Source organism: Rathayibacter sp. AY1H3 (assembly GCF_002932015.1).
The window spans coordinates 1-55529 of record NZ_PSUU01000007.1 but is presented as its reverse complement, the minus strand read 5'-3'; the positions used below and the strand labels follow the sequence as shown (position 1 = coordinate 55529).

Sequence of the window (55529 nt, the reverse complement as noted above, 5' to 3'; positions counted from 1 at the left end):
GCGCGCCTACTGGGGAGCGCCTCCGCGACCAGGAGCTCGAGGCCTGGCTCGGAGTCAGCCGGACGCCGATCCGGGAGGCGCTGCTCCGGCTGGCCCGCGTCGGCCTCGTCTCGGCCAAGCCCGGCCGGGCGACGATCGTGACCCCCGCCACGGCCGAGAGCATCAGCGACGCCCAGCAGATCGCCGCCGCCATGCACGAGCTCGCCACGCGCCTCGCTGGCCCGGCCGTCACTCCGGAGGCGCTCGCCGCGATGGAGTCGGCGAACGACGACTTCGCGCGGGCGCTGGCGGAGGGCGACGTCGAGCTGGCGCTGCGCTCCGACGACGCGTTCCACGCGGTGCTCACCGGGCTCAGCGGCAACGGGATGATCGAGGACGTGCTCGAGCAGGCCACTCCGCTCATCCGCCGTGCCGAGCGCCAGCGCTTCGCCTCCCTCGCGGCCCGCGGATCCGTGGAGCAGCACCGCGCGATCGTGGAGTGCCTCCGCGCGGGCGACACCGACGGCGCCGCCCGCCTCAGCCGGGAGAACTGGATGACGCTCGACCGTCACCTGCACGAGGCCTGACGCGCTGCTCCTCCGCGGGGAGGAGTCCGCGCTCGGTCATGCGCGAGGCCGACGCGATCGCATCCGCGACGAACCGCTCGGTCAGGTCGGCATGCCCTCGCCCGCGCGCTCCGCATCCGTCCCGAGAGCTGAGCGCCGCCCTCCCCGCGCCTCCGCCGCCGGGATGCGGGTCGAGGCGGGTGCCGGGCGCGGCGCGGAACGACGGACGGCCGACGCGCGGGCGGCCGGAGCGCTCTGGAACACTCGAGCGAGGGGCGGGGGCTCCGGAGCGGGGGAGCCGTGGCGTCACGCTTCGTCGAGCTCGACGGTCTGCGCGGCCTCGCCGCCCTCGGCGTGGTCGTCTACCACTTCACCACCGCGTTCTCGCTCGATCATCCCGATGCACCGCCGGGATCCTTCGCGCTCCCGTTCGGTGAGTTCGGCGTCCAGCTCTTCTTCGTCATCAGCGGCTTCGTGATCCTGATGTCCGCGGACCGCGCGCGGCGGCCGTCGGACTTCGCGATCTCCCGCGTCAGTCGCCTCTACCCGGCCTACTGGATCGCGGTGGTCGTCTCCATCGTCGTCGGCGCTCTCGCCCGCGTCCCCGGCACCGACCTCACGCCGCTGGAGCTGCTGCTCAACTTCACCATGGTGCAGCGGTTGCTGCTGGTACCCAACGTGAACGGCGCGTTCTGGACGCTGGCCGTCGAGATGCAGTTCTACCTGCTGGTGCTGCTCGTGCTCGTCCTCACGAAGTGCCGGTTCACGGATCGGCTGGTCCGCGTGCTGGCGGTCGTCTGGCTCGGCGTCGCGGCGACCGCCTCCGTCGCCGCCCACCTCGTCTCGGGAGGCGTCGACGTCGTCTCGGCGCCGGTCGCCGTCCGGGTCCTGGCGAACCTGACGCTGGCCGAGTACGGACCGCTCTTCTGCGTCGGGATGCTGCTGTTCCTCTCGCGACGCCAGGGGCGCTTCGAGCTCCTCGCCGTGCCGGCGGCTCTGATCGCGGCCCTGAACGCCCAGCTCCTCCACGGCGGGCCGGACGGAGCGGTCGTCCTCGGCGTCTGCGCGGCCGTCGCGGTCGTCGCGATGCGGCGCCGGACCGCCGTGCTGCGATGGGCGCCGCTGCTCTGGCTCGGGCGGATCAGCTACTCGCTCTACATCCTCCATCTGGTCGTGGGCAGCGCGATCGTCAGCGCGCTCTGGCCGCTGATCGGCCGCGACGGAGCCGGACTCGTCGCCTTCGTCGTCGTCCTCCTGCTGTCGTGGGGCGTCAACGCGGTCGCCGAGGAGCGGTGGAGCCCCGCCTGGCGCCGCGCCCTCACCCGTCGGCGCGACCGCCGACTCCCGGCGGGGACGGCGACCGCGGCCTGACGCGGCTGTGCACTCCGCTGGCCGCTCAGCGAGTGCGCCGCCGAGGCCTGTGGACGCCGGTGGCCGCGAAACGCATCTCCGCTCGACGTTCCCTGCACCTTGGCTGAGCCACCGGGACGTCCGGGCCCCGGGCCTCGTCTTCATCATGTGCCACGGATCGTGAGCACCGCGGCCCCGGCCACGACCTCTGACCATCTGGAGAAGATCATGACCAACGTCACCCCCACCAGCCTCGCCAACGCCTCCTCGGCCAAGCACGGCACCGCCACCTCGGCCGGCAAGAACACGATCGCCGACGGCGTCGTCGAGAAGGTCGCCGGCATCGCGGCCCGCGAGGTCCCCGGCGTGCACGACCTGGGCAACGGCGCCGCCCGCGCCATCGGCGCCATCCGCAACGCGATCAACGCGCAGGACCGCGGCCAGGGCATCTCCGTCGAGGTCGGCGAGAAGCAGGTCGCCGCCGACATCACCGTCGTCGCCGAGTACCCCGTCGCGCTGCAGAAGCTCGCCGACAGCATCCGCTCCGCCGTCTCCGAGGCCATCTCCTCGGTCGTCGGCATGGAGGTCGCCGAGGTGAACGTCACCATCTCCGACGTCTTCATCCCCTCGGACGACAAGGACGACGAGACCGAGAGCCGCGTCAAGTGACTCCGTCCCACATCGGCCTGGTCCTCGGCGCGGTCCTCGCGCTGACCGCCCTCGTCTTCGGCTTCTGGGCGCTCCTCTGGGTCGCCCTCGCCATGGCGATCGGCTACGGCGTCGGGCGGGTCGTCGAGGGCAAGCTCGACCTGCGCTCCCTCGGCGACACCCTCCGCGGGCGGCGGTCCTCGTGACCGCGGCGGTGATGGCCGACGAGGCCAGCCACGGCCGCACGACGATCAGCTCGCGCGCCGTGCGCCGAGTCGTGTCGGCCGTCACCGCGGAGGCGCTGGACGTGAACTCGTCCGACGTGTCCGTCGAGCTCGACGACGAGGGAGGACGCCTCCATGTCGTCGCGCACGCCCCCATCCACGTCACGCCCCTGGGCGAGACGGGCCGCCGCTCCTCCGGGACGCTGCTGGACCGACTCAGCCGGGCGCAGACGACCATCCGCTCGCGCTGCCTCGAACTGACGGGCTCCACGATCGGCCGGGTCGACCTCCGGATCACCGGTGCCGACCTCCGAGAACGAAGGAGGGTGTCGTGACGACTCCCACCACTGCCGGCCGGGCGCTCTACCCGCGCCTGGTGCGGCGCGAGACGCACTCGTCCCGCTCCGGATCGGCGATCGTCCTCGCCGTCCTGCTCATCCTCCTGTTCGCGTGGCTGGGCACGGAGGCGGTCCTCGCCGTCCTCGGCCAGCCCGCGCTGCTCGTGGCCCCGCAGGACGGAGCGTCCTCGCTGCTCAACGCGGCCGCGGCGCCCATCGCGCTGACCGCCGCCGCCGGCGCCGTGCTCGCTCTGATCGGGCTCGTCCTGATCGTCGTGTCGCTCAAGCCCGGCCGTCGCGGCCGTCGCGCCGTCAGCACCGACCGCACCGCGGCGATCGTCGACGACCGCGTCATCGCGCAGGCCGTCGCCCGCACCGCCGGCTACGCCGGTGACGTCGACCCCGACAACGTGTCGGTGTCGGTCGGATCCCGCGTCGTCGACGTGACGGTCTCCCGCACCTCCGGCCGCAGCATCGACGTCACGCCGATCCGCGAGGCCGTCGACGCCGAGCTCGCCACGTTCGACTGCACCCCGCGCCTGCGCTCCAAGGTGCGCCTGTCCGAGAAGGGAACGGTCCGCTGATGACCACCACGAACCGATTCCTCAACCGGCTGCTCCTGTTCGTCGTGGGCCTCGTCCTCCTCCTCGCCGGCGGCGCCGTCGCGGTGGGGTCGCTGCTCCCGCAGGTCCAGGAGAACGTGTCCACCGCCGCGCAGGACGCGGCCGACCCCACGAGCCAGGCCCTCTCGGGCGGCACCCCGTGGATCCTCTGGGTCACCGCGGTCGTCGCGCTCGTCCTCATCCTGCTGCTGGTGCGCTTCATCGTGCGCCAGGGCCGCGGCCGCACCTCCACGCTGCTGCGCGTCGGCTCGGGAGAGGGAGCGGGGACGCCCACAGGCGGCTCCGTCACCATCGACGCGAAGGTCGCCGAGCAGGTCCTCGAGGAGGCCCTGTCACAGGAGCCGTCCATCGTCGCGGTCGACGTGACCGCGTTCGAGATCAAGCACCAGAAGGTGCTGCGCGTCACCGCGCACACCCGCCGCGGCGCCTCGCCCGCCCGCACCCGGCAGACGGTCGACCAGGCCGTCCGCCAGTGGGACGCCCTCCTCGGCGAGGAGACGCCCGTCGTCATCCAGATCGTCAGCGGTCTGCGGACGAAGATGAACGGCACGGCCCGCGTGCAGTAGCCGCCGGCACCACCGTCCGGCCCTCCCGATCGGGAGGGCCGGAGAGCCCCGCTCAGGCGGGATGGAAGTCTTTCTGAAGGAGCACCCCATGTCCGATCCGATGGAGCCCGGCACCGTCGAGCGCATCCGCACCGATGAGCAGCCGACCCCGAACGAGCAGAGTCGGCGCGAGTCCGCCCGCCGCGACGGGAAGCCGTCCGAGCCCGAGTCGACCGAGAGCCGGGTCGCGACCGCCGCCGGCGAGAGCGCCCAGCGCGTGTCCGGCGTCCACCACCTCGGTGGAGCCGTCGCCCGCGGCCTCGACCGCGCCTCCCGCCGCGTGCTGGGCACCAGCACCGTCCCTGGAGTCACGGTCTCGAAGGCCGACGGCGTCACCACCGTCGACATCGACCTCGTCGTCGAGTACCCCCACCCCGTCCGCGAGGTCCTGGACGCCGTGCGCGATCAGGTGCAGCGCGTGGCGGAGCCGGTCGCCGGCGGCCACGTCGTCGTCAACGTCGAGGCGACCGACGTCCACGGCCCGTTCGACCCGATCGAGAAGCCGGAGGAGGACAAGGAGCCGCTCGTCGACACCGCCAAGCGCGCCGCGTCCGACGCCCGCGACTCCGCCAAGGAGGCCGCCGGGAACGCTCGCGACGCCGTCTCCGGTGCCGTCGACTCCGCCCGCGGACGTCTGGCGGACGCCGCCGACGACGCCGCTGACGCGATGGACCGTGCGGCCGACGAGCGCGACGAGCGCGCAGCCGCCCAGAAGACGGCCGACGACGAGCGCGCCGCCGAGCGCGACGAGGACGACCCCCGCGTCGAGACGCACGCGGCTCCGGCCGTCGGCGAGACCGCGGAGTTCGTGGTCCGCGTCCAGGTCGAGCCGGTGGACGACGACGGCGACCCCCGCACCGCGACCGTCGAGGTCGCTCCTGCGGAGGAGTCCGAGCACGTCGAGCGCGACGAGGCCGCGGCCGATCGCGACGCCGCGTCCGACGACGCCCACGCCCACCGCTCCGAGGACGACCGCGCGTCGTCCGCCGCCGGTCGGGAGTAGTCCCGTGCGCACCCGCTCGTACGGCGCGCGACGCAGGCCGCGTGCGGCCTGGATCGCGCTCGGCACGGGCGTCGTGCTCTCGTTCGTGGTCGTCGTCGCCGTGCTGCTGCCCGTCCTCGGGCTGATCGGCGCGGCGGACGGCACCACGGCCGGGGCGCTCGACGTCCCGGTCGGCGCGATCGTCCTCTCGATCGTCCTCAGCTACGCGGTCGGCCTGGCCTGCCTCGCGGTCGCGTTCCTCTCCCGCAACGCGGCCCTCGCCTGGGTCGCCGCGGTGGCCGCCGTGATCGCGACGCTCATCGGCTCGATCTGGCCGCTCGTCGCGACCGGATTCGCCAGCGTCGACCAGGCGAAGGACGTCATCCCCTTCATCCAGGACCTGATCGCCCGGGTCCGGGGGTAGCGTCGGGGCGATGAGCTCCGACTACCTCCGCGCCTACGACGACCAGCTCCGCTCCGACGCCGAGACCCCGAGCGCCGTCTCCGTGACGCGCGAGGGGCCTCTGCGTCTGGTGACCTTCGCCGGCGGACGCGGCTTCGTCACCTACCGCGACCTCGCCGGCGCCTCCTCCGCGGAGATCGCCCGCCTGGTCGCCGCGGCCTGCGCGCACTTCGACGCCGATCCCGGCATCACCCGCGTCGAGTGGAAGACCCGCGGCCACGACGAGGCCCCCGGCCTGCACGACGCGCTCGTCGCGAACGGCTTCGCGCCGGACGAGGCCGAATCGATCATGATCGGCCCGGTCGAGGCACTGCTCTCGGACCGGCCGGTCCCGGAGGGGGTCGTCCTGCGGCGGGTCGTCGACGAGCCGGACGTCCGCGCGTTCAGCGCCATGATCGACGCCGCCTTCGAGGAGGAGGTCGACGTGTCGATCGCCGATTCGCTCGTCGCCCGCCTGGCGCGCGGCGACGGCATGGAGCTGTGGGTCGCCGAGGTCGACGGGCGCATGGCGTCCGGCGGCCGGCTCGAGCCCGTCCCGGGCACCGCCTTCGCCGGCATCTGGGGCGGAGCGACGCTGCCGGAGTACCGCGGACGCGGGCTCTACGGCCTGGTCACGGCCGCCCGCGCCGCTTCCGCACAGGCACTCGGGAAGACCCTCGTGCACAGCGACTCGACCGAGTACTCGCGGCCCATCCTGGAGCGCGCGGGCCTGGTCCGGGTGTCGACGACGACTCCGTACCGTCGACGTCGTCCGTAGTCCGCGCTCCGTGGGTTCGCGAGGATCTCGAGACGCGCGCTGAGCGCGCTACTCGATCAGCATGTCGGGGACTTCTGCTGGTCGAGTAGCCCGAAGCGGCGTATCGAGACCTGCCCGTTCGTGCGTGGAGATCTCGATACGCGCGCTGCTCCGATCAGCTCGGGGACGTGATCTCGAGCGCGATGTTGTCGGGGTCGCGGAACTCGAGGAGGCTCATGCCGCCGGCGTCCTTGATCGGCTCGTGGGCGATGCCGAGGTCGTCGAGCACGGCCGCGGCGGCCTTCAGCGCGTCGAGGTCGGGGACGGTGAAGCTGACGTGGTCGAGCCCGACCCGGTCCTCGTCGAAGCGGTCGTCGCCGGGCGCGACGGGGCGCAGGCCGAGCAGTCCGCCCGGGAACTGGTAGATCACGCCGCCGAACACGAACGCCAGCTGCTCCTTCTCCTCCGGCGACGCGTCGGCCGGCGGCGCCTCGAAGGCGACGTCGAAGCCGAAGACGGAGTCGTAGAAGGGGCGCGAGACGGCGATGTCGCGGACGGTGAGTCGGACGTGGTTGTAGTCGACAGCGGGGATCGGCACAGGGGTTCCTCTCGGCGGGGCGGGCGGAGTGCCCGTCTCCAGTTGTTCGGAGGCGGCGGGCCGCCGGTTCGGGGCTGGCGCCGCCTCCGGGGATCGGGTAGCGCGTCAGTCCAGCTCGGTCGGGCGCGCCGGCTCGGCCAGCAGGGCGCGCGCCGCCATCCCGATCACCGCGCTGTAGGTGGGGTAGGCGAAGCGGACGTTCGCGAGGGTCGCGAGGTCGACTCCGGCCGCCATCGCCGTGGTCACCGACTGCACGACCTCGATCGCGTTCTCGCCGACCGCGTGCGCACCGAGCAGCAGCTCGCGGCGCCGGTCGGCGATCAGCGTGAGGAACCCGTTCTCGCGGTCGTCGATGACGGCGCGGTCCAAATTGGAGAACGGCACCGAGGCGACGACGCACTGCGGGTCGCGCTCGCGGGCCTGCTCCTGCGTGAAGCCGACGCCCGCGTAGTCAGGGTCCGTGAATCCGCCCGCGGGCAGGAGGAACTGGGGCGTGCGCCGGTTCGCGCCGAGCACCGCGTTCTCGGCGGCGGCCTCCGCCTCGAACTGCGCCGCCTGGACGAGCATGTCGCGCCCGTTCGCGTCGCCGACCGCGAAGATGTGCGGCACGACGGTGCGGAAGTACTGGTCGGCGGGGATCGCCGAGCGGACGACCTCGATGCCCGCGTTCTCGAGTCCGAGGTCCTCGACGTCGGCGGGCCAGCCGGTGGCCATGATCACCACGTCGACCTCGGCCGTGCGGTCCTCGCCGCCCTCGCGCCACGCGATCGCGAGCGAGCCGTCGTCCTGCCGCTCGATGCCCGACACCGTCTCGATCCCGGTGCGGACGCGGACGCCCTGGCGCTCGAAGGCGGCGCCGACGTGCTCGGAGATGCTGGAGTCGGAGGTCATCAGGATCCGCGGGGCGACGTCGAGGAGCGTCACCTCGGAGCCGAAGGCGTTGAAGACGGTGACGAGCTGGGCGCCCGTGTTGCCGCCGCCGATCACGGCGACGCGGCGCGGCAGCTCGGTCAGCCCGAGCACGTCCTCCGGCACGGTCGCGAGCTCGGCGCCCGGGATCGGCAGCCGCCGCGAGTGCCCGCCGACGCAGACCATGATCGAGCGCGCGCGGATCCGCCGCCCGCTGTCGAGCACGAGGGTGCTCTCGTCGACGAAGCGGGCGCGGCCCTCGTGGATCAGGTCGACCCCCGCCTCCCCGAACCGCTGCGCCTCGCGCTTGATCGAGCGCACCAGGTCGACGCGCTCGTGCACGTGGCGCACGGTCGCGGCCCAGTCGAGGACGGGAGTGCCGATCTCGATCCCGTAGTCGCCGGCGGAGCGGGTCTCGCGCATCATCCGCGCCGTCTTCGCGAGGACGCGGGTGGGCACGCAGCCGGTGTTGACGCAGGTGCCGCCGACGCGCGCGGCCTCGAGCACGACGACGCGCGCTCCCAGCTCAGCGGCGCGGAGGGCGGCGGCCGTCCCCGCGGGTCCTGCGCCGATGACGGCGACGTCGTACTCGGCCTGCTCGGGAGTGCTGTCGGGCACGGGGACCTCCGGTTCTGGGTGTGCTCCGATCCTGCCGCTCCGCGCCCCGCTGCACCCGGCCTTGACAGCCCGCCCGCGGACCGGCGTCGCGGGCGTCCCGACGCTGAACATCGGCCGAGGACGGTTGCTCGGCGGGCGCCCGGCACGGTGGGATGACCGGGTGGGCTGCGGCGGGGGACTCGAGCGGAAGGCGCTCCGATGAGCGCCCGCACCTTCGGGGTGGAGGAGGAGTACCTCCTCGTCGACGCCGGCACGTTCCTCCCGACGCCCGCGGCGCCGCTGCTGCTCGGCTCCATGCGCGGCTCCGCTGCGGTCGCCCTGGCCGCCGAGCTCAAGGCGGAGCAGATCGAGGCGGTCGGCTCGCCCGCCCGCACGCACGACGCGCTGCTGGCCGGACTGCGCGAGGGCCGCCGCCTGGCCGACGACTCCGCCCGCGAGGTCGGCGCCCGCGCCGTCGCGGTCGCGACCAGCCCCGCCGCGTTCGAGCCGCACCTCTCGGCCGACGAGCGCTACGACCGGATGGCCGAGCGCTTCGGCCTCGTCGCCCGCGAGCAGTTCACCTGCGGCCTGCACGTCCATGTCGGGATCGGGTCGCCGGAGGAGGGGATCGCGGTCCTCGACCGGCTGCGCGGCTGGCTGCCCGCCCTCCTCGCCCTGAGCACCAACTCCCCGCTGAGTGCCGGCGTCGACACCGGGTTCGCCAGCTGGCGCTACCAGTCCTGGGGGCGCTGGCCCACCGCCGGCCCGGTCGGGATCTGGGGCGACGTCGAGCAGTACCGGAGCGTCGTCGCCTCCCTCACCTCCTGCGGCGTGCTGCTGGACGAGGGGATGCTCTACTTCGACGCCCGTCTCTCCCGCGCGCACCCGACCGTCGAGGTGCGCATCGCCGACGTCCCGCTGCACGCCGAGGACTCGGCGCTGATCGCCGTCCTGATCCGGGCGCTCGCCGAGACGGCCGTGCGCGACGCGGGCGCCGGGGTCCCGCCCGTGCCGCTGCCGACTCCGGTGATCGCCGTCTCCTCGTGGCTGGCGAGCCGCCACGGCACGACCGGCGACCTCATCGATCCGGTCGACGGCTGCCCGGCCCCCGCCTCCGCGGTACTGGCACGCCTGCTCGACCACGCGGGTCGGGCGCTGGCGGAGTCGGGCGACGAGGAGGTCGCGGCGTGCGGCGTCGAGCGGGTCCTGGCGCGGGGCACGGGCGCCGAGCGGCAGCGCGCGGTGTGGGAGCGGACGGCGTCCGCGGCCCAGGTGATCGCGGACGCGGCGGAGGCGACGCGCGCCTAGCGGCTCGCTGGTCGCGGGCTCACGGCTCGCTGGTCGCGGGCCCGGCGGTTCAGGGCTCGCTGGTCGCGGGGTCCGGTGACCCGGACTCCACCGTTCCGGACTCCTCCGCCTCGGGCTGCGGCGACTCCGGCACCAGCTGGTAGCCGCCCTCGATCGTCCCGTCCGGGCGGAGCAGGATCTGCGTGTACACCGGGGCGCCGCTGCGGAGCGTCGTGCCGCTGACCCGGAGGGGCTCCCCGGCGAAGAACGCCTCCGAGCCGGTGCAGCCGGCGAAGAAGGACGCGTCCGGGCGCTGCACGGCGAGGCACACCGTGGTGCCGTTCGGCTCGGTGATCAGCAGGCGGTCGTTCTCGGCGGTGTCGAACCCGGAGCCGTAGACCGTGGCCTCCCCGGCGAGCAGAGCGAGGCCCGGCGGGACGTCGGTGGTCGGCTCCCAGCCCTCGACGAGCGCGGCGAAGCGGTCGGCGGGATCCGCGGAGGCGGTCGGCGGGGCGACGGGGTCCGCGGGCGGAGGGAGGAGGAGCGCGGTGGGGACGATCGCGCCGACCGCGGCTCCGCCGACGATCGCGGCAGCCAGCACGAGGCGGCGGCGGCGCGGGTGCGGCGTCCGCGGGGCCGGCCGGTCGGGGTGCCCGGCGGGCGAACCCGGAGTCCCGGAGCCGGCGGTCGCCGACAGCGGGAGTGCGGTCGCGGGCAGGGGGAGAAGCGAGTCGGTCGCCGTCGCGGGATGCGCCGCGGCCGGCTGCGCTCCGGACGGCGCGGCGCCGGTCTGCGCGCCGGACCGCGTCACTCCGGGAGGCGCGTCCTCCGCCTCCAGCTCGCCGAGCCGTCGCAGCGCCTCGCGCCGCTCGTCCCGGTCGGCGCCGTCGTCGCGGGGTCGGGCCGACAGGATCCGCTCGAGATCCCTGCGCTCGTCGTCCTCGGCCTGCACTCCGTCAGTATGGCGGCGCCGGACACGGGAACGGCCCGCGACCCCCGGGACTCCGCCTTTTCAGCGGTGTCCCGGTGGCCGCGGGCCGTTCCGGTGCGGGCGTCAGCCCGACGGGTTCTCGACCGGGTCGCCCTCGGGGTCGGTGGCCGTCTCGGGGTCGACGTGCTCGGGGTCGGTGGTCTGCGGGTCCTCGGGAGTGTTCTTCTCGGTCATCGGATCCTCCTTGTCGCTGGATGCGGAACGTGCGGACAGGTTCCACGCTACGGCGGGAGCTCCGTGGAGCGCGCCCGGTTGACTCCGCCGCCCGGTGTCCGGAACCGAGGTCAGGAGCGGCGGATCCGCCCGAGCGGCCCGTCACGCTGCTTCCGGCCTCGGCTCCGGACGCCGCTCGCCTCAGCCGGCCCCTTCACCCGTGGCAGCCGCGGGCGTCCACCGCAAGGCCTGGCAGCGCTCTGTCGCGATTCGTACGCTGAACCCATCGAGCCGAGGAGCAGCAGCGCCACATGATCCGCACCACCGTCACCATCGAGGGCAAGACCTACGGGCTGTCCCAGGGGACCGACGTCGCCGAGCTGAAGCGGTCGGCGACCGAGGCGACGCAGGCCGGAGGAGGCCTCGTCGACTTCGTGATCGTGGGCAACCGCCAGGTCAGCGTCCTGATCTCGACAGGTGTTCCGGTGATCTTCGAGGAGCTCGAGGTGCCGGACGACGACCGCGACACCGGTGACGTCCACCAGCCGTGGGACGACATCGACTACCTCGACTGACCCCGTCCTCCCGTTCGCGCCGAGTCGCGGCCGGGTCCCAGACGCCTGAGGGGCGCCGCCGGCTCGACCCGGCGTCTCTCGGGCACCTCGTGCCGCGCTACTCCGCGGACTCGCTCTCGGCCAGCTCGCCCTCGACCAGCGTGCGGGCGGCCGAGGCGAGGGCCGAGCGGATGCGCTCCGCCGGCTCCTGCAGCATCGCCGCGATCGCGTCGACGTCGTGGCCGCCGGTGTGCCGGAGCAGCCAGGCCTGGCGCTCGAGCGTCGGCAGGGCGTGCAGGCGGCGGTGGAAGCCCGAGCGCAGCAGGTCGTCCTCGCGGATCGCCGCGGGGGCCTGCTCGGCGCGCTCCATCGCGGAGCCGCCGCGCTGCACGCTCGCGCGCCCGACCTCGGAGCGCATCAGGTCGAGGGCGCCCGTGTCGTCGAGTCCCTGCGGCCGTCCGCTGCGGACGGTGACCGCCGCGTGGCGGAGGGCGGCGCTCGCCGCGGAGTCCGACAGCGTGAGGCGGTAGGCGTACGCGTAGAGGCCGAAGGCGCGGTTCTCGAGGGCGCGGCCTGCGAGCAGCTCGCCCTGCTGCTGCGACTGCGTCATGCCGACGGCGGCGACGGGTCTGTCGTAGGTGGTCACGGTGACTCCTCGGCTCCGCGCGCTCCCGGTCGGGAAACGCGTCGGAGGCGATGCTAGGGAGTCGAGAACGATCGTTCTACCCTTGACTTCTCAGATTCTTTTTCGATGCGTGCGCATGGAAGCGCTTTCCCGACAACCGTCCCGGAAAGTGGAAGCGCTCTCACTCCCGCGCCGAGAGGATGCAGAACTCGTTGCCCTCCGGGTCGGCGAGCACGACCCAGGACTGCTCGCCCTGCCCGATGTCGGACCGCGTCGCCCCCAGGCCGACCAGCCGCGCGACCTCCGCCTCCTGGTCGTCCGGCACGAAATCCAGGTGCAGGCGGTTCTTTACGGTCTTGCGCTCGGGTACGTCGAGGAAGAGGAGGCTCGGCCCGCGGCCCGACGGGGCGAGCAGCTCGATGCCGTCCTCGTCCTCGTCCACGACGTCCCAGCCGAGCGCCTCCTGCCACCAGTGCCCGAGGGTCCGGAAGTCGGTGCAGTCGACGATGATCTCTTCGAGTCGGAGGGCCATGCACCGACGCTAATCGGCGCGGGGCGTGTCGGGGAAGTGCGTCCGGCGGGTCCGCGCGGCGCCGCGGCTCCGTCCGGCCGTGTCGTCCGCGGGACGGGTGCCCGTGCCGGTTCGGCACGACGGCTGGCGGCCGGAGCGGCGGCGCGGCATCCTCGACGCGGGTGCCCCCTGCGCCCGGGGACGAGGAGCAGCATGAGCACCGCACGCGAGCAGTGGGAGGCGCGCTACGCCGACTCCGATCGGATCTGGTCGGGCCGCCCGAACGCGACGCTGGTCGGGCTGGTCGGCTCGCTGCCGCCGGGCCGCGCCCTCGACCTCGGCGCCGGCGAGGGGGCGGACGCGCTGTGGCTGGCGTCGCTCGGCTGGCGCGTCACCGGGCTCGACCTCTCCGAGACGGCGCTGGGCCGGGCGCGCGCGGCCTCGGCCGAGCGGGGCGCCGACGTGGACTTCGTGCAGGCCGACCTCGCCGAGGACTGGCCGGTCGTGGGGGAGTTCGACCTGGTGACGGCGAGCTTCCTGCACTCGATGGCCGAGTTCCCGCGGATCGACGTGCTGCGGCGGGCGGCCTCCGTCGTCGCTCCCGGCGGCCGCCTCGCCGTCGTCTCGCACGCCGCGCCCCCGCCGTGGGCGAGCGGCGACGACCACCGCCACGGAGCGATGCACCTCGTCGGCCCCGAGGAGGAGCTCGCCGAGCTGGCCCTCGACCCGGCCGAGTGGACCGCGGAGCTCGTCGAGACGCGGGAGCGCGCCGTGACCGCTCCCGACGGCACGGCCGCCGTGCTCCTGGACGGCGTGCTGCTCCTGCAGAGACGCGGCTGAGCAGGCGCCGCTCGAGGACCCGCGGCCGGGCTAGCGTGGTCCGCGACCCCGACCCCGCAGGAGGCGCCGATGCCGCTCGATCCGTACCTCGCCGCTCGGCTGCCCCTCCTGGCCGGCCTCGCGTATCCGCTCGACGCCGAGCAGGCCGCCCGCATGGCCGCGTTCGAGGAGGATCCGGGGCCCTGGTCGCTGCCGGAGGGGATCGACGTCGTCGCGGAGACGGCGTCCGGCCCGCACGGACCGATCCCGCTGCGCGTGTACTCGCCCGCCGCGCCCGAGCGCGCTCTGCTCTGGGTGCACGGAGGAGGATTCGCCGCCGGCAGCGTCGACATGCGCGAGTCGCACGTCGTCGCGGCGGAGCTCGCGCACCGGGCGCGGGCCCGGGTCGTCTCCGTCGACTACCGGCTCGCCGGCCCCGACGTCCGCTACCCCGTCCCGCTCGACGACGTGCACGCCGCCTGGCGGCACCTCCGCAGCACGGAGTCCGGATCCACACCCGTCGCGATCGGCGGCGCGAGCGCGGGAGCGGCCCTGGCCCTCGGCGCGGTCCTCCGCGAGCGCGACGCCGGTGCGCGGCTGCCGGAGCACGTGCTCCTGGCCTACCCCTTCGCCCACTTCCCCAACCCCGCCGTCGACGACGCGATCGCGGCCGAGCTGCGCGAGCTGCCGCCGGTCCTCCGCTTCCCTCCGTCGAGCATCGAGGGCATGGTGCGCACCTACCTCGGGCGGATCTCCGACCTCCCCGTCGAGGCGCTGCCCGGCTCCGCGCCGCTGGCGGGTCTGCCTCCGGTCACGGTTGTCGTGAACGAGTACGACGAGCTGCGGGGGTCGGCGGAGCTGCTCCTGCGCCAGCTCGCGGAGGCGGGCGTCGCCGTGACCGGGCACCTGGCCGCCGGCATGCCCCACGGGCACCTCAACCGGACGCCGGCGCTGCCCGAGGTCGACCGCTCGCTGCACCTCTTCGCCGCCCAGCTGCGCGCGATGGGCTGAGGCGCCCGGCCCCGTTTCGTCCGCTCCGCCCCGCTCAGCTCAGGCGCGGTCGGCCCCGCCCCGTCTCACTCCGCTCAGGCGCGGTCGTGCAGGGTGACGTGGTAGCCGTCCGGGTCGGCGAAGGTGAAGGTGCGCCCGAACGGGCCGTCGATGGGAGCCGCGACGACGGGGTGCCCGTCGGCGACGAGCGCGTCGTGGATCTCCTGCACGCCGGTCGCGTGCAGCCAGATCGCGGCGCCCACACCGGGGCGGGAGGCGGAGTCGAGGTCGGTGCCGGGCGCGAGGTCGCGCAGGGCGAAGGCGATCGGAGTCGTCGCGAAGACGACGGCGTGCGGCGGGCCGGCGGGCGAGCGGACCAGGCCGAGGTACTGCTCGTAGAACGCCTGGGACGCCGCGAGGTCGCGGACCTGGAGCGAGACGAAGTCGGGGCCGGTGACGGGCATGGGGTTCCTCCTCGGTTGTGTCAGCTTTCTGACACACCGGAGCGTATGTCAGAATACTGACATGAGTCAAGACGGCATCGACCTCGAGACCTCGCTCGGCTACCTCCTCAAGGAGGCGTCGAGCGCCCTGCGCGCGGCGATGGAGGCCGTGCTCCGCCCGCTCGGGATGACGGTCACCCACTACTCCTGCCTCGAGCTCCTCGCCCAGCGGCCGGGCCTCTCGAACTCGGAGCTCGCGCGGGGCGCCTTCGTCACCCGGCAGTCGATGAACGTCCTGCTGCAGACTCTGGAGCGCGACGGCGTCGTCACCCGCCCCGACGCCGCTCCGGTCGGCAAGGCGCTCCCCGCCAGGCTCACCGAGCGCGGACGCCGGAGCCTGGCCGAGGCGTCCGCCGCCGTCCGCGGGGTGGAGCTGCGGATGCTGGAGGGGCTCGCGGAGGAGGAGCGGCAGGCGGCGGCGCGCCTGCTCCGCGGGATGATCCGGTCGCTGCGGGCGGACGACCGCACCTGAGGCCGCGCTGTTCCGCCGTCTGTAGGAACGGGCGCCGCGCGCTCGCCGGTACGGTCGCGCTCATGGCAGCAGGAGGAGCGGTGCGCCCGCTCGACGTCGGGATCGTCGGCGGCTCGATCGGCGGACTGTTCGCCTCGGCCCTGCTCGTCCGCGACGGGCACCGCGTGACGGTCCTCGAGCGGTCGGCGACGGGCCTGTCGCGGCGGGGAGCCGGGCTCGTGGCCCAGCAGGACCTGATCGACCTCCTGCACGCGATCGGCCGCGACGACGAGGCGCGGGTCGGCGTCGTCGCGCACGAGCGGATCACCCTCGACCGCTCCGGGCGCGTGATCGGCCGCGACCCCTCCCCGCAGACGCAGGTGTCGTGGGACCACCTCTACGACACGCTCCGCTCGCGGATCCCCGCCGACCGCTACCTCCTCGGCCATGCCGTCGCCGGGGTGCGCCCCTCGGTCGGGACGGACCCGGTCGTCGTCGAGCTGCGCGACGGGAGCGGCCTGGAGTTCGACGTCGTCATCGGAGCCGACGGCCTCGGATCCGTCATGCGCGCGGCGGTCGCGCCCGAGGCGCCGGGGAACCGCTACGCCGGCTACTCGACCTGGCGCGGGCTGATCCCGGAGTCGGCGCTCCCCGCCGAGGCCGCGGCGACTCTGCTCGGACGCTTCGCCTTCTACACCGCGCCCGGCGAGCACATGCTCGGATACCTCGTCCCCGGACCAGCCGGCGAGGTGGAGCCCGGCCGACGGCGCTACAACTGGGTCTGGTACCGGCCCCTCTCCGAGGACGCCCTCCGCGGAGTGATGACGGCGTCCGGCCGTCCGCCGGAGAGCGTGTCCCTCGCGCCCGGCGACCTCGCTCCCGATCTCCGCCGCCGGCTCGAGGAGGACGCGCTCGACCGCCTGCCGCCGCCCTTCGCGGCTGCCGTCCTGGCCGAGCCGCAGCCCTTCCTGCAGGCGATCGTCGACTACGTCCCGCCGCGGACGGTCCGCGGCCGGGTCGCCCTCCTCGGTGACGCCGCCGTGACGGTGCGGCCGCACACGGCCATGGGTGCGGCCAAGGCGGCGGGCGACGCGCTGGCCCTCGCCGGCTCCCTCGCGCGGCACCCGGTCGACGAGGCGCTCCAGCGCTACGAGGCCGAGCGGCTCCCCGTCGGCCGCGCCATCGCCGAGTACGGCAGGCGCGTGGGCCGCTCGATCCCGCTGCTGTCCGAGTGACCGCAGCAGCATGCGCCCGGCCGAACCCGGATCGACGGCGCGAGCCGATCCTCGGTCGGAGCGGACATGGCTCGCGCTCGCCCTTCAGCGTGCAGGGTCCGATGCGCTGCCCGGCGGCGACTCGAAGGGAAGCTGGAACGGGGGTTCGCAGCATCGCATGGTCGCCACCACGTGGCGCCGGCGCGGACGATTGCAGTCGATAGCGACGAATTAGGTTTCGGCTAGAGGTGACTATCATCGGCTAGATGTTGCCTGAGCAGAACCCCTACAGCCCTGGATCCGGTCGGCGGCCGCCCGAGCTCGTTGGTCGGACTGGCGAGCTCGAAGCGTTCGACACGATCCGCGCTCGTGTCACGCATGGAATGAGCGATCGCGGCATCGTCCTCACGGGCCTCCGCGGCGTCGGCAAGACGGTGCTGTTGAACGAGATGCACCGCATGGCGGAGTCGTTCGAGTGGCTCACGGTGCGCCTCGAGGCGCGTCGGGATGAAGGCGGCGCGCGGGCCGTACGGCGTGCCCTGGCTCGAGAGCTCGTCGTGTCCGCTCGCAAGCTCACCCGCTCGAAGCCGACGGCGCTGATGCGAGAAGCACTCGGCACGATCTCCTCGTTCAATGCGAAGGTCGGTGCAACGGGGATCGAACTCGGAGTCGCACTCAACGACGGACGTGCCGACTCCGGCGACGCTGAAGTCGACCTCCTCGAGCTCGTCGAAGACGTTTCCACCGCTCTGGGGGAGCGTCGTCGTGCCTTCGGTGTGTTCGTCGATGAGATGCAGGACCTCGATGCGGAGACGATGGGTGCGCTCATCGCCGCTCAGCATGCGGCGAACCAGCGGGAGTGGCCGTTCTACATCATCGCCGCCGGCCTCCCGAATCTCCCCCGTGTCCTCACCGAGACGCGTTCGTACGCCGAGCGCCTCTTCAACTACCGACAGATAGGCACCTTCTCTCGCGACGATGCGGCGCACGCTCTCCGAGAGCCCGCGGAGCGGCTCGGCGCTGAGTTCGCTCCCGATGCGCTCGAGATTCTCCTCGAAGCCGCAGGCGGCTACCCGTACTTCATTCAGGAGTACGGGCAGGCCGCATGGAACCTCTCCAGTCGTCTTGTCACTCTGGCCGACGCCACGGCAGCAGTGCAGTACGGGACCGAACAGCTCGATGCCGGATTCTTCCGCTCACGATGGCAGCGAGCCACGCGCTCAGAGCGACGAATGCTCCGCGCCATGGCAGCCGACGGTGAGGGACCCTCCTCCACCGCTCTCGTCACGCAGCGAATGGGTATCCCGACAACCAGCCTCGGGCCCTACCGTGCCGCGCTCATCAGCAAAGGACTGGTCTACTCACCCGAGCACGGCCAGATCGCCTTCACGGTCCCCGGCATGGCTGGATACGTCGACCGCCACCACGAGGACCTCGACGACGGGAGCCCGAGCGTCTGAAGTCGACCAGACGTCTCCTCTCTCAAGGGCTCGGAGTCCGGTCGCGTACGGGACGTCGCAGAACAGTAGGCCTGGGGAGGCATCAGGACGGAGAACCAGGGACGGCCCTGATCTTCCGGCTGGTCTCCTCAGGTGAGCCGAGGTCCGTGCTCGTCACGAGTTCATCCGCCGCCCCCGCCTGGCCGCTCCCCGCCGTCCGCCGCGCGTCCCTTGCTCCTCGACCGCGGAGACGGCACCCTCGGGTGACGGCCCACGGCGAAGGAGACGCATGGACGACGACGGACTCCTGGCTGCGCTGCTGCGGGGACGGCCGGCGACGCTGGCCGACGCGGCGGAGCTGACCCACATCGACGAGGCCGAGGTCGCCGCGGCGATCGAGCGGCTCCGCGGCCGGGGGCTCATGGGCGGCGAGGGCGAGCAGCTCGACTTCCCGGCGCCGATGGAGTGGGCGGCCGCGGCCATCGCCCGGCACACCGAGTCGGCGCGGCGGGCGGGCAGGGAGTCCCTGGACGGGATCGAGCGCGTCGTCGCGGGCCTGCCGATGCTGCTCGGCGCCTGGCGGGTCGGCGAGGACACGTCGGATCCCGTGCCGACCCTCCTCCGCCACGGGCCGCACGCGTCCGAGGACCTCTGGTTCGACCTGGTGCGCCGCGACTCCGGCTCGCTCGTGGCGGTGCTCCCGAACGTGGAGCGGTTCCTCGACCCGCCGACGGAGCGGGCGATCCGCTTCGGGCACGCGCTCGCGGCGAAGGACCGGGTGCGCGTCATCATGCCGGCCGCCGGCGCGCGCGACCCCCGGGTGCTCGCCCGGGTGGAGGCGTACCAGGCGGCGGGCGTCGAGTACCGGCTCCTCGAGAGCCCGCCGAGCTGGTTCTGGGTCGACGGCGACCACCTCGCCGTCCCGTTCGAGTGGGGCGAGACGAAGCCGACCAGCGTGCTCGGCGTGCGCCATGCGGCGCTGGCCGGTCTGGTCGAGTCGTACTTCGAGGTGCTGTGGCGGCAGGCCGCTCCGATCGGAGCGGTCGACCAGAGCTGGCTGCCGCTGCTCCGGCTGATGCGCCAGGGCGTCACGCTCGAGACCGCGTCGCATCGGCTCGGCATGAATCCGCGGACCGGCCGCCGCCGCGTGGCCGCCGCGATGGAGCACTACGGAGTGGCGACGCTCTTCGCGCTCGGCACGGCGTGGGCGGCGGACTCGCGCACCCGCGACGGCGACGCCGGTGCCGGAGAGCCGGTGCTCGATGATCCGGAGGCGCTCGAGCCGGGAGCGCTGGACGACGGCGAGATCGACCTCGCCGAGACGGTGCCGCGCGATTGAGCTCCCGCGGGACCGAGCCGTGCGGCCGACCCCTCGACGCCTTCGGGTGGCAGTGAGGAGTCGGCCGATGCGCCCGCCCGGGCACCTCTCCAGTGTCCGGACGTGACCACCGCGGGGACAAGAGCCTGTAGCGGACACGTCCGGAAGAGGACACCGCACCCGGGAGCGGATCGCCGGCGCTCCCGCTCCGGGGCGGGCGCGTGCCAGGCTTGCCGCATGGATCTCGAGGTGCGGCCGGGGCTCGTCGTCCCCGCATCGGAGCTGCAGTGGCGGTTCTCGCGCTCCTCCGGGCCCGGCGGGCAGCACGTGAACACCTCCGACAGCCGCGTGCAGCTCACCTGGAGCGTCGAGGAGTCGACGGCCCTCTCGGACGAGCAGCGCTCGCGCCTGCTCGAGCGCCTCGGGCGGCGGCTCGTCTCCGGAGCGGTCACCGTCACGGTGGCGCAGGAGCGCTCGCAGCTGCGCAACCGCGAGACGGCCCTCGAGCTGCTCCGCGGGATCATCACCGCGGCCCTCGCGCCGCCCTCCGCCCCGCGGCGCCCGACCCGGCCCACGCGCGGCTCCACCCGCCGCCGGCTCGCCGCGAAGCAGCAGCGCTCCGAGACGAAGCAGCAGCGCCGGCGGCCGCCCGGCGACTGAGCGGAGCCGGGGGTCCGTCCGGCGGGTGCGCCAGGCCGCGGTGCCCCGATCGCGCCGGACCCGGCTCAGGGAGTGAAGAACGCCTCGATCGCCGCGGTCAGGGCGACCAGGTCGTCCACGTGGGCTAGCTCGCGCGCCGAGTGCATCGAGAGCAGCGGCACTCCCACGTCGACCGTGGAGATGCCGAGCCGGGTCGCGGTCAGCGGGCCGATCGTCGATCCGCACGGCACCGAGTTGTTCGAGACGAACTCCTGGTACCCGACCCCGGCGCGCTCGCAGACGCCCGCCCACAGCGCCGCGCCGCGCGCATCCGTCGCGTAGCGCTGCGTCGCGTTGATCTTGAGCAGCGGCCCCTTCCCGGCCACCGGCTGGTTCGCGGGATCGTGCTTCTCGGAGTAGTTGGGGTGCACGGAGTGGCCCGCGTCGGCCGAGAGGCACCAGGAGGCGGCGATCGCCCGGGCGCGCTCGTCGACGCCGGCGCCGAGGGCCGTGCCGATGCGCGAGAGGACGTCCTCGAGGAACGGCCCGCTCGCTCCGGACCGGCTCGCCGAGCCGAGCTCCTCGTGGTCGAAGGCGGCGAGCACGCTGATGTGCGCGGGCGGCGCCGCGGGATCGGCGCTCGCCGCGAGGAGCGCGACGAGGCCGGCGTGCACGGAGCTGAGATCGTCCATCCGCCCGGCGGCGAGGAGCATCTCGTCGAGGCCGAAGCGGCGCGGCGCCTGCGTGTCGGCGGTGAGCAGGTCGTAGCCGGCGATGTCGGAGGCGTCGTCGAGCCCGGCGTGCGCGGCGAGCAGCTGGAGCAGGTCGACCTCGGAGGCGTCGCCGATGCCGAACACGGGGACGGTGTGCTTCTGGCGGTCGAGGGTGAGTCCCTCGTTCGCCGTGCGGTCGAGGTGGATCGCGAGCTGCGGGATCCGCAGCAGCGGGCCGGTCCGGAGCAGGCGCGTCGAGCCGTCGCGGGTGACCACGCGCCCGGCCAGCTCGAGCTCGCGGTCGAGCCAGGAGTTGAGCAGCGGGCCGCCGTAGATCTCGACGCCGGCCTGCAGCCAGCCCTTCGAACCGATCGTCGGCCGGGGCTTGAGCATGAAGCCGGGGGAGTCGGTGTGGGCGCCCAGGATGCGGAAGGGCGTGGTCGCCCCGGAGCCCTCGGGCAGGTGCCAGGCGATGATCGCGCCGTCGCGGACGACGTAGTACCGGCCGGGCCCCGCGGGCCACGCCTGCGTCTCGTCCAGCCCCGTGAATCCGGCTCCCTCGAGGCGCCGTGCCGCCTCGGCGGCCGCGTGGTACGAGGAGGGGGAGGCGGTCAGGAACTCGGCGAAGTCGGCGATGTGGTCGTCACGCGTGGTCATCCCTCCAGTGAAGCACGCGGCGCGGCCGGGACGGGGAGGGTGCCGGGGGAGCCCCTGCGGCGGCCGTCACGGCCGGGCAGGGGCACCCCGGGGCGGAGGGTCAGCGCCGGGTCAGGTCGACGTCGGCCTCCGCGGCGATCGCCTTGATCAGCGCCGAGGCGTTCTCCCCGCCGAAGCCGGCGGCCATCGCCTCGTCGATGTAGTGGCGGGCCGTCGCGACGCCGGGGACGGGTGCGCCGACGCTGTCCGCGTAGGCCTGGATCAGCCCCGCGTCCTTCTGCATCAGCGCGAGGGCGAAGGACGGCGAGTAGTCGCCGGCGACAGCCTGCTCGACCCGCTGCGGGCGTCGCACTTCCCCGTTCGAGTCCGCGACGGCCGAGGACGCGGTCATCACGGACGCGGAGTTCACGTCAGTTGCCGCGGATCTGATGAACATCCGCAGCACGATCGGGTACGTCTCGAGCAACCTCAACCAGCTCGCCCCTCGGTGGCGCCAGCGGGCGAGGGCTGATGCGCAGAAGTTGTGCGCGGGAAGAGGTGCTGAACCGCTCGTCGCCGCGTGAGGAGGGGGCGACGAGCGGTTCAGCGCTGGTCTTTCGGGTGTCGTTAGCGCACGACTCCGTCGATCTCGAAGCTGTCGAAGCTGCCGGCGAGGTACGGGTCGGGGAACTGTGACTTGCCGAGGAAGTTGCCGCTGGTGCGGCCTAGGTCCTTCGGAGCGAGCGGCATGGCGGTGTTCTGCCCGACCTGCACTCCGTTGGCGAAGATCGTTCCCGTCGTCGTGCCGTTCGTATTCGCCTTGAAGGTCACCTTGATGTCGGTCCACTGCCCAGCGGGCATCGTGAAGTTCGTCGAGATCCGTGTCTCCGCTCCATTACCGGAGGTCGTGAGGGCGAGCCCTAGCTTCCCGTCAGTCGACTTCGGCGTGAGGAACACGTACTTCTGGGTGCTGCTGCCGAAGTCGAACAGCCGGCTGAAGGTGGAGATCGAATCGACCTTCACCCTCATCGAGATGGTCAGGTCCTTCGAGCGTGACAGGATGTCCGACGGGAGCTGGGCGAAGGCCCCGTCGCTTCCGTTCAGCCGCAGCACGCTCGCCGTGCCGTCGGTGGCGGTTGCCGCCGTCCCCTTGAGCGCGAGCGCGTTGCCGTTGCCGGAGGCGTCGGGGACGGTGCCGTTCGACGATGAGTCGAAGGTGTAGGTCACCCAGTCGGCCGGGAGCGGCTGCAGGGCTTGAACGGTCACGGACACCGTGTCGGTGGTCGCAAGGACGCCGTCGCTTGCCCGGAGTGCGAACACGTAGCTGCCGGCGGTACTCACCGACGCAGACGTGCGGCGAGCAGTCGGCGACGCGAAGGTCGCGGTGGCACCGGCAGGAGCAGACTGCACGCTCCACTGCGTCGTCAGGGTTCCGTTCGGCGAGCCGAGTCCGTCGTCGGAGGCGGATCCGCTGAGCTGGATCGGATCGAGTCCGAGGGACAGCCCGGCCTGGTCGGGTCCGGCGTTGACGGTCGGCGCCGCATTCGCGCCCGGGGCGGTCGAGACCAGGTGGACGATGTACGTGCTGCCGGCGGGCGCATCGAACGGGACGCGGACCGGCGCGGGAAGCGTTCCCGCGAGAGAGGCGGGCCGGTAGACGTTGACGGTGCGCTGGCGCACGCCGTTCACGATGACCGCGTAGCTGCCCTGCGCGAGGCCGCTGACCTCCGCGATGCCGGAGTGTGCGGTGCCGGTGCGGTTGAGCATGTCCAGGCGCAGGTCGGCGCTGTTCGAGCCGACGATCGCCTGCGAGTAGGCGTCGTTCTCGAGGTCGACCGACAGCTGCTGGGTCACCAGGTTGAGGCGGCGCTGCAGGCCGTCCTTCGGGATGACGGTGGTGGAGTAGGCGTCCCGCGAGACGTCCGCTCCGTATCCGACGACTCCGAAGATCGGGTCATCGGTGACGACGTCGGCGCTGAGGGTCTGCAGGGTGCCCCACAGTCCGAGATCGCTCTCGCCGGTCATGCCCCGCCAGCCGTTGTTCAGCTTGACGTTCGCGCCTCCGCCGACCCCGAGGGTGCCGAGGTTGCCGCGCTCGGCCTGGTACGACCACGATGCGGCTCCGATGTTGGCCGGCGCGTTGCTGATCTGGCCGGAGTTGATGGTCGCGAGTCCTGCGACCTTGCCGGCGTAGTTCAGGCGCTGCAGCTCGGCGCGGCGCGCGGCGGTGATGGCCGTGGTTCCGGTCTCGAGTGCTGCGGTGTGGTTGATGTAGTCGTCCATCGTGTAGCCGGCGAGGGAGGCGCTGTACTGGAACTGCCACCAGTTCTCGCCCGTGATGGTGGTGGGGTCGGAGTACCAGTACCAGACGGGCATGCGTCCGCGGGCGGCCTCCGTCTTGGCGACGATGTCGCGCATGACGCGCAGGGCGTTCGTCTTGTCATCGTTCACATTGAGCTTGGCGAGGGTGTAGACCGCCTCCTCCCCCGTGTTGTCGTAGCTGTACTCGGAGCCGTAGGGGTAGGCGTTGGAGGAGAAGTTGGCGTACTTGATCGCCATCTTCGCTTCGATGTCGTTGGCCTGCGTGTCCAGTCCCTCGGCGCGCAATGCGGCGATGAGATCGGGTGTCGAGAGCTCACCCATGAGTCCGGTCTCCCAGTTGTAGGCGACGGGTCCCTCGTAGAGCTCCTTGAAGATCCCGTAGGCCGTCGTCAGGTACCACTGAGCGGGGTGGGCGTAGGCGATCGCGGAGGGGTTCTGCTTGGCGATGTTGTACATGCCGAAGAACGTGTTGTAGACGTGCGGGTAGGCGTAGCCGCGGTAGCCGGGCGTGGTGTTCAGGCTGCCGGGCTTCCCCTGCTCCCAGAAGTCGTAGACGGTGTACTTCGGCGCGGCGCTGGGCGACGTGTTCCCCATCAGGTTCTCCCAGACGGCCTTCTGGAGGTAGTCGTCGAGGGCCTTGATCTGGGTGGCGTCGGGCAGGGCGACGAGCTTCTCCGCGAGGAACTGGCCGTGCGGGAGTCCCCAGTCGTCGCCGAGCCCGTAGTAGCCGGCGTACTCGTTGCGGCGGCCCTGAGGGGCGTTCGTCGTGGTGGCGAGGCTGCCGTCGGGGGCGTTCATCATCCAGTCGTCGAAGGTGTAGTTGCGGATGTCGCTCGCGGAGAGTCCGTCGGACGGCTTCCACTGGGTCTTCTCGACCATGAACTTCGCATGCGTGTCGAGGAGTCCCGCGACACTGTCGATCACGGAGAACTGGAGGACGGACTGCCGCGCGGCGCCGGTCTGGTCCGTGTACGAGACGGTGACGTCGTTGGCGCCCAGCTGCGTGCGGTCGAAGGTCATCCCGTAGATCCGGTAGTCGCCGTTGCTCCGGGAGAACGTCACGACGGGGTTCGTGGGCGCTGACCCCTTGAGGTCGTTGCGGTTGCGCGCGGTGACTGACGTGATGGTGCCCTTGATCCGGAACGCCATCTCTGCGCGCCGGTCGATGGGCACGATGAGTCCGGGGACGACCGTGGTGTCGAGCAGCCCTCGATCGAACATCGTCTGCTTGAGTGCTGCGTCGTCATCGACCTTGCCGATGCGATAGGTGTAGCTCTTCGTCGCGCCCGGCGCGATGGCGACACTGGTGGAGCTGAGGTAGCCGCGGTTGGTCTTCTGGATCGCGGTGGAGTGCGGGTAGTAGATGTTGAGGCCCTTGATGTTCGAGCTCTCGTTCGCGGAGTTCCAGGCCCAGGAGGTGTTGCCGACTTCCTCGGTGCGCCAGCGGTCCTGGTACTCGAAGCCGGAGCCGGATGCGGTGTCGGCGGTCATGGCGATGAACGGGCCCTGGCCGCTGGGACGCTCGAGAGTGACGTAGGAGCCGTTCTTACCCACGTAGGAGTGTGTGAGGACCCGGGTCTCGTAGATCGAGTCGCCCTGCCTCCATAGCTCGTTGCCGGGAACGGGGACACCCCAGTCGCCGATGACGAGCTGCGTGGCCGCGGTGTTCTTGACGTCCTGCTTCCAGACCAGGGAGCCGTCGGAGGCGAGAGAGTACGTCTCGGTGACGGTGAAGCCCTTCACGCCTTCCGCGTTGGTGGAGTTCTGGTGGGTGACCGTCACACTGCTCGACGTCGCCGAGACGGTGCGGCCGTCGGCCGACTGGGAGGTCCACGCGGTCTTCCAGGGGTTCGCGCCGACACCGGTGGTCGACACTGCTCCCGTGCCGTTCGCGTAGGAGAACATCAGGTTCCCGAACCACTGGCGGTACTTGCTGTTCGTCTCGCGGGCCTGCTCCGGAGCGCTGTCCGGGTTCATCAGGTATTCGGTGTCGTGTAGGTCGCCGACGATCTTGAGCGACTGCATCGACCCGTCCGCGGCGAAGCTCGCGCGGATCTTGTCGGAGGCGAGCGTGTAGGGGTAGCTGGTGGCGGCGTCGGCGGTCTGGCCGACCACCACCGATCCTGCTGCGGCGATGACGCCGATCGTGAGTGCCGCGAGCAGCCGAGAGGCTCTGCGTGAGAGGAGGGACATGTCCTGCCTTCTTCGTCGAAGTGCGGATGCGGTGACCGGCGGCCGCCGCAGAGGAGCGAGGATCCGCCCGGCGGTGGGAGCTCGCCCGGGAATCAGGAGTGGTTCACGGGAAGCCAGATGCGCATCGACACGGGACCTCGGGATCCCCACGACCGGTACGGGGTGAGCGCCACGGTCAACGGCCGTCGGTGCGGGGTTCGAGGGATTCTGGAGAAGGGCCATTCGTGCTCGTCGCGTTCGGCGACGCTGCCGGCGAGCGTCACACGCCCCTCTCGTGCGATCGGGACCGCTCCGGCGTCCAGGGCGATGTCGTCGACGTGGGCGCCGGCGGGGAGGTCGACGGACTCGAGGCAGAGGATGTCCGGTCCGTGCTGGACGGCGACGGTGCCGCGGGTGGCATCGATCCTCTCGTCGGGCTGCACGAGGACGGGTTCGAAGGGGAGGTCGAGTTCGATCCGGTCGCCGACGCGGAAACGCCGTTCGAGGTGGAGCGTGCCGTGGAACGGTCCGGTCGGCGTCTCGGCAGCATCCCCGTCGGCGGAGACGACGACGACGTCCGCGTTCGTCGCCCAGGTCGGGATCCGCAGCGTCAGAGTCCACGGCTCGACGGGTGTGCGCGTGATGGTCACGGCGACTCGCCCCCGCTCCGGCAGGTCGCTGGAGACCTCCATCGAGACGTCTCCCTGGAGGAGAGCGGCGGAGATCGTGGCGGACGCGTACTGGTGCAGCTGCACACCCTTCGCGTCGGTGGTGGCGAGGTAGCCGGACAGCGAGGCGAAGGTGCGGGCGAGGTTGTTGGGGCAGCAGGCGACGTCGAACCACGCCGCCCGCTGACTGGAGTCCGCGCGCTTGGACTGCTCCTCCGGGGAGGACGCGACGCCCGGCTCGCGCCGGTGGAGGGTGTTCGCGTAGAAGAAGGAGCGGCCGTCCTCGGACACGGCGGTGGCGATGATGTTGTGCAGAGTGCGTTCGATCAGGTCCGCGTAGCGCGGGCGGCCGGTGGCGAGCAGCAATCTCCACGAGAGCATGATCGAGCCCACGCCGGCGCAGGTCTCGCAGTACGCGCGGTCGTTGGGTAGCTCGAAGTCGGCGCCGAACGCCTCGTCCTGGTGATGCGAGCCCATTCCACCGGTGATGTAGGTCCGGCGTGCGACTGTGGCCTCCCACTGCCGCTCGACGATCGCGAGCAGCTCGGCGTCATCAGTGTCCACGGCGACGTCGACCACCGCGGACGTGAGGTAGAGGGCGCGCACCGCGTGTCCGCGGAGGACCTTGGCCTCGCGGATCGGGACGTCGTCCTGGAAGTAGGCGCGACCGAACTCGACGTCTTCCAGGCTCTGGTGACCGCGGCGGTCCAAGAACACGCGGGCTTGCTCGAGGTAGCGCTCCTCCCCCGTGGCGCGGGCGAACTCCGTGAGCGCGACCTCGATCTCCGGATGTCCGCAGACCGTCTGGCGGCCGTCCGCCCCGAACTCCGAGCAGATGTGGTCGGCGAGACGGCGCGCGGCCTGCGTGAACCCGTCCTCACCGTGGGTGCGCAGTCGCGCGACCGCGGCCTGGAGGAGGTGTCCGGCGTTGTACAGCTCATGGCCCCACTCGAGGTCGCTGTAACGCTCAGCCTGACCGTGCCGGCCGAAGCGGGTGCCGAGATAGCCGTCGCTCTCCTGCGCACTGACGATGCGGGCGGTGAGAGCGCGGATGATCGATTCGGTCTCCGGGTCCTCACGTCCGGCGGTGTGCCAGCAGAGCCCTTCGAGGGTCTTGTAGACCTCGGAGTCGGCGAACTCGCGTCCGCGACGGCCTTCGGCGAGTCCGCCCCCGACGGCGAGCTCGAAATTGCGCAGCCATCCGGCGCGCTCCAGCCAGCCGAGGTTGTGCTCGAAGGTGGCGGTCGCGTTGACGGCGACCCGACGTCCCCAGAACCCCTCCGGGTCCAGCTGGACCCGGTCGATGGCGAGGGGTGTCAGGGTCCCGGCGGCCGGGTCAACGGGCAGGGCTGGGGAGAAGGTCATGACGGGATCTTTCACGAGTGGCGCGGGACGAGAGGAAGGACGACTGCTACTTGACGCTGCCGACGGCGAGGCCCTCACGCAGCAGCCGGAACGACAGCACGTAGACGGCCAGCAGCGGCAGCGAGGAGATGACCGCGAGAGCCATCAGCCCGGGCCAGTCGATCCCGTACCCCGACGTCTGCTGCGCGATGAGAGCGCTGATCGGGTAGTTGACCGGAGAGAGGAAGAGGTTGATCGCGAAGAGGAACTCGCCCCAGGCGACGAGGAAGATCAGCGAGCCGACCGTCGCCATGCCGTTTCGAACGATCGGGACGACGACGGCGAAGAAGGTGCGCAACCGACCGGCCCCGTCGATGGAGGCGGCCTCTTCGATGGCGTCGGGCACCGCGGCGAAGAACGGTCGCAGCAGCAGCACGGCCCACGGCAGCAACATCGCCGTATCGGCGAGGACGAGACCGGCGGTGGTGTCCAGAAGACCGAGCCTGCTGAAGATCGCGAACAGAGGGATGATGCTCGCCGTCTGCGGCACCATCTGCAGGAAGATCAGCAGCCCGAGGACGAGACCGGCGACGACGCCGTCGACGCGGCGCAGCGCGTAGGCGAACGGGACGCCGAGCGCGAGCACCAGTGCAGTGGTCCCGAGGGCGATCTGCGCCGACTGGGCGAGCGCCGTCGCGAGGGCGGGGTTCGCGAGCGCCTCCGCATAGGCGTCGAAGGAGGGCGCCGAGAGGATCGCTCCGCCGACCACGTCGCCCTGGCGCTTGAGGGAGGTGAGCACGATCCAGACAAGGGGCAGCCCGTACAGGACGTAGAGCACCACGCGTACGGTGAAGGCGACCGGCTCCCGGGTGCGGGACGGTCGCGCGACGCGGGTCGCAGCGCCGCCTCGCAGGCGGGTCAGGGGGGCGGTGAGGGTGCTCATCAGGACTCGCTCCTGGTCGATCGGACGTAGACGACGGCGAGGACCGCCACGATGGCGAGGGCGATGATGCCCGTCGCGGAACCAAGTCCGTAGTCGTGCTGGACGAAGGCCTGGGAGTAGCTGAGGTAGGGCAGCGTGGACGTCGCGTCTCCGGGGCCGCCGGCGGTCATCACGTAGATGAAGTCGAAGCTGCGGAAGGCGTAGACGACGGTCAGGATCGCCAGGATGACGGCGGTCGGCCGCGCCGCGGGGATGAGGATGCTCCGGATCTCCTGCCAGCGGCTCGCGCCGTCGACCGAGGCCGCCTCGAGGATCTCGGGGTCGATGCCCAGCAGAGCCGACCGGAAGACCAGCGCATTGAAGGGGATGACGGCCCAGGCGTTCACGATCGCGACCGAGAGCAGCGCGAACCTCGCGTCGTAGAGGAAGGGGACGCCCTCCGCCGAGAGGCCGGTCGCCCGCACGAGCGTGTTGACCAGACCCTGATCGGCGAGGAGGAACTTCCAGATGCTGCCGTTCACCACGGGCGGCATGGCCCAGATGAACACCATCATCCCCAGGAGGAAGGCACTGCCCAGCCGGGAGGAACGGAGGGCGATCGCCGCTCCGAGTCCTCCGACGACCCCGACGACCGTGACCAGGACCACGAAGGCCCCGGTGCGCAGCGTGGCGCCGCCGAGGTCGGAGCCCTGGAGCAGCGCGAGGAAGTTCTGCACTCCGACGAACGGCCAGTCCCCGTTGAGGGTTCCGGAGCTGACCTCGCTGACGCTCATCCTCATCAGCAGGTAGATGGGGTAGAGCGACAGCGCCGCGAGCAGCACTCCTCCCGGTGCGGCGAAGCCCAATCGGCCGCCGCCGACACCGGATCGTCTCCGGGTCGTGGTCGAGGTGCTGCTCACGGTCGTTCCGTTCTCTCGTCGGTCTCTGCTACTGCTGAAGCAGCGGCGTCAGGGTCGTCATCAGGTCGCCCGACAGCTGCTCGGGGGTCCCGCTACCGGCGACCGCCGCGCTCCAGGACTCACCGACGGTCTGCAGCACCTTCGCGACGTTCTCGGACGGGATCGCCGGGTCGGGCGAGGTGTGGCCGTCGTCCTGAAGGATCGCCGCGAACTGGGAAAGGATCGGATCGCTGCCGACCTTGTCGTCGGCAGCCGCGTCGGCGCGGGCGGGGATCGAGCCGAAGGCGTCGAGCAGCGTCAGCTGCCCCTGCTTCGAGAAGAACTCCTGCTCGAGGTACTCCTGCGCGAGCTCCTTGTTCTCGGAGAAGGCGCCCACGTTCTGCACCTCACCGCCGAGGTAGACGGAGCCGTCTTCACCGACGGGGATCGGCACGACCCCGTACTCGAACGCGGCGTCCTTCTCGGCCGAGGTGATCTGCCAGTTGCCGTTCACGGCGAAGGCCGTGTTCCCCGCGGCGAACTGCTGGAAGGGGACCGTCTGGTCCCACGTCGCCGCCTCCTTGGTCAGATAGCCCTTCTCGGTCCAGTCCTGCACCATCGCGAACGCGTCCTGCAGCGGCTGCTGCTCGGGTGCGGCGTAGTCCCACCCGGCACGCGAGAGCCACGGGAACGCCTGCCACTCTCCCTCGGAGTTCGCCTTGCCGGTCAGCGTGATGCCGTCCTTCCCGGCGGCCGTGGCCAACGCGAGATCCGCCTCGAGCTCCTCGAACGAGGTGGGAGCCTCGACACCCAGCTCGGTGAGGATGTCCTGGTTGTACCAGAGGCCGATCAGGTTCACGAAGCCCTGCACGCCCATGACGTCGTCACCGACCTTCTGCACGACGGCGTCAGGGAACTGCCCGGCGTCGGCGTACTGGTCCCACCACTCGTTCATCGGCTCGATGGCCTTCGCCTCGGTGAGGGTGAAGGTGTCGGCGGCGTTGTAGACGACCACATCGGGGCCGGTGCCCGTTCCCGCGGCCTGCACGAGCTTGTTCGTCAGCTGGTCGAACGGAACGTAGACGTTCTCGACTGCGACCCCCTCGTGCGTCGACTCGAAGTCCGACGCGAGCTCCTCGAGTCCGGCGGTCTGGCCGTCGACGGAGTAGTAATGCCAGACGGTCAGGGTGTCGCCGCCGTTCCCGGCCGAGGCGCCTCCTGCGGACGACGGCGTGCAACCGCTGAGGAGAAGGGCCGCAGTGGCGGCTGTGACCGCTGCGACAATGCTGATCCGGGTGCTGTGACGCCTCACGACGTGCCTCGCTTTCACTGTCTTCATTGACTCGGCCACCTGGTGCCAGGTATTTCATCGATGAAATCGAGGACCGCTGTCGGCGATAGTAGAGCCGCCGGGCCGCCTCCGTCAATATCCGCGATTCACCCGGTCGTATCGCGGTGCGCTGGTCGAGGCGTGCATACTGTGCGCACCAGTTCATCGATGAAACGGAACGGCCATGACCTCGCACCCCGTCCACCGAGCGCACGGCATCGTGCACCCCGCCTTCACGGTCGGGACGATCGATTCGCGGCTCTTCGGATCGTTCGTGGAGCACCTGGGCCGAGGCGTCTACGGCGGCTTGCTCGATCCTTCGCACGAGAGCGCCGACGCCGACGGATTCCGCACCGACGTCCTCGCGCTCGTCGAGGAGCTCGGAGTCACGACCGTCCGCTACCCGGGCGGCAACTTCGTCTCGGCGTACGACTGGCGCGACGGCATCGGTCCGGTCGAGAATCGTCCCGTCCGGCTCGATCCGGCCTGGCACACCGTCGAGCCGAATCGCTTCGGGATCGACGAGTTCGTCCGCTGGTGCCGGGCGGCGCGCGTCGAGCCGATGATGGCGCTGAATCTCGGGACCGACGGAATCCGCTCGGCCCTGCACCTGCTGGAGTACGCGAACCACCCCGGCGGCACGACGCTCTCGGACGAGCGGCGCGCGAACGGCGCCGACGAGGCGCACGACATCCGGCTCTGGTGTATCGGCAACGAGATGGACGGGCCGTGGCAGATCGGCCATCTCAGCGCCGGCGAGTACGGGCGTCTCGCCGCCCGCACCGCCGCCGCCATGCGCGCACTCGACCCCGACCTCGAACTGATCGTCTGCGGCAGCTCGAACGACCGGATGGCCACCTTCGGAGCCTGGGAGCAGGAGGTGCTGCTGCACACGGTCGAGCACGTCGACTTCGTCTCGTGCCACCAGTACTTCCGCTACGACGGCGACCTCTCCGCGTTCCTCGCCTCCGGCGTCGCCATGGACCGCTTCATCACCGCCATCGCCGACACGATCGGACAGGTCCGAGCACAGAGGCGATCAGAGCGTCCGATCGCCATCTCCTTCGACGAGTGGAACGTGTGGGACTTCGTCGCACACGATGAACGAGTCGCCGGAGGGCTCGAATGGGAGGAGGCGCCCCGACTCCTCGAGGACCGCTACACGGCAGCGGACGCCGTCGTCGTGGGCGACATGCTCATCAGCATGATCAACAGAGCCGACATCGTCCGGGCAGCGAGCATGGCTCAGCTGGTGAACGTCATCGGTCCGATCATGACCGAGCCGGACGGCCCCGCCTGGCGGCAGAGCACCTTCTGGCCGTTCGCCCAGGCACGGCGCTCCGCCGGCGCCACCGCGCTCCGGACCGTCGTCGAGGCGGACAGCACGGGAGCGGGCGATGACTCCGCTCCCGTCCTCGCCTTCGCCGCAGCGGCGCACGCCGACGGCTCGCTCGACCTGATGATCGTCAACCGCGCGACCGACGGCGTCACGGACACCACGGTCGACCTCACGTCGTTCCCCACCCTCACGGTGACAGAGGCACTGATCCTCCGACACGAGGACCCCTTCGCGACGAACTCGGCGGAGCTCCCCGACACCGTCACTCCGCGGCCCCTCGCCGTAGCGCTGACCGACGGCGTCCTCTCGCTCCGGATCCCCGCCATCGCCTGGGTGACCGTGCGCCTCTCGCCGACCGTCGACCTGGGATGATCGGGGAACGCTCATGGGAGGGATGATGCCGATGCCGCGATCGCGAACCCGCCCGGTGACCATGGCCGATGTCGGCGCTGCTGCAGGCGTCACCGCTCGCACGGTCTCCAACGTGCTCAGCGGCAACGCCAACGTCAGACCCGAGACCCGCGATCTCGTCCTCAAGGCAGTCCGCGATCTCGGATACCAACTCAACGTCTCCGCGCGCGGACTGCGCACCGGCCAGACCGGGCTCATCACCCTCGCGATCCCGGATCTCGCGATCGAGTACTTCGGCCAGCTCGCGACGGTCATCATGTCGGAGGCCGAGCGGCACGGCTGGACCGTGATCATCCAGCAGACCGGAGCGCGCCGAGACGCCGAGATCGCCGTCCTCTCCGGCTCCAGCCGCCAGCTGTCGGACGGACTGATCTTCCAGCCCCACGCACTCGGCCCCGGAGACGAGAAAGTACTCGTCGGGGACCGCCCACTCGTTCTCCTGGGCGACAGGATCTTCGACGGCCCGGTCGATCACGTGACCATGGCGAACACAGCCGCCGCGGCCACCGCCACGCAGTACCTGATCGACCGCCAACACCGGCGCATCGCCGCGATCGGCAGCAACCCCGCCGGCGGATCCGTCAGCGCCGCAGCACTCCGCTTGGACGGATACCGCGGTGCCCTCGAGGCGAACGCGATCCCGTTCGACCCCGCCCTCGTCGCGGTCGCCACCGAGTGGCACCACGCCGACGGCGCCGTCGCGATGACGCAGCTGCTCGACTCCCGCGTCCCTCTGGACGCCGTCTTCTGCTTCAACGACACCCTGGCCTTCGGGGCACTGCACGCACTGCACGTTCGCGGCATCCGCGTACCGGAGGACATCGCGGTCGTCGGCTTCGACAACGTCACCGCCGCCGCCTACGCGATACCCGCCCTCACCACGATCGATCCCGGCAGCCGCCAGATCGCCAAGACGGCCGTCGACCTCCTCGCTCAGCGCATCCGGAACGGCCCTCCGGCGCACCCGAGCGAGATCGTCGTCGAGCACTCGCTCATCTCCCGCCGCAGCGCGTAGCACAAGCACATTCGTCAGCGACGAGCCGGTCCGCGCCCGAGAACACGTCTCCGAGCGCACACCGCTCGGCGTGCCCCGTCCACTGACCGACGCCCCACCGGCGCAGCGACCCGGCGCGAGGACTGGCCGGTGACGTCGCGAACGGATCCGTATGGAGAGCAACACCTTCGCATGCATGTCGAGGTGGCTGGTCCGGTAGCCGTGAGCCTCCGATACGTCGCGCAGGCCGCGCCCGCTCACCCCGCGCCGGAATCGGCCCGGAAGTGAGCAGATTGCCAAGATCGATGCCCCTCGGGGAGGGGCTGGAACCGCTTCTACTAGATCTGAATATCGGTGTCGAACATTCCGACGGGCGGGGTCCTGTAAGGCAACGGTTCGCCCGGCAGGTTCTCGTCTGTCGCTCCCGTGAACGGTCCGTCTGTGGATAGCAGGGCGGCCATGTGTGGTTCGGCGTGGTTGATCCACCAGGCGCTGATCCCGAGTCCTGCGTCGAGGCGGGATGCTTCCCAGCTGCGCCAGAGCGCTTCGATGCGTTGCACGGCCTCATCGACGGTCCACCAGTCGGCGCGCCAGCGTCCGGTTCCCTGACCTTTGGCGGAGACGCGGCGGCGGTACGTGTAGCGCCAGTACTTCCGCAGCCACTCGTCCGCGGATCCGTAGACGAGGGTCGGGGCGGAGTCCTCTTCGAACGAGCGCTGCACGGCCGCTTCGGCGCGGGCCTGCATCAGCTCGACCCGCTCGGGCGTCAGTGCTCGTTCCAAGGCTTCCTTCGTCATCCCGGCGATGATCCCGGTGATGACGTCCGCGACCTCTCTCGCGGCGATCGCGTCGACGTCGAACGCGCCGAGCATCGATGCGGCCGCGGTGTCGCCCTCTCCGTCGACGGCGGCTGAGAGGCCCGCAGCCTCTTGCACGTCTCCGCCCGCGAGCGGATCGTCGTCAGTCACGCTGCGCCTCCGTCCGCGTCGCGTCCTCGTTCTCCATCAGAGCCCGCATCGAGGCGGCGAGGTCAATCGCCGGAGCCGGCTCGACGCTCGCAACGACCGGCTCGGCGCTGGTCACGACCGGCTGCGCGGCCGTCGCTACGACAGGAGCCGGCTCGGCGCCGCGTACCGGCGCGGTCGCGGGGTCGTGGGCGGCGATGGAGGCTTTGATCGCTGCGACCTTCTCCTTCGTGCCCTCGTACCAGGGCACGGTGCGCAGCAGCGCGGCCCTCGATCCGGTGGAGAGCATTACGGCGCGGCCGCGGGGCATCGCTCCGAGCTCGTCCACGGTCAGGATCCGTTCGCGCTTCAAGGCGGTCGAGGTTGAGCGGACGCCCTTGTTATAGCTGGCGGAGGTCGTTTCGCGGTCGTAGTCCCCGACGAGCTCGGAGACGTTCTGCAGGAAGTCGTTCTCCTTGACGCTGCCGAGGTAGAGGAACGCGTTCGATGCGCTCCACAGCTTCAACATGCCCTCCTTGCCCCGTGCCGCTCATCCAGGCGTCGATCCTCCCGCCCGACGGCAGGCGCGCCTAGCCGCGAGGCCCGCGTCTCTGCGGGACGGAGGCGCCGTCGTTCCCGCGGCGGGACGGCGCTCGTCTCTCCTGTGGTGGAAGCGCGCCCGTCACTCCTGCGCGCCCGTCACTTCTGCGTGCTCGTCACTCCTGCGCGGCCGCCGCGAGGGCACGGTCGAGCCAGTCCGCGAGCAGCAGGCGCTCCGCGGGCGTGAGGCCGGCGAGCTCCGGTGCGAGGGCCCGGACGCCGACGAGGGCGGTGAGCCGCCCGCCGTCGCCGGGGGAGGGCGGGTCGGTGAGGATCCCCGCGAGCACGCTGTCGAGCGCGGCGTCGGCGAGACCGGGGTCGCGGTCGGCGGCGGGGGTGGAGAGCAGGGTGGTGACCACGCCGGTGCCCGCCGCCTGGATGAGGCCGACGGCGCGCTCCTCCGGCACGCGGAGGCGGCCCTCGGCGGCCACGCGCTGCACGCGGGCGGCGAGGACCCGCCGCCCGGAGAGGGCGGCCGGCGATCCGGAGGCGCGGCCCGGATCGCTGAGGAGGCGGAAGAGCGCGGGGTTGGCCAGGCCGAACTCCACCTGCGCGGCCCAGCCCGAGCGCAGGTCCTCGACCGGGTCGACACCGCCGGCGACGGCCGCTTCGACCGTCCGCGCCTTGGAGTCGACCCAGGTGGCCAGCACGTGCTCCGCGACCGCCTCGAGCAGGCCGTCCTTGTCGCCGAAGAGGCGGTAGATCGCCGGGGCCTGCAGCCCGGCCGCCTGGGCGACCGCTCGCGTGGTGACGGCGGCGGGGCCCTCATCGCGGAGGAGGCCGGCGGCCGCCTCGACGATGCGCAGGCGCGTGTCGGTCGGAGGAGTGGGGCTGGTCACGTATCGACGGTAGCGCACTGTTGCTATCAAGGGAATTCCGTGGTTATCTTCCTCGTGGTATCGCTGATACCCCTCATCGGAAGGCTCTCCACATGATCATCGTGACCGGTGCCACCGGCGCTCTGAACGGCGCCACCGTCGACCACCTCCTCGACTCCGTTCCCGCCTCCGGGATCGCCGTCGTCGCCCGCGACGCCTCGAAGGCCGCCCGCTTCGCAGAGCGCGGAGTGGAGGTGCGCGTCGGCGACTACGCCGACCCCGCCTCCCTCCCGGCCGCCTTCGACGGAGCGGATCAGCTGCTCCTCGTCTCCTCGAGCGACCCGCGGGCCGACGCCGTCGCCCTGCACCGCACCGCCGTCGAGGCGGCCGTCGCGGCCGGAGTCGGACGGGTCCTCTACACGAGCCACCAGGGCGCCGCCGCCGACACCCCCTTCGGCCCGGGCCGGGACCACGCGGCGACCGAGCGCCTGCTCGCCGAGTCCGGACTCGCCTGGACGTCGCTCCGCAACGGCTTCTACGCGCACAGCCTGGGCCTCTTCCTCGGACCGTGGCGGGAGACCGGAGTGATCGAGGTCCCCTCCGACGGCCGCGTCTCGTGGACGGCCCGCGAGGACGAGTCGGAGGCGGCCGCCCGGCTCCTCCTCTCGGGGAGCCCGCACGACGGGCCGGTCACGCTGACCGCGACGGAGGCTCCGACGTTCGAGGAGATCGCCGGGATCGCGGCCGAGGTCGGCGGGCGGCCCGTCGACCTGCGCGTCCTCGGCGATGACGAGTGGGTCGCCGCGCGCGTCGCGGCGGGTCAGCCCGAGTTCCTCGTGCGCTTCACCCTCGGGATGCACCGGGCGGCCGAGCGCGGCTTCTTCGCGGGCACCGGCCCCGAGCTCGGGCGCCTCCTCGGACGCGAGCCGCGCAGCGTCCGCGACCTGCTCGAAGCCGGGCAGGCAGCCGTCGCCGGATGACGCCGGGCGGGCCGCCCCGGGCCCGCCCGCGTGACGAGGCGCCGCGCCGTCCGTCGAAGCGCGGCCGAGGCGGCGGCGTCTCGGCGTCAGGGCGGTTTCCCGGCTCCCCCCGCACGACGACGGGAGCCCGCCGCACCGGTGAGGTGCGACGGGCTCCCGAGGAGTGCCGTGCGTCAGCCGCAGCTGCGCGCGCTGTAGGGCGCGGTGGCCGTGGCCGTGACGGTCTTGCCGCCGACCGTGGCCGTGCCGGTGACCGTCGCCTCGCCCGCGGCGAGCTGCGTCGAGCGCACCGTGAACGCGGCGGAGCCGGAGGCGCCCGGCTTCACGCCGGCGATCGTCTTCACGCCCTCCGGGGTGCTGATCGAGACGTCCATCGGCACCGTGTCTCCGTTCTTGCCGACGACCGTCAGCACGACCTTGCCGGCGACGCAGCGCGACGTGGCGGTCGCGCTCACCTTCAGCGAGGACTGCACGGTGACCGTGACCTGCACCGGCATGCGCGACGCGTCCTGCGCGACGCCCGAGACCGTGAAGGTCCCGGCCGTGGCGTAGGCGGCGGGCGCGACGGCGTCCCAGGCCACGTCGACCGTGCTGGTGGTGCCGGCGGCGGTCGTGATCGTGGCGCGGGGCAGGACCGGCGCGGCGCCGACCGTGGTCGTCGCGGTCAGCGGAGCGACCGAGGCGACGGCCAGGCCGGGGGCGTAGCCCTCGAGCACCTTCTGGTACTCGGAGCGCGTCACCGGGATGACCGTGCCGTGGCGCGGCTTGCCGCCGTCGGCGTTCTGCGGCAGGCCCGTGCGGAGCTTCGCTCCGAGCGGCTGCCAGGAGTCGCCGTTCGCGAGGTCGTCGGTGCCGAACGGGATGTAGTGGTTCGGCCCGTCGTGGTAGTTCGGCTGGTCGATGAAGAGGAACCAGTCGAGGCCGTTCACGTCGCCCTCGTTGGCGGGGAAGACGTTGGGGCCCTCACCGCTGGTGAAGGTCTTGCCGGGCTCGCCGTTGGGCAGGCCCGAGGCCACCTTCTCCTTGACCAGCGACCACTCGTCCGCCGGTCCGCCGGTGCCGGGCAGCGAGCCCGAGACGGTGGCCAGCAGGTCGGTGCTCTTCTCCTCGCGGAGGGTCATCGACGCCTCGTCCTTGGTGAAGCGGTAGTAGGTGTCGCCGTCCTTCGCGACCGTCGAGTCGATGGTGCCCTTGCCGGCGCCGCGCTTGACGTCGATCCACGGCTTCGCCTCCGAGAAGGAGGTGAAGTCCTCGGTCGTCGCGTACATCATCTGGTTGTAGGTGACGGAGGCGCGATCGGCCGTGTTCGTGGTCGGGTACATGTTCGAGGCCCAGAAGACGACGTAGGTCTGGAGCTCGTCATCCCAGTACGCCTCGGGGGCCCAGGTGTTGCCGGCGAAGTCGGTGGAGACCTTGACGTGGCGCTGGGCGGACCAGTTCACCAGGTCGGTCGACTCCCAGACCTCGATGTACTTCGAGCCCGACTTCTGCGCGGTGTCGAAGCCGCCGGGGAGCCCGTCGATCTTCAGGTCGGTGGCGAGCATGAAGAACTTGTCGCCCTCGTGCGAGCGGATGATGAACGGGTCGCGCAGGCCCATCGTCCCCAGGTTCGAGGTGAAGACCGGCTTGCCGCCGTTCAGCGTGTTCCAGCTCAGCGCGTCGTTGCCCTTCGAGGCGGCGAGGCTGATGCGCTCGGCGCCGTCGCCCTCTCCGGTGAAGAACGCCCAGACGTACGCCTCGGTGTCGTCGGTGCCGGCGGGGAGCGGCTGCACCCGGAGGGTGAAGTCGCGGGTCCGGGTGGTGGATCCGCTGGTCGCGGTCGCGCGGACGACCACGTCGATCGCGGGGCTCCCGGTCGCGGGGCGGTCGACGTCGATGGTGCGGGTGCCGGCGGCGCTGCCGTCGCGGACGGTCGCTCCGCTCGGGCTGACGACGCTCCAGGCGATGCTCGAGCCGAGCGTGCCGGTGGTGGGCACCGAGACGTTCGTCCGGATGTCGCCGACGTTCGGGATGGCGATCGCGGCGAGGTCGCGCTGGACCTTCGTCGCGTCGTCCAGCTGCGCGGCGACGCGCACCGCGTAGTCGACCGAGCGGGTCTCGGTGCCGACCCTGTAGGTGGCGGTGAGGGTGGCGGTGGCGTCCGGCTGCCCCGCGGCGGGGCGCGTGACGGTCGCGGTGCCGCCGGTGATCGCGACGGCCGCGCTGTTCGACGTCCAGGTGATGCCGACGCCGCTGGCGGTGGTGGGCACCGTGAAGCCGGCGGTCGCCTCCGTGGGCACCGTGACCGACGCGACGGCGCGGTCGAGGGCCTGCGAGGAGTAGAGCGCCTGCACGGAGCTGCTGCTGAGGGCGCTGTCGTAGACGGCGAAGTCGTCCATCTCGCCGTTCCAGCCCGGGTCGTTGTAGGTCGAGCGCGCGATGTACGCGACGAGCGACGGGCCGAACGAGGAGACGTCGCGGGCGATCGTGCTCTGCGAGATCTGCGCGCCGTTGACGTACACGGTGAGCTTGCCGGTCGAGCCGTCGATGACGGTCGTGTAGAGCGAGAGGCCCGAGGGGGTGCGCGCGCCGACGGTCGGGGTGCCCGTCGCCCCGGCGCCGACCTCGGTGTTGTAGGGAGCGCCCGCGTTGACCGAGTTGGTGACGACCGACTTGGTGTAGCCGGAGAGGTTGCTCGGGTTGAGCAGCCAGTAGCCGGAGGAGAACGAGGCGCCGGAGGCGACGGGCGCTCCGACGAACGCGGCGGCGACGTTGCCGGTCCCGCCCTTGTGGGCGAGCCAGGTCGAGAAGGTCAGGTCCTTCTTGCCGACGAGGCCGGCGGTGGGGATCTCGAGGTAGGGGGCGGCCGCGGCGGATCCGCCGGGGAGGCTGATGAGCCCGTTGCGGAACTGGGCCCCGGAGCCGCGCAGCGTCGCGCTGTAGCCGTTGCCGCTGGTGTCGGCGACCGTGGTGCCGGTGGGGGCGGTGTCGAACGTGTAGTGGAGGAGCGGGGTCTCGGTGGCTCCGAAGGCGGAGCTGGGGACCGTGGCGCCGAGCAGCGCCGTGGCGGCGACGGTCGCGACCGCCAGAGCGGTCCTCACCGCCGATCGTGATCGTCTCATGCAGATAGGCCCTCGTGATCGGGTGCGGCGTCGAGGCACGATCCGCAGGGCCGCGGAGGTGTGCGTCTTCGCACGGGATGTGAAAGTGAACATCCTAGATCGCGGTACCGGATCCTGACCAGACCCCGGGAGAGGTCTGCGGGCTCGCGCAGAACGCCGGCCGGACGCGCGGTTCCTCGCCTCTCGACCGAGGGGCACTGCTCTCCGCCGACGTTCTGCCGGAGCCGGCCGGGTGGCACGATGTCCGCATGGCCTCCGACCGCCCCGTCCTGCTCGTCGTCGACGTCGCCGACGGCGGCCGCGAGGATCCCGAGTTCGAGATCGAGCTGCAGCTGCTGACCGCGAGCGTCGTCTCGGCCGCCACCGCCGCGGGCTTCGTGGTCGACCGCGTCCCTGCCGAGCAGGCCGGCGCCGCCGAGCTCGAGCGCCGGCTCGCCGCCGCCGACGCCGTCGTGGTCACCGGAGGGGAGGACGTCGACCCGTCCCTCTACGGCGGCCGGTCCGACGACCCGCACCGAGGCCAGTCCTTCCCCGCGGCCGACCGCGCGCAGATCGCGCTCGTCCGCCGTGCCGTCGAGACGCGGACCCCGCTGGTCGGGATCTGCCGCGGGATGCAGCTGGTCAACGTCGCCCTCGGCGGCGACCTCGTGCAGCACCTGCCCGGCGCCGGTCACGTGGGCCGGTCGGTCCCCGGCGAGCACCTGTCCGGGATGGTCGACCACCGCGTGGCGCTCGAGCCGGGCAGCGCCCTCGCTCGCATCCTCGGCGCCGCCGAGCTCGACGTCCGCAGCTCCCACCACCAGGCCGTCGACCGTCCCGGCGAGGGCCTCGTCGTGGTCGGCCGCGCCGACGACGGCACCGTCGAGGCCCTCGAGCACGAGTCCGCGCCGCTCTGGTGCGTGCAGTGGCACCCGGAGGACGCGGGCTCGCGAGGCACCGTGCTCACGGACCTGCTCGAGGCGGCGCTCGCCGCGACCGCTACTTGATCGACCCGCGCATCACTCCGCTGACCACCCAGCGCTGCGCGAAGAGGTACACGATCAGCAGCGGCGCCATCGCCATCAGGTAGGACGCGAAGGCGACGGTGTAGTTCGTGTTGAACTGCCCCTGGAAGACGTACTCGGCCAGCGGCAGGGTGCGGGCGGACGGGTCCGAGAGCACCACGAGCGGCAGGATGAAGTCGTTCCACGCCCACACGCAGGTCAGGATCCCGACGGTCGCGTTCATCGGGCCGAGCAGCGGGAAGATCACCTGCCAGTAGGTCCGCCAGGTCGAGGCGCCGTCGGTGCGCGCCGCCTCCTCGAGCTCGATGGGGATCGAGCGGATGAAGGCCGTGTAGATGAACGTGTTGATCGAGAGCCCGAACACGGCGTAGAGCAGGATCAGCCCGGCCTGGTTGTCCAGGCCCAGCAGGGCCGTCTCCTTCACCACCGGCAGCATGATGATCGGGAACGGCACGAAGACCGCGGCGAGCAGGTAGAAGTAGACGCCCTTGAAGAACGGCCTGTGCATGTTCCGGGCGACCGCGTAGGCGACCATCGAGTTCGAGAACAGCGTCAGCACGACGGCTCCGACCGTGATCAGCGCGGTGTTCACGAAGGCCTGCGGGAAGCGGGTCGCCGTCCACGCCTCGGCGAAGTTGCCCCACGAGATCGAGGTCGGCAGCTCGAACCCGGTTCCGCCGAGCTGGTCGGGCGTCTTCAGCGCGGTCACGACGGCGAAGTAGAGCGGCAGGAGGATCGTCAGCGAGCAGACCGCGATGAGCGCGGTCGCCCACCAGTTGATCCGGTAGGTGTCGCGGGAGGGCCGGCGCCGCCCCTCGGGCTCGCCGAGGGCGATCGCGGTCGTGGGGGTGATGGTCGATGTCATCAGAACGACGCCTCTCTGCGGCTGAGGACTCGGAACTGGATCAGCGAGACCACGATGATGATGAGGAAGTAGAGGACGGCGTTGGCCGTCTGATAGGCGTACTCGCCGCCCTGGAAGCCGCCGCGGTAGATCAGCAGCGTGATCGACTCCGTCGAGGTGCCGGGACCGCCGTTGGTGAGGGCGATGATGTGGTCGAACACCTGGAGGAAGTTCTTCATCGAGATGACCATGTTGATCGTGAAGAAGGAGGCGATCAGCGGGAACGTGATCGAGGTGAACTGCCGCCACCTCCCCGCTCCGTCGAGCGAGGTCGCCTCGTAGAGCTCGCCCGGGATCGTCTGGAGTCCGGCGAGGTAGATGATGATCGAGAAGGCCGAGGCCTGCCAGACCGCCAGCACCACGATCGCCACCCACGCCCAGTCGGCGTTCGCGAGGATGTTCTCGCCGATCACCGGGATCGCGCCGAGGATCTGCGGCAGCGAGTTCGCGAAGAGGTACTGGAACACGTAGCCGATGACCAGGGTCGAGAGCACGTAGGGGATGAAGTAGATCCCGCGGAACGCCGTCTGGAACTTGATCCGCGCGTTGAGGGCGACGGCGATGGCGAGCGAGATCACGTTCACCAGCACGGTCGCCACGATCGCGAAGCCGAAGGTGAACCCGTAGGCCTTCCAGACGCGGTCGTCCTGGAGGAGCGCGAGGTAGTTCGAGGCGCCGATCAGGTCCCAGGAGCCGTAGCCCGCGTAGTCCGTGAAGCTGAAGAAGATTCCGGTGAGGACCGGGACCGTGTGGAGCACGAAGAAGAGCAGGACGGCGGGGACCGTCATCCAGTAGAAGGTCTTCGAGGTGCGGCCGATGGTGCGCTTGCGGCGCGCGGGCGGCGGAGGAGTGGTCGCCACCGCCTGCGCGGCGGCCGTCGTGGTCGTGGTCATGGGGTCACTTCCTGGTCGTGCGTGCCGCGACTTTGCGCCACTCACTGTCGAGGGTCCGGAGCGCCGCGTCGGCGTCCCCGCTGGCGAGGAACGCCTGGAGCGTGGGGTTGAGCGGGATGCTCGCGGGGATCTGGTGGTCGACGAAGCCGATCAGCCGTCCCTGCTCGAAGTAGGGCTGCAGCTCGGCCAGCGTGGGGTCCGAGTTGGGTGCGGCGCCGACCAGCGGCGAGAAGGCGGCCTGGCTCGCGACGTACGGCTCGACGACTCCGGGGGTCAGCAGGAAGTCGACGAAGCGGCGGGCCGCGTCGAGCTTCGGAGTGCCGCGGCCGATGGCGACGGCCACGTCGACGCCCGAGGTGACCTGCGTGTCCGCCGGGTCGTCGAGCACCGGGTAGGGGAAGACGCCGAGGTCGATGTCCGGGTTGTTCGTGCGCACCGGGTTGATCGCCCAGATGCCCTGCGGGTACATGGCCGCCTCGCCCGCGGCGAAGGCCTGGTTGCCGTCGTCGTAGCCGCGGCCGAACGAGCCCTCCTGCGTGTACGAGAAGAGCTGCCCGAGCCGCTCCATCGTCGTCGCGTAGTCCTTCGAGAACGAGACGGGGGAGTCGGGGCCGAGCGCCGCTCCCTCCTCGCGCATCGCGTCGAAGAAGCCGTCCGGCTGCAGCTGCCCGCCGAGCGCGTTGAAGGCGGGGGCGCCGGTCCAGTTGTCGAGCAGGGCGCCGTAGAAGGGAGTGATCCCGGCGGCGGTGAGCGTCTCGCAGACGGCGATCAGCTCGTCCCAGGTGGTCGGCACCTCGATCCCGTTCTCGGCGAAGATCGTGCGGTTGTAGAGGATCCCGTCCGCGTTGTTCGCGAAGGCGAGCGCGTTCACCTCCTTCCCCTCGAAGCTGCCGAGGGCGGCGAGGATGTCGAGGGCCGCCGGGTTCACCCGCTCGACGAGCTCGTCGCCGGTGAAGTCGTGGAACACGCCGGCCTTCGCGAGGTCGGCGTAGTAGCCGCTGCCGTTCAGGGTCAGCACGTCCGGCACCTTGTCCTTGACGAGCAGGGTGCGGATGGCCGTGTCGGGGTCGGGCACGTTGTTGGCGATGACCCGGATGTCCGGGTTGGCCGCCTCGAACTCGCGGATGATCCGCGCGAAGTCCTCCACCGCCTCCGCCTTGAACTGGAAGAAGTCGAGCGTGGTCACTCCGCCCCCGGCGCCGGGGGAGGCGCAGGAGGCGAGGGCGGCGGCGGACGCCGCGGCGAGCGGCACCGAGAGGAACAGCCGCCGGGAGAACCCGGGGGGATGCGGATGAGCGGACATGCGGCGCCTCCTTGCGCGTGGGGACAGGTCTCAGGGCGCGCTCGACCGCGGAGGGCGGTGCGAGAGCAGGTGCGGCGGCGGGGGAGCGGGTCGGCTCCGGAGTCGGGAGGGCGGGTCAGAGGGCGGTGAGCACGAGCACGACGAGCTGCTCCGGATCGAGGACGGGGGCCTGGAGCCCGACAGTGCCCAGCACGCGGCCGCGGAGCGCGGTCCCGTGCTCGGCCCAGCCGAGCGGCGACTGCCCGGGGCCGCCGAGCGGCGACGTGACCGGGGCGAGCGCCACGGAGTAGGTGCGCTCCGGGTCCAGGCCCGGGAGCGTGATCCGTCCGGGCGGGTAGGTCTCGCCGGTGCGCAGCTGGGTGAAGGTGAAGAGGGCGGCGGAGCGGTCGGCGGCGACGACTCCGGAGAGCGAGGCGGCGTCGTCGGCGAGGTCGGCGCGCACGACCGTCCCGGTGTGCAGCAGCGCCCGGTGCTCGCGGTGGAAGGCGACCCAGGCGGTCAGCTCCTCCTCGACGGCGGGGGCGAGATCCGAGACGTCCCACTCGATGCCGAGGTGGCCGGGCAGCGCGGTGCCGGCGCGGAAGGCGAGCGAGTGGGTGCGCTGCGTCGAGTGCGACCGCGGCCCTCCGATGTGCTGCCCCATCAGCTCGGGCGGCACCACCAGCTGGGTGAAGGGCTGGATGGTCTGCCGCTCGAGCGGGTCGATGCAGTCGCTCGTCCAGATGCGGTCGGTGCGGGCGAGGATCCCGAGGTCGACGCGGGCGCCCCCGGAGGCGCACGACTCGATCTCGACGCCGGGATGCCGGGAGCGCAGCTCGTCGAGCAGGCGGTAGAGCGCGAGCACGTTCTCGTGGACGGCGGAGCGGCCGGTGGCGGGCGAGACCGCCTCGATCACGTCGCGGTTGTGGTCCCACTTGAGGTACGCGATCGGGTACTCGGTCAGCAGCGCGTCGAGGGCGCCGAGCACGTGCTCGAACGCGCCGCGCTGCGAGAGGTCGAGGACCTGCTGCTGCCGCCCCGAGGCCGGGAGATGGCCGGCCGGGCCGAGGATCCACTCCGGGTGTGCGCGGGCCAGGTCGGAGTCGGGGCTGATCATCTCGGGCTCCACCCAGAGGCCGAACTGCATGCCCAGGCCGGTGACGACGTCCGTCAGCGGGGTGAGGCCCTCCGGCCAGACCGCGGGGTCGACGGTCCAGTCGCCGAGCGCGGCGGTGTCGTCGCGGCGGCCGAGGAACCAGCCGTCGTCGAGCACGAAGCGCTCGACCCCGATCCGCGCGGCCCGCTCGGCGAGGGCGGTGAGGCGAGCGAGGTCGTGGTCGAAGTAGACGGCCTCCCAGGTGTTGAGGGTGACGGGCCGCGGAGCGACGGGGTGCTGCGGGCGGGCGCGGAGCGACGCGTGGAACCGGGCCTGCAGAGCGCTGAGCCCGTCGCCCCAGGAGCCGTAGGCGACCGGGGTCTCGTAGCTCTCGCCCTGCGCGAGCTCGATCTCGGCGGGCCGCAGCAGCTCGCCGGCCGCGAGGAGCGAGACGCCCTCGACGGTGCGCTCGGCGCGGAGCGAGCTGTCGCCGCTCCAGCCCAGGTGGACGCCGTGCACGAGCCCGCGCTCCCAGCCGAAGCCGGGCGTGCCCGCGGCGAGGAGGAGGGTCGCGTCGGCGCCGGGGCGGCCGCGGCGGGTGCGGCGGGTGTGCTCGCCGATGGTCAGCGGGCGGCGCTGCGGGTGGCGCTCGCGGAGGTGGTGCCCGGTGGTGTCGAGGACCTCGCGCGCGGTCGCGGGGAGCGGGAAGCCGAGCTCGAAGCGCTCGAGGCGGAACGGGCGGGCGTCGAGGTTCTCGACCCGGGCGCGCTGGGTGAGCAGGCCGGCCGCATCGACCTCGAGGTCCACGGTCAGCCGGACGCCCGCGCCCGTGGCGACGGTCCGGAGGGCGGAGCCGAGCGCCTCGATGCTCTCGACCTCGAACCGCTCCGACGCGGCCGCGCGCTCGTGGGTGCCCTCGAAGGTGGGGGCGTGCTGCCAGCCGTCGGCCTCGACGGCGACGAGGCCGAACGGCGCGAAGGCGTCGAGCCCGCCCGAGACGCGCTGGGGGAGGGCGGCGTCTGCCAGGGCGGATAGTTCGGCGGCGGAAAGATCTCCGAGCGCGGCGCCCCAGTGCACCATAGTGGGGAAGGTGACGAGGCGGGCGTCGACGACGACGCTGGTGCCCCCGTCCTGCAAGTGGAAGAGGCGCGATTCCCGGCCGGAGAGGGTCACGGAGTCGTTCGTGGGGGCGATGCTGCGGTGCATGGCTTATTTCTAGAGCAGAAGTAATAGGGGTGTCAAGAGCGGCGCGAGTGGCCGGATCTGTTCCTGGGGCGGCGCGCTACCGGTAGCTTTCTACCAGGCCGGAAAGAAGGAGCCCCGTGACCGACACCATCGTCGCCGAGGACGCCTCCGGGAGCTCCTCCGAGCTCCTGGCGCGCGAGGTCCTGATCCACGGTCCCGTCTCGCGGGCCGAGCTCGGCCGCCGCCTCGGCCTCTCGCCCGCCAGCCTGACCCGGCTCGCGCGCCCGTTCCTCGACGGCGGCCTGGTCGTCGAGGGCCCCGAGCAGAGCACCGGAGTCGGCCGCCCCGCCCGGCCGCTCGACATCCGCGCCGACGCGCTGAGCTTCGCGGGCGTGAAGATCACCGGCACCGAGGTCCTCGCCGTCCGCACCGACCTGCGCGCGCGCACCGAGCGGGAGCTGGTCCGCCCGCTGCCGGGCACGGAGCCCGCCGACGTGATCGCCGCGATCGTCTCGGTCGTCGACGAGCTCGGCGGCCCCTCCGCCTTCGCCGGCCTGGGCGTGACGCTCGGCGGGAGCATCGCCGCCGACGGCCGGGTGAGCCGCGCGCCGTTCCTCGGCTGGCGCGACGTCGACCTCGCCGCTCCGCTCTCCGCCGCCCTCGGGCTGCCGGTCGCCCTCGAGAACGACGTGGTCGCGCTCACGGGAGCCGAGCACTGGTTCGGGCGAGGCCGCGGCATCCCGCACTTCGCGGTGCTCACCGTCGGCGCGGGCGTGGGCTACGGACTGGTGGTGCACGACCGGGTGGTCGCGCCCCCGGAGGCGGGGCTCGGCCTGGGCGGCCACTACCCGCTGGATCCCACCGGGCCCGTCTGCGAGGCCGGCCACCGCGGCTGCTCGACCGCGATGCTCAGCCTGCCCTCGCTCCTCCGCCAGCTCTTCGTCGCCACCGGCCGCGAGCTGACCCTGGCCGAGGGCTTCGCCGCCGCTCGCGCGGGCGACCCCGGTGCCGAGCGCATCCTCGCCGACTCCGGCAACGCGCTCGGGACGATGATCGCCGCGATCGGCAACCTCTCGATGTCCGGCACGGTGATCCTGGCCGGGGAGGGTGTCGCCCTCTACTCGGAGCAGGCCGCGGTGGTGGACGCCGCGATCGCGGCCACGCGCGACCCGGACGCTCCGCCCCTGGCGCTGCTCGTCGACGACGGCGGGCTCGTGGAGTGGGCGCGCGGCGCGGCGGCCGTCGCGATCCAGCGGCTGCTGCCGCGGATCGCGCTCGGGACGCTGGGGTAGCGGGGCTCCGCGGCGCGCGGGTGCTCGGGGTGCCGGGTCTCCGCGCCCAGTGGGCCGTCGGCACGCTCGCCCGGCGGGTCTCAGCGCCGCGGAGGCTCGGGATGTCGGCCCGGCGGGTGTCCGCTCCGGGCGGGTACCGGGACGCCGGCCTCGCGGGCTAGACGCCGAGCGCCGAGCCGGGCAGGTCGCTCTGCAGGCCGTCGACGATCCGGCCGAACGCCGCGATCGCCTGGTCGTCGCCGAGACGGCCGGAGTCGACTCCTCCGGCGATGCGCAGGACCTCGGTCCGGCGCTCCGCCCGCTCCACCGCGTCGAGCCCGGAGGCCCCGATCGCTGCGGATGCGCGCACTCGCGCGACGATCGTGCCGACGTGCCATCTAACGCGTGCCATCTGTCTCCTCCTGAAATCCCCGCCTCTCTTCGGAGCGGACGCACACCCGGATGGGTGCGCGTCCCCCGTCCTCACCCCCGTCGCTCCGGCGATGCGTCACGAACGGTCGTCATCCGGCCGCCGTGGCGACCGTTCGTGACGCATCGATCGAGCTGGGGAGGCGGAGCGCCCGCTCGCGGAGAGGGGGCCGGGGCGCCAGACTGACGGCGAGCGGAGGGAGGCACGATGCGACGCCTCCGCGCCCTCGCCGCCGCGCTGCTCCTCCTGCCCGCCCTCGCGGCCTGCGCGCCGGGAGGCGCGACGGGCGCCCCGAGCGGCACCGCGGCGGCCACCGTGGCTGCGACCACCGCCACCCCGTCTCAGGCCACCCCCGACCCGGCCCGTTCCTCCGCCGCGTCCGCCCCGGCTCCCGGGGTCACCGTCTCCGTCCAGCAGAACCGCTCCGACATCGCCGGCGGCACCATGGCCTTCGAGGTCCACAACGGCAGCGGCGCCCCGATCGAGGTCACCGCGGCCCGCCTCACGGACCCGCGCCTGGCCGCCCCGCTCACCTGGACCGGCGGCACGGGCGTCCCCGACGGGACCTCGCGAGACCTCCGGGTCGACGTGCCCGAGCCCGCCTGCCCTGCCGCGGAGGCGCCCACCGCGCTCGAGGTCGTCCTCGCCATCGACGGCCACGGCGAGCACGCGTACCCCGCCGACGACCCGTTCTCGTTCGTCGACGCTCTCGCCCGGTCCGGATGCTTCGCCCGCAGCGTCGACGCCGACCTCGCCCTGCGGATCGACACGTCCGGAGGCGCCGCGCACGAGCCGGCGCGCCTCACGATCACCGCCGACGTCCGGGGTACCCCCCTCGTGCTCCGCAGCGTCGACGCCACGATCCTGCTGCAGCCGCCCGACGCCGCCGACGCCTGGACCCTCGACCGCTCCGTGCCCGCCGGGACCCTCGACTCCGTGGTCCTGGACGCCGTCCCCACCCGCTGCGACACCCACGCGCTCGCCGAGGACAAGGTCGGCACGCGCCTGCCGGTCACCGTCGAGACCGCGGGCCGGCAGGGCACCGTCGTCGTCGCCGCGACCCCCGAGCAGAAGGGCGAGCTCTACGCGTTCATCACCGCGTACTGCGCGTCCTGAGCAGGGAGGCGGGGGTCCGGGGGTGCGGACGTCCCCGCAGACGCGCCTCGCCGTGCACCTCGGCCGTCACTCGCCGCCGCTCGCCCGCATCGGCAGGTCGCGCCGTCGGCCGCGCCGAGCCGGTCCCGCCCGCCGTGGGACGAGCCCGGCCTGCCCCGCCCGGCTCGGCTCGGCTCAGCCCGCTCGACTCAGCTCAGCCCGGTTCAGCGCCCCGCTCCGCTGTGCGCGCCCCAGCCGCGCCCGTCCGTTTCACGCCGGCGCCGTGCTCAGCGCCTGCAGCCCCGTCACCCGCAGCAGGTCGAGCCGCGCCTCGTCCTCGCTGCCCGGCGCCACCGTGTAGACGACGATCCGCAGGTCGGTGCCCGGAGCCGTGAGCACGTCGCAGTCGATCGTGATCGGTCCGACGGGCGTCCGCGTCACCGTCTTCCGGCTCGCGCGGTGCTCGGCGATGCGCGCCTCCGCCCAGCGCCGCTCGAACTCGGGCGACTCCTCGCGCAGCCGGGCGACGAGGGCGGCGAGCGCCGGATCGCGCGGGTAGCGCCCGGTCGCCGCGCGCAGGTCGCCGCGCGCAGGTCGGCCGCGAGGTCGCTCGCGAAGTCCTCCTCGTGCTGCGCGTCGAACTCGGTGCCCGCGTGGCCCGAGGTGAAGTGCCGCCAGACGAGGTTCCGCTCCAGCCCGGTGAACACCGAGGGGTCGCCGTTGAGGGCGGCCCAGAGCGGGTTCCACAGCAGGATGTCGTGGGCCGCCGTGAACACCGCGAGCGGCACGTCGCCCAGGCGGTCGACGATCCGCTGCACGCCCGGGCTCACGTGTTGCGGCACGACGCCCGGCGAGGGGACGGCGGCGCCAGCGACCCGGTAGAGGTGGTCGCGCTCGCTGTCAGTGAGCCGGAGCGCCACCGCGAGAGAGCGGAGCATCGACGGCGACGGGTTCCGTGCGCGTCCCTGCTCGAGCCGCACGAGGTAGTCGACGCTCACGCCCGAGAGCGCCGCCAGCTCCTCGCGGCGCAGGCCCGTGGCGCGGCGGCCCGAGCCCGCGGGCAGGCCGACGTCGGCGGGACGGATGCGGTCGCGCCACGAGCGCAGCACCGTGGCGAACTCCTCCATGCCGCCCATCCTCCTCCGCCCGCCGTCGCCGAGCCAGGTACTGCCGGTCCCCCCGTCGAGCGCGGCCTGGTCGAGGCCCGACGACCCGCGCAGGATGGGCGCATGACCACGACACTCATCACCGGAGCGAACCGCTCCCTCGGCCTCGAGACCGCCCGCCGACTCCTCGAGGCGGGCCACACCGTCTACGCCGGCATGCGCGACACCGCCGACGGCGACGCCGCCCGCGCGCTCGGCGCCCACCCCGTGCGCCTCGACGTCACCGATCAGGCGAGCGTCGACTCCGCGATCGCCTCCCTGCCCGGGCTCGACGTGCTCGTCAACAACGCCGGAGTGCTGGGCACCTCGTTCGGCGTCGACGACCTCACCCCGGAGGCGATGGCGGGCGTCCTCGAGACGAACGTCGTCGGCATCGTCCGCGTCACGCAGGCCGCGCTCCCGCTGCTGCAGGCCTCCGCGGCCCCGGTCGTCGTGAACGTGGCGTCCGGAGTCGGCTGGCCGCGCTGGCTGAGCACCGAGGGCCACGACGAGTTCCCCGTCACCGCGATCCCCTACGCGGCATCGAAGGCGGCGGTCGTCGCGCTCACCGTGCAGTACGCGAAGAACCTGCCGGCGATGCGGATCAACGCGAGCGACCCCGGCTACACCGCGACCGACTTCAACGGACACGGCGGGCACCAGACCGTCACCGAGGGCACGGACGCGACCGTCGCGCTCGCCCTGCTCGGCTCCGACGGGCCGATGGGCGAGTTCCACGACCGGCGCGGGCGCATCGAGTACTGAGCGGCGGGGAGGGCGGGCGCGACCGGCCGGACACCGGCCCGGACCCGGCAGGCGTCCACGTGCCCGTTCGAGGAGCCGCTGCCCCGAGCCCGGCGTGCGTCCACGTGCCCGTTCGAGAAGATCCCGCCCCGACCCGGTATGCGTCCGCGTGCGCCCGAGACGCGGTGAGGTCCCCGAACCCGCCCTCGGCGCACCGGCCAGCACATGGTGATGAGGTGTCCTGTCTGCGCGGTCACCGGTCCTCGGTGCTGGGCTGTGAGTGACGGCCGGAGCCGGGACGCTGCCCACCGCGTGACAGAGGGCCGGATGAACCGCCGGCCCGACGGTGCGTGCTCGCTCCGGTGCGCCTACCGACTCACCGCGTCTCGTGTCAGCTCTGCAGCTCGACCCCCCAGTTCGTCCTCTGGACGTCGGCGTCGAGCCCGCGCAGCTCGCGCGCCACGGCGTCGGCCTGCTCGCGCAGCTCCCGCACCGGCAGCGCGGGCAGGCGGCGCAGCTCGCTCCGGAGCTGGCGGTAGCCGCGCTCGCCGGCGGCCGCGTCGGCCGCGCGGGTCAGGAGGCTGTGCCGGGCGCGCAGGGCCTCGCGCCGGGCGAGCGCCGCGGTCAGCACCTCTCCGGTGGGAGTGGTGGCCGTCGCGTTGGTGAGGTTGATCGCCGTGACCAGCCGCTCGAGCTCGCCCAGTGCGCGCGTGCAATCGGCGAGCAGCTCGGCCGGGTCCTCGGTCGGCTCCTCCCCCTCCTGGTAGGAGGCGTTCGCGACGATCCGCGACTGGAGGGCCTCGATCCGCTTCTGCAGGTCGGCCCGCTCGAGGAGTGCTTCGGCGAGAGTCATGCGACCAGGCAAGCACACATCGGCGCGACCCGCGCCCCTAGGCTGCGACCGTGCCGCTGCAGAACCATCCCGGAGACGTCGAGTTCCCCGTCCGACCCCGGCTGCGCTACGCGCGGGCGGCCGATGCGCACCGGCGCGGGCAGGGCGCCGGACGCCGCGCCCTCCTGGTGACGGCCTTCGCGGCTCCGGTGGGCCTGGTCGGCTTCGCATGGGGGCTCGCGCTCGGCGGCGGCGAGAGCGTCGTCGCGTTCACGGCGTTCGCGTTCGCTCTGGCCTTCGGGCTGCTCGCCGCCACGGTCGGCTTCCAGCAGTGGGATGCGCGCGCGCCGCGCCGCGAGCAGCTCGCCTACCTCGGCGCGGCCGACTCGCCGACCCCGTCCCTCCGCCAGCAGCAGCTGCTCGCGCTCGACGCGGTCAGCGACTTCTCGTTCGCCGGCTGGAACTCCTCCCTCGCGTTCCAGCCCTCGTGGGCCGAGCTCCCGGAGGAGCTGCGGCGCCGCTACGCCGACGGAGCGAAGGGGGCGCCCTGGCAGCAGCTGCCGCTGCATCCGCTCGTCGAGCACCGGGTCGCGCTCGACCGCGACTTCCGCATCGCCTCGGCCGACGACGTCGAGCTGCTGGTCGCCGACGTGCTCACCCGCGGGCCGCTCTCGACCCGTTTCGCCGAGGTCTCGGCCTCCGCCGACGCCGAGCGGATGCGCTCCCGAGTCGCCGCGCTCACGGGCGGCAGCGAGTTCCACCTCCTCGAGCTCGCCCAGGCGGTCGACGGGCGTCCGCCGCTCCTCCTGCTCGCGGGCGACGCCGAGCGCACGATCGGCGCGATCCGCTACGCCTACGTCGCCGGCTACCTCCCGGCGGCGCGGGCCTGGGAGCTGCTGGCCGCGGTCGGCGACCGCGTCTTCGAGCGCTACTCCGGCTGGGACGCCTACTGGGCCGACGCGGCCCTCGCCATCGCCTTCCGCACCGACTCCCTCGGCGCGGTGCAGCACCACCATCGTCTGCGCGCGGAGCTCGCGGGCTCGGGGTGGCCGGCGGCGGCGGTGCCGTACCCGGGCTGAGCGCGGGGCGGCTGCGGAGACGGTGCGACCGAGCCGGAGCGTCCGGATGGGAGGCGTGCGCCCGCGCGGTGGCCTCCCTAGCCCACGGGGCTGTCGACGCGGAGAGCGCTGCGGCCCCGGGGTCAGCCCAGCTTCGAGGCGGGCACCGTCTCGAGGTGGAGCAGGTCGCGGCGCAGGCGCTGCGAGCGGACGTAGCTGCTCAGCACGTGCTCGGGCGAGGGCGGGGAGTCGCTCCCGCCGAGGAGGGCGCGCGCGGTCGTGAGGCGTGCGCGGCGGATCTCGTCGAACACGGTGGTGCCGTTCCGCGCGAAGGTGCGCTGCAGCGTCCGCTTCGGGACGCCGAGGCGCTCGCAGATCTCCTGGACCGAGAGGCGGGGGTCGGTGGACATCGCGGCGATCAGGGCGAGGGCGCGCGTGTAGACGTCCTCGCTGCTCTCGCGCGGCAGCGAGGTCGCCAGCACAGCGCCCGCCAGCTGCTCGACGGCGGCCCGCACCAGAGGGAAGGCGGGGGAGTCGGCGTCGAGGGTGGAGCCGAAGGTCGCGTTGACGGTCGAGAGCAGGATGCCGCGGCTGGCCGCGTCGGCCTCGGTGACGACGGCGCCACGGTCGGCCGAGTCGACCAGGCCCAGCAGCGGGCGGTCGAGGGCGATCTCGGTGCGGGCGCTCGGGGTGTCGGTCACGATCGTGAACGGGGAGTCGCAGTGGAGGAAGGCGATGGCACCCGGCGCGACGCGGACCTCGAGCGCCGCCGGATCGTCCGGCTGGATCACGAGCGCGCCCTCGAGCGGGATGATCAGGCGGACGCCCGGGCCGGCGGCGGAGGTGCGGTGCAGGCGGGCCGGCGAGTGCCAGATCCGGAGCACGTCGACGCCGTCGCTGCAGAGGGTGTCGGCCACGATGCGGAACGCGCCGTTCGCGCGGACGTCGACGCCGCTCTGCGCCAGCCACGCGGCCGCCGCCGTGTCCCGGCGGGACACCCCGCGGTCGACGATCGGTCGGCTGCCTTCTGCGATTCCCCTCACGGCGGAGTCCTTTCCTCTGGCGCGTCCTCCGTACGACGCGATCCCTCTACCCTGGCCGATCCGGCCCGGTGGTGAGAAGTCTTCATGCGATCGCATCGTCGCTCACCTCCACCGCAAGGTGTCGGATCCCGCCATCGGGGGACGGAACCTGACCTCCGGGGTGCGCCTCGGATCGACGTGGACCTCGAGCGCGGCGACGTCGGTGAACGGCCGGTCGTCGCTCGTGCGGCCCCGCAGCACGATGGAGTGGCGGAGCGTCCGGGGCGCCCTCAGCGGCGCGATCGTGTAGTGCGCGACGGCCACGAATCCCGCTCCCGGGGCGACCCGCTCGGGCCGGCCGACCACGGTGACCGGGGCCTCGTCGTAGTCGAGCTCGGCGCCCGAGCCGTCGGTGAAGGAGCCGCAGAACAGGGCGAGGTCGTGCAGGGCGGAGGTGCCGGAGTTGTGGAACTGCATCCAGAAGGTGATCACGGCGACGGAGCCGCACGCGGGCGCGAGCCGCACCGCGCTGCCGTCGAGGACGAGGTGCGGAGGCGCATCGAGCGTCGGAGCTCCGAGCATCAGCCGCGCCGCCTGACGCCCGCCGCCGGTGCGGCCACCGGTTCCGCTGCGCGTCCCGCCAGCTGCAGGAGGCCGCACGCGGCGACCACTCCGACGAGGGCGGCCGCCCAGCTCAGGTCCTGCTGGTCGAACTCCCGGAGGTGCGCCGGGACGCCCGTGAATCCGAGGATCCCCTGGGCCGCGGCGACGGTGGCGAAGGCGAGCAGCGCGGCCGTGGCGGCGACCGCGGCCGGGGCGGGCGGGTCGCCCTCCGAGTCCTGGGCGAAGCGGCGGACGGCGTGCGCGAGGGCGAGTGCGCAGAGGGCTGCGGCGACGAGGGCGGCCGCGGTGTAGGCCGGGCCGGCGGCCAGGAGGAGGAGGGCGCCGACGACGACCCGCAGGCAGGCTGGAAGGACACCGGGAGCGCTGCATCCGCGCGCGCCAGGGCCTCCGCCGAGGGCCGCGGTGAGGGCGCGGGACTCCTCGAGGCGCCTCCGGACGCCATGAGGACCGGCGGCGCGGAGCAGGGCGGTCGCGCCCGAGGCGAGCAGCGCGACGCCGACGAGCAGGGGGAAGACGAGGGCTGCGGCGGGCAGGGCGGGGGCCGCCGACCGCGATGCGGCCGAAGCCGCCCTCCATCTCGTCGAACTTGGCGGTCTCGGAGGCGTCCGCGATGACGTGCGCGACCTCGCCGCGCTCGAG

54 protein-coding genes and 2 pseudogenes (1 of these 56 running past the window's edge) are annotated in these 55529 nt (G+C 72.5%); 28 read left to right on the top strand and 28 right to left on the bottom strand.

The genetic code is table 11. The features are described 5' to 3' along the window. From C5C33_RS18940 to C5C33_RS04630, 11 genes and pseudogenes are all read left to right on the top strand, one after another. A pseudogene (locus tag C5C33_RS18940) lies at positions 1 to 128 on the top strand (GntR family transcriptional regulator); its annotated part reaches 61 nt to the left of the window's first position; the annotation flags it as partial. Positions 129 to 137: 9 nt separating this feature from the next. After that, complete coding sequence (locus C5C33_RS04675) at positions 138 to 566, top strand: GntR family transcriptional regulator (RefSeq protein ID WP_258066398.1); 429 nt, start codon at positions 138 to 140, stop codon at positions 564 to 566. Positions 567 to 845: 279 nt separating this feature from the next. Continuing rightward, positions 846 to 1916 (top strand): acyltransferase, encoded by a 1071-nt coding sequence (locus C5C33_RS04670; RefSeq protein ID WP_181136189.1) that lies wholly within the window; start codon positions 846 to 848, stop codon positions 1914 to 1916. Positions 1917 to 2123: 207 nt separating this feature from the next. After that, complete coding sequence (locus tag C5C33_RS04665; protein ID WP_104223989.1) at positions 2124 to 2564, top strand: Asp23/Gls24 family envelope stress response protein; 441 nt, start codon at positions 2124 to 2126, stop codon at positions 2562 to 2564. After that, complete coding sequence (locus tag C5C33_RS04660) at positions 2561 to 2749, top strand: DUF2273 domain-containing protein (RefSeq protein WP_104223990.1); 189 nt, start codon at positions 2561 to 2563, stop codon at positions 2747 to 2749. Before C5C33_RS04665 ends, C5C33_RS04660 begins: the two co-directional genes overlap by 4 nt. Further along, positions 2746 to 3102, top strand: a complete 357-nt coding sequence (locus tag C5C33_RS04655) for a hypothetical protein (RefSeq protein ID WP_244230558.1) — start codon at positions 2746 to 2748, stop codon at positions 3100 to 3102. Before C5C33_RS04660 ends, C5C33_RS04655 begins: the two co-directional genes overlap by 4 nt. After that, entirely contained in the window at positions 3099 to 3689 is a 591-nt protein-coding gene (locus C5C33_RS04650; RefSeq protein ID WP_104225847.1) for a DUF6286 domain-containing protein, read from the top strand. Before C5C33_RS04655 ends, C5C33_RS04650 begins: the two co-directional genes overlap by 4 nt. Beyond that, positions 3689 to 4294 carry a hypothetical protein gene (locus tag C5C33_RS04645; protein ID WP_104260532.1) on the top strand — a complete coding sequence of 202 codons (606 nt, stop codon included), beginning with the start codon at positions 3689 to 3691 and terminating at the stop codon, positions 4292 to 4294. Before C5C33_RS04650 ends, C5C33_RS04645 begins: the two co-directional genes overlap by 1 nt. Before the next feature lie 88 nt (positions 4295 to 4382). After that, positions 4383 to 5336: an Asp23/Gls24 family envelope stress response protein gene (locus C5C33_RS04640; protein ID WP_181136188.1), complete on the top strand. Its 954-nt coding sequence runs from the start codon at positions 4383 to 4385 to the stop codon at positions 5334 to 5336. A 4-nt stretch (positions 5337 to 5340) separates the two neighbouring features. Next, positions 5341 to 5739, top strand: a complete 399-nt coding sequence (locus C5C33_RS04635) for a hypothetical protein (protein ID WP_104247233.1) — start codon at positions 5341 to 5343, stop codon at positions 5737 to 5739. A 10-nt stretch (positions 5740 to 5749) separates the two neighbouring features. After that, positions 5750 to 6535: a GNAT family N-acetyltransferase gene (locus tag C5C33_RS04630; protein WP_104247234.1), complete on the top strand. Its 786-nt coding sequence runs from the start codon at positions 5750 to 5752 to the stop codon at positions 6533 to 6535. A gap of 154 nt (positions 6536 to 6689) precedes the next feature. On the opposite strand, the gene C5C33_RS04625 is transcribed toward C5C33_RS04630, so the two are convergent. Beyond that, a complete protein-coding gene (locus tag C5C33_RS04625; RefSeq protein ID WP_104223996.1) occupies positions 6690 to 7112 on the bottom strand; it encodes a VOC family protein in 423 nt (140 codons plus the stop codon). 105 nt (positions 7113 to 7217) lie between these two features. After that, positions 7218 to 8639: an NAD(P)/FAD-dependent oxidoreductase gene (locus C5C33_RS04620; protein ID WP_258069178.1), complete on the bottom strand. Its 1422-nt coding sequence runs from the start codon at positions 8637 to 8639 to the stop codon at positions 7218 to 7220. Between the two features lie 198 nt (positions 8640 to 8837). Between C5C33_RS04620 and C5C33_RS04615 the strand changes: the two genes are divergently transcribed. After that, the gene (locus C5C33_RS04615; RefSeq protein WP_104260529.1) at positions 8838 to 9926 is read left to right on the top strand and encodes a glutamate--cysteine ligase; all 1089 of its coding nucleotides are present in this window, start codon (positions 8838 to 8840) and stop codon (positions 9924 to 9926) included. Between the two features lie 49 nt (positions 9927 to 9975). Here C5C33_RS04615 and C5C33_RS04610 read toward each other — a convergent pair whose 3' ends face one another. Next, positions 9976 to 10857: a hypothetical protein gene (locus C5C33_RS04610; RefSeq protein WP_104260528.1), complete on the bottom strand. Its 882-nt coding sequence runs from the start codon at positions 10855 to 10857 to the stop codon at positions 9976 to 9978. A gap of 503 nt (positions 10858 to 11360) precedes the next feature. On the opposite strand from C5C33_RS04610, the gene C5C33_RS04605 reads away from it, so the two are divergent. Further along, positions 11361 to 11624, top strand: a complete 264-nt coding sequence (locus tag C5C33_RS04605) for a hypothetical protein (protein WP_104224053.1) — start codon at positions 11361 to 11363, stop codon at positions 11622 to 11624. 97 nt (positions 11625 to 11721) lie between these two features. Here the strand turns inward: C5C33_RS04605 and C5C33_RS04600 are convergent, their stop codons facing one another. Then, positions 11722 to 12249 carry a hypothetical protein gene (locus C5C33_RS04600; protein WP_104232920.1) on the bottom strand — a complete coding sequence of 176 codons (528 nt, stop codon included), beginning with the start codon at positions 12247 to 12249 and terminating at the stop codon, positions 11722 to 11724. Between the two features lie 160 nt (positions 12250 to 12409). Continuing rightward, positions 12410 to 12760: a VOC family protein gene (locus C5C33_RS04595; RefSeq protein ID WP_104260527.1), complete on the bottom strand. Its 351-nt coding sequence runs from the start codon at positions 12758 to 12760 to the stop codon at positions 12410 to 12412. 192 nt (positions 12761 to 12952) lie between these two features. On the opposite strand from C5C33_RS04595, the gene C5C33_RS04590 reads away from it, so the two are divergent. After that, a complete protein-coding gene (locus C5C33_RS04590) occupies positions 12953 to 13579 on the top strand; it encodes a class I SAM-dependent methyltransferase (RefSeq protein WP_104260526.1) in 627 nt (208 codons plus the stop codon). Positions 13580 to 13648: 69 nt separating this feature from the next. Further along, entirely contained in the window at positions 13649 to 14569 is a 921-nt protein-coding gene (locus tag C5C33_RS04585) for an alpha/beta hydrolase fold domain-containing protein (RefSeq protein WP_104260525.1), read from the top strand. A gap of 74 nt (positions 14570 to 14643) precedes the next feature. Here C5C33_RS04585 and C5C33_RS04580 read toward each other — a convergent pair whose 3' ends face one another. Next, on the bottom strand, positions 14644 to 15012 hold the full coding sequence (locus C5C33_RS04580) for a VOC family protein (RefSeq protein ID WP_104238135.1): 369 nt from the start codon (positions 15010 to 15012) through the stop codon (positions 14644 to 14646). Between the two features lie 61 nt (positions 15013 to 15073). Here C5C33_RS04580 and C5C33_RS04575 point away from each other — a divergent pair, with 61 nt between their 5' ends. The 5 genes from C5C33_RS04575 (at position 15074) to arfB (ending at position 20133) form a co-directional block, all read left to right on the top strand. Next, entirely contained in the window at positions 15074 to 15523 is a 450-nt protein-coding gene (locus C5C33_RS04575) for a MarR family winged helix-turn-helix transcriptional regulator (protein WP_104257475.1), read from the top strand. A 62-nt stretch (positions 15524 to 15585) separates the two neighbouring features. Next, complete coding sequence (locus C5C33_RS04570; protein WP_219814937.1) at positions 15586 to 16737, top strand: FAD-dependent monooxygenase; 1152 nt, start codon at positions 15586 to 15588, stop codon at positions 16735 to 16737. 245 nt (positions 16738 to 16982) lie between these two features. Beyond that, positions 16983 to 18176: an ATP-binding protein gene (locus C5C33_RS04565; protein WP_104225860.1), complete on the top strand. Its 1194-nt coding sequence runs from the start codon at positions 16983 to 16985 to the stop codon at positions 18174 to 18176. A 268-nt stretch (positions 18177 to 18444) separates the two neighbouring features. After that, the gene (locus tag C5C33_RS04560) at positions 18445 to 19494 is read left to right on the top strand and encodes a hypothetical protein (protein WP_104225861.1); all 1050 of its coding nucleotides are present in this window, start codon (positions 18445 to 18447) and stop codon (positions 19492 to 19494) included. 216 nt (positions 19495 to 19710) lie between these two features. Beyond that, a complete protein-coding gene (gene arfB / locus C5C33_RS04555) occupies positions 19711 to 20133 on the top strand; it encodes an alternative ribosome rescue aminoacyl-tRNA hydrolase ArfB (RefSeq protein ID WP_104224044.1) in 423 nt (140 codons plus the stop codon). 65 nt (positions 20134 to 20198) lie between these two features. On the opposite strand, the gene C5C33_RS04550 is transcribed toward arfB, so the two are convergent. The 7 genes from C5C33_RS04550 to C5C33_RS04520 form a co-directional block, all read right to left on the bottom strand. Next, positions 20199 to 21482 carry a M18 family aminopeptidase gene (locus tag C5C33_RS04550; protein WP_104260523.1) on the bottom strand — a complete coding sequence of 428 codons (1284 nt, stop codon included), beginning with the start codon at positions 21480 to 21482 and terminating at the stop codon, positions 20199 to 20201. Positions 21483 to 21582: 100 nt separating this feature from the next. Then, positions 21583 to 21918 (bottom strand): NAD-binding protein, encoded by a 336-nt coding sequence (locus tag C5C33_RS04545; RefSeq protein ID WP_146078797.1) that lies wholly within the window; start codon positions 21916 to 21918, stop codon positions 21583 to 21585. Positions 21919 to 22088: 170 nt separating this feature from the next. Continuing rightward, positions 22089 to 25976, bottom strand: a complete 3888-nt coding sequence (locus tag C5C33_RS04540; RefSeq protein WP_104257467.1) for a DUF5695 domain-containing protein — start codon at positions 25974 to 25976, stop codon at positions 22089 to 22091. A 92-nt stretch (positions 25977 to 26068) separates the two neighbouring features. Next, positions 26069 to 27988, bottom strand: coding sequence for a glycoside hydrolase family 127 protein (locus C5C33_RS04535; RefSeq protein ID WP_104225865.1), 1920 nt, complete (start codon positions 27986 to 27988; stop codon positions 26069 to 26071). Between the two features lie 46 nt (positions 27989 to 28034). After that, a complete protein-coding gene (locus C5C33_RS04530; RefSeq protein ID WP_104224039.1) occupies positions 28035 to 28910 on the bottom strand; it encodes a carbohydrate ABC transporter permease in 876 nt (291 codons plus the stop codon). Then, positions 28910 to 29809 (bottom strand): carbohydrate ABC transporter permease, encoded by a 900-nt coding sequence (locus C5C33_RS04525; RefSeq protein ID WP_104247247.1) that lies wholly within the window; start codon positions 29807 to 29809, stop codon positions 28910 to 28912. Before C5C33_RS04525 ends, C5C33_RS04530 begins: the two co-directional genes overlap by 1 nt. 28 nt (positions 29810 to 29837) lie before the next feature. After that, the gene (locus tag C5C33_RS04520) at positions 29838 to 31100 is read right to left on the bottom strand and encodes an extracellular solute-binding protein (protein WP_181067754.1); all 1263 of its coding nucleotides are present in this window, start codon (positions 31098 to 31100) and stop codon (positions 29838 to 29840) included. A 202-nt stretch (positions 31101 to 31302) separates the two neighbouring features. Between C5C33_RS04520 and C5C33_RS04515 the strand changes: the two genes are divergently transcribed. Together C5C33_RS04515 and C5C33_RS04510 are read left to right on the top strand one after the other, a co-directional pair. Next, a complete protein-coding gene (locus tag C5C33_RS04515) occupies positions 31303 to 32829 on the top strand; it encodes an alpha-N-arabinofuranosidase (protein WP_104260521.1) in 1527 nt (508 codons plus the stop codon). A gap of 31 nt (positions 32830 to 32860) precedes the next feature. Next, a complete protein-coding gene (locus C5C33_RS04510; RefSeq protein WP_104224058.1) occupies positions 32861 to 33883 on the top strand; it encodes a LacI family DNA-binding transcriptional regulator in 1023 nt (340 codons plus the stop codon). A gap of 317 nt (positions 33884 to 34200) precedes the next feature. On the opposite strand, the gene C5C33_RS18785 is transcribed toward C5C33_RS04510, so the two are convergent. From C5C33_RS18785 to C5C33_RS04495, 3 genes are all read right to left on the bottom strand, one after another. After that, entirely contained in the window at positions 34201 to 34830 is a 630-nt protein-coding gene (locus C5C33_RS18785; RefSeq protein WP_219814019.1) for a DUF4913 domain-containing protein, read from the bottom strand. After that, complete coding sequence (locus tag C5C33_RS04500) at positions 34823 to 35335, bottom strand: TraM recognition domain-containing protein (protein ID WP_104260520.1); 513 nt, start codon at positions 35333 to 35335, stop codon at positions 34823 to 34825. Before C5C33_RS04500 ends, C5C33_RS18785 begins: the two co-directional genes overlap by 8 nt. 187 nt (positions 35336 to 35522) lie before the next feature. Continuing rightward, the gene (locus C5C33_RS04495; protein ID WP_104260519.1) at positions 35523 to 36245 is read right to left on the bottom strand and encodes a TetR/AcrR family transcriptional regulator; all 723 of its coding nucleotides are present in this window, start codon (positions 36243 to 36245) and stop codon (positions 35523 to 35525) included. Between the two features lie 92 nt (positions 36246 to 36337). Here C5C33_RS04495 and C5C33_RS04490 point away from each other — a divergent pair, with 92 nt between their 5' ends. Then, positions 36338 to 37204 carry an NAD(P)H-binding protein gene (locus tag C5C33_RS04490; protein ID WP_104260518.1) on the top strand — a complete coding sequence of 289 codons (867 nt, stop codon included), beginning with the start codon at positions 36338 to 36340 and terminating at the stop codon, positions 37202 to 37204. 173 nt (positions 37205 to 37377) lie between these two features. Here the strand turns inward: C5C33_RS04490 and C5C33_RS04485 are convergent, their stop codons facing one another. Next, positions 37378 to 40284 (bottom strand): immunoglobulin-like domain-containing protein, encoded by a 2907-nt coding sequence (locus C5C33_RS04485; protein ID WP_181065478.1) that lies wholly within the window; start codon positions 40282 to 40284, stop codon positions 37378 to 37380. 269 nt (positions 40285 to 40553) lie between these two features. On the opposite strand from C5C33_RS04485, the gene C5C33_RS04480 reads away from it, so the two are divergent. Beyond that, positions 40554 to 41291 (top strand): gamma-glutamyl-gamma-aminobutyrate hydrolase family protein, encoded by a 738-nt coding sequence (locus C5C33_RS04480; protein ID WP_104260516.1) that lies wholly within the window; start codon positions 40554 to 40556, stop codon positions 41289 to 41291. Here the strand turns inward: C5C33_RS04480 and C5C33_RS04475 are convergent. The 4 genes from C5C33_RS04475 to C5C33_RS04460 all read right to left on the bottom strand — a co-directional run bounded on the left by C5C33_RS04475 (position 41284) and on the right by C5C33_RS04460 (position 46690). Further along, complete coding sequence (locus tag C5C33_RS04475; RefSeq protein WP_347877594.1) at positions 41284 to 42174, bottom strand: carbohydrate ABC transporter permease; 891 nt, start codon at positions 42172 to 42174, stop codon at positions 41284 to 41286. The two genes, C5C33_RS04480 and C5C33_RS04475, sit on opposite strands and share 8 nt — an antisense overlap. Beyond that, on the bottom strand, positions 42174 to 43106 hold the full coding sequence (locus C5C33_RS04470) for a carbohydrate ABC transporter permease (protein WP_104225874.1): 933 nt from the start codon (positions 43104 to 43106) through the stop codon (positions 42174 to 42176). Before C5C33_RS04470 ends, C5C33_RS04475 begins: the two co-directional genes overlap by 1 nt. 4 nt (positions 43107 to 43110) lie before the next feature. Next, on the bottom strand, positions 43111 to 44409 hold the full coding sequence (locus C5C33_RS04465; protein ID WP_104260515.1) for an ABC transporter substrate-binding protein: 1299 nt from the start codon (positions 44407 to 44409) through the stop codon (positions 43111 to 43113). 115 nt (positions 44410 to 44524) lie between these two features. After that, positions 44525 to 46690: an alpha-galactosidase gene (locus C5C33_RS04460; protein WP_104260514.1), complete on the bottom strand. Its 2166-nt coding sequence runs from the start codon at positions 46688 to 46690 to the stop codon at positions 44525 to 44527. Positions 46691 to 46806: 116 nt separating this feature from the next. On the opposite strand from C5C33_RS04460, the gene C5C33_RS04455 reads away from it, so the two are divergent. Then, positions 46807 to 47961, top strand: a complete 1155-nt coding sequence (locus tag C5C33_RS04455) for an ROK family transcriptional regulator (protein WP_104260513.1) — start codon at positions 46807 to 46809, stop codon at positions 47959 to 47961. 157 nt (positions 47962 to 48118) lie between these two features. Here the strand turns inward: C5C33_RS04455 and C5C33_RS04450 are convergent, their stop codons facing one another. Further along, entirely contained in the window at positions 48119 to 48352 is a 234-nt protein-coding gene (locus C5C33_RS04450) for a hypothetical protein (RefSeq protein ID WP_104297676.1), read from the bottom strand. A 225-nt stretch (positions 48353 to 48577) separates the two neighbouring features. Here C5C33_RS04450 and C5C33_RS04445 point away from each other — a divergent pair, with 225 nt between their 5' ends. Further along, on the top strand, positions 48578 to 49486 hold the full coding sequence (locus tag C5C33_RS04445; protein WP_104260511.1) for a hypothetical protein: 909 nt from the start codon (positions 48578 to 48580) through the stop codon (positions 49484 to 49486). Between the two features lie 249 nt (positions 49487 to 49735). On the opposite strand, the gene C5C33_RS18935 is transcribed toward C5C33_RS04445, so the two are convergent. Together C5C33_RS18935 and C5C33_RS18930 are read right to left on the bottom strand one after the other, a co-directional pair. Next, on the bottom strand, positions 49736 to 50212 hold the full coding sequence (locus C5C33_RS18935; RefSeq protein ID WP_258069180.1) for a hypothetical protein: 477 nt from the start codon (positions 50210 to 50212) through the stop codon (positions 49736 to 49738). Then, positions 50122 to 50592, bottom strand: a pseudogene (locus C5C33_RS18930) (helix-turn-helix domain-containing protein); the annotation flags it as partial. The pseudogene C5C33_RS18930 and the gene C5C33_RS18935, both read right to left, overlap by 91 nt. Positions 50593 to 50694: 102 nt before the next feature. Here C5C33_RS18930 and C5C33_RS04435 point away from each other — a divergent pair. Further along, positions 50695 to 51375: an SDR family NAD(P)-dependent oxidoreductase gene (locus C5C33_RS04435; RefSeq protein ID WP_104260510.1), complete on the top strand. Its 681-nt coding sequence runs from the start codon at positions 50695 to 50697 to the stop codon at positions 51373 to 51375. A 370-nt stretch (positions 51376 to 51745) separates the two neighbouring features. Here the strand turns inward: C5C33_RS04435 and C5C33_RS04430 are convergent, their stop codons facing one another. Then, positions 51746 to 52207 carry a DIP1984 family protein gene (locus C5C33_RS04430; protein ID WP_104224023.1) on the bottom strand — a complete coding sequence of 154 codons (462 nt, stop codon included), beginning with the start codon at positions 52205 to 52207 and terminating at the stop codon, positions 51746 to 51748. Positions 52208 to 52257: 50 nt separating this feature from the next. On the opposite strand from C5C33_RS04430, the gene C5C33_RS04425 reads away from it, so the two are divergent. Then, positions 52258 to 53265: a DUF1266 domain-containing protein gene (locus tag C5C33_RS04425; protein ID WP_104260509.1), complete on the top strand. Its 1008-nt coding sequence runs from the start codon at positions 52258 to 52260 to the stop codon at positions 53263 to 53265. A gap of 122 nt (positions 53266 to 53387) precedes the next feature. Here the strand turns inward: C5C33_RS04425 and C5C33_RS04420 are convergent, their stop codons facing one another. From C5C33_RS04420 to C5C33_RS18380, 3 genes are all read right to left on the bottom strand, one after another. Continuing rightward, positions 53388 to 54287 carry a helix-turn-helix domain-containing protein gene (locus C5C33_RS04420; protein WP_181065566.1) on the bottom strand — a complete coding sequence of 300 codons (900 nt, stop codon included), beginning with the start codon at positions 54285 to 54287 and terminating at the stop codon, positions 53388 to 53390. 102 nt (positions 54288 to 54389) lie between these two features. After that, the gene (locus C5C33_RS04415) at positions 54390 to 54848 is read right to left on the bottom strand and encodes a hypothetical protein (protein ID WP_104227480.1); all 459 of its coding nucleotides are present in this window, start codon (positions 54846 to 54848) and stop codon (positions 54390 to 54392) included. Further along, a partial coding sequence (locus tag C5C33_RS18380) for a hypothetical protein (RefSeq protein WP_104260507.1) occupies positions 54848 to 55529 on the bottom strand: 682 nt, incomplete at its 5' end. The genes C5C33_RS18380 and C5C33_RS04415, both read right to left, overlap by 1 nt.

Bases quoted from the DNA above. Each gene is read 5' to 3' on its own strand.
- C5C33_RS04565 (WP_104225860.1), top strand. From the start codon at position 16,983: ATGTTGCCTGAGCAGAACCCCTACAGCCCTGGATCCGGTCGGCGGCCG.
- C5C33_RS04630 (WP_104247234.1), top strand. From the start codon at position 5,750: ATGAGCTCCGACTACCTCCGCGCCTACGACGACCAGCTCCGCTCCGAC.
- C5C33_RS04490 (WP_104260518.1), top strand. From the start codon at position 36,338: ATGATCATCGTGACCGGTGCCACCGGCGCTCTGAACGGCGCCACCGTC.
- C5C33_RS04415 (WP_104227480.1), bottom strand. From the start codon at position 54,848: ATGCTCGGAGCTCCGACGCTCGATGCGCCTCCGCACCTCGTCCTCGAC.
- C5C33_RS04515 (WP_104260521.1), top strand. From the start codon at position 31,303: ATGACCTCGCACCCCGTCCACCGAGCGCACGGCATCGTGCACCCCGCC.
- C5C33_RS04535 (WP_104225865.1), bottom strand. From the start codon at position 27,988: ATGACCTTCTCCCCAGCCCTGCCCGTTGACCCGGCCGCCGGGACCCTG.
- C5C33_RS04435 (WP_104260510.1), top strand. From the start codon at position 50,695: ATGACCACGACACTCATCACCGGAGCGAACCGCTCCCTCGGCCTCGAG.
- C5C33_RS04615 (WP_104260529.1), top strand. From the start codon at position 8,838: ATGAGCGCCCGCACCTTCGGGGTGGAGGAGGAGTACCTCCTCGTCGAC.
- C5C33_RS04580 (WP_104238135.1), bottom strand. From the start codon at position 15,012: ATGCCCGTCACCGGCCCCGACTTCGTCTCGCTCCAGGTCCGCGACCTC.
- C5C33_RS04430 (WP_104224023.1), bottom strand. From the start codon at position 52,207: ATGACTCTCGCCGAAGCACTCCTCGAGCGGGCCGACCTGCAGAAGCGG.
- C5C33_RS04595 (WP_104260527.1), bottom strand. From the start codon at position 12,760: ATGGCCCTCCGACTCGAAGAGATCATCGTCGACTGCACCGACTTCCGG.
- C5C33_RS04585 (WP_104260525.1), top strand. From the start codon at position 13,649: ATGCCGCTCGATCCGTACCTCGCCGCTCGGCTGCCCCTCCTGGCCGGC.
- C5C33_RS04460 (WP_104260514.1), bottom strand. From the start codon at position 46,690: ATGCACCGCAGCATCGCCCCCACGAACGACTCCGTGACCCTCTCCGGC.
- C5C33_RS04605 (WP_104224053.1), top strand. From the start codon at position 11,361: ATGATCCGCACCACCGTCACCATCGAGGGCAAGACCTACGGGCTGTCC.
- C5C33_RS04465 (WP_104260515.1), bottom strand. From the start codon at position 44,409: ATGTCCGCTCATCCGCATCCCCCCGGGTTCTCCCGGCGGCTGTTCCTC.
- C5C33_RS04665 (WP_104223989.1), top strand. From the start codon at position 2,124: ATGACCAACGTCACCCCCACCAGCCTCGCCAACGCCTCCTCGGCCAAG.
- C5C33_RS04575 (WP_104257475.1), top strand. From the start codon at position 15,074: ATGAGTCAAGACGGCATCGACCTCGAGACCTCGCTCGGCTACCTCCTC.
- C5C33_RS04510 (WP_104224058.1), top strand. From the start codon at position 32,861: ATGCCGCGATCGCGAACCCGCCCGGTGACCATGGCCGATGTCGGCGCT.
- arfB (WP_104224044.1), top strand. From the start codon at position 19,711: ATGGATCTCGAGGTGCGGCCGGGGCTCGTCGTCCCCGCATCGGAGCTG.
- C5C33_RS04590 (WP_104260526.1), top strand. From the start codon at position 12,953: ATGAGCACCGCACGCGAGCAGTGGGAGGCGCGCTACGCCGACTCCGAT.
- C5C33_RS04530 (WP_104224039.1), bottom strand. From the start codon at position 28,910: ATGAGCACCCTCACCGCCCCCCTGACCCGCCTGCGAGGCGGCGCTGCG.
- C5C33_RS04640 (WP_181136188.1), top strand. From the start codon at position 4,383: ATGTCCGATCCGATGGAGCCCGGCACCGTCGAGCGCATCCGCACCGAT.
- C5C33_RS04550 (WP_104260523.1), bottom strand. From the start codon at position 21,482: ATGACCACGCGTGACGACCACATCGCCGACTTCGCCGAGTTCCTGACC.
- C5C33_RS04475 (WP_347877594.1), bottom strand. From the start codon at position 42,174: ATGACATCGACCATCACCCCCACGACCGCGATCGCCCTCGGCGAGCCC.
- C5C33_RS04470 (WP_104225874.1), bottom strand. From the start codon at position 43,106: ATGACCACGACCACGACGGCCGCCGCGCAGGCGGTGGCGACCACTCCT.
- C5C33_RS04645 (WP_104260532.1), top strand. From the start codon at position 3,689: ATGACCACCACGAACCGATTCCTCAACCGGCTGCTCCTGTTCGTCGTG.
- C5C33_RS04450 (WP_104297676.1), bottom strand. From the start codon at position 48,352: ATGGCACGCGTTAGATGGCACGTCGGCACGATCGTCGCGCGAGTGCGC.
- C5C33_RS04540 (WP_104257467.1), bottom strand. From the start codon at position 25,976: ATGTCCCTCCTCTCACGCAGAGCCTCTCGGCTGCTCGCGGCACTCACG.
- C5C33_RS04560 (WP_104225861.1), top strand. From the start codon at position 18,445: ATGGACGACGACGGACTCCTGGCTGCGCTGCTGCGGGGACGGCCGGCG.
- C5C33_RS04445 (WP_104260511.1), top strand. From the start codon at position 48,578: ATGCGACGCCTCCGCGCCCTCGCCGCCGCGCTGCTCCTCCTGCCCGCC.
- C5C33_RS04545 (WP_146078797.1), bottom strand. From the start codon at position 21,918: ATGTTCATCAGATCCGCGGCAACTGACGTGAACTCCGCGTCCGTGATG.
- C5C33_RS04500 (WP_104260520.1), bottom strand. From the start codon at position 35,335: ATGTTGAAGCTGTGGAGCGCATCGAACGCGTTCCTCTACCTCGGCAGC.
- C5C33_RS04570 (WP_219814937.1), top strand. From the start codon at position 15,586: ATGGCAGCAGGAGGAGCGGTGCGCCCGCTCGACGTCGGGATCGTCGGC.
- C5C33_RS04480 (WP_104260516.1), top strand. From the start codon at position 40,554: ATGGCCTCCGACCGCCCCGTCCTGCTCGTCGTCGACGTCGCCGACGGC.